This is a genomic window from uncultured Agrobacterium sp. (assembly GCA_913777615.1).
In the GTDB taxonomy this organism is placed as follows: Bacteria; Pseudomonadota; Alphaproteobacteria; order Rhizobiales; family Rhizobiaceae; genus Agrobacterium.
Genome location: CAJYTK010000022.1, coordinates 1 through 56,011, shown reverse-complemented (window position 1 = coordinate 56,011; position 56,011 = coordinate 1). Strand labels below are relative to the sequence as shown.

Sequence of the window (56,011 nt, the reverse complement as noted above, 5' to 3'; positions counted from 1 at the left end):
CTGGATCAAGGCGTATGCCGCCGATCAGGTTCCGGGGAGCGCGGACTTTGCGGCGCTGGCCAACAACGTGCAAACCTTGTCTGCGAATGTGCAAGCGTTGCAAGGCAGGACGACCACGCTGGAAAGCTACGGAAAAGTGCTGGCTTGGGTCAACTTCAACGGCACTGGCACCGTGGCTATCCGGGCGAGCAAGAACGTTTCGAGTGTCGCGGACAATGGCACGGGCGACTATACCGTCAATTTCATCACGGCGATGCCCGATGCGAACTTCATCATGGTTGGCACGGGATCCGGTGAGCAAGAGGGCACCGGTGGCGGCGTAGCTCGTCAAGGCCCCGCGTTCTCAACGTCTAGCAACACAACAACTTCTTGCCGCGTGAGAACAGGCTACGACAATGGCGCGCTTTACGACTGGCCCACGGTCGGCGTTGCCTTTCTAAGGTGAAAAATCATGGCGGATCAAACAAAGCGCATCATTTATCAGAATGATCAGGGAGGGATTACAGTGCTCATCCCGCCACATGACGACGATTGCGACTACTCTTTGGAAGAGATCGCCGCGAAGGACGTCCCAACTGGAAAGCCTTATGCGATTATCGATGCCTCTGATGTGCCGGTAGACCGTTCAGAGCGGCAAGGATGGTCGGTTGATGTCGCTGACCTCACGGATGGAGTTGGTGAATGAGCAAGATCACTGATCACGGCGATGGTTATACGGTTCTTTATGAAGATTTCCCCGTTCTTGCCCGAGTGCGGTTTCCAAACCCAGCGACATCTCTTCCGATAGTCTGTAGGCAACCTGCCGGGGGGAGCCTCGATCAAAAACAATTGCGATGTTGGGTGTACTTTCCTCAGTCCGGCGGACCTCTATCAGGTCAGAACGATAAACCGGAGTTCTTGGTATTCCTGGGCCAAGCTCGTGGTTCCTGTTGAGTTCTTTGCCGCATCAACTTCAGCAGCAATCCTCATGATGTCTGAAAAGCTGATCGTGAATTCGCTAGCCCGCCCCCGCTCATCTTGAGAATGAATTGTGATCTCTCCACGTGGAGGGCTCACGTCTGCTTTCGTAACGATCTTCGCAACAACTTTCACCATTATCCGCTCCCCTGGTTGCAGCAAGTCAACCACGGCTCACTTCGCTATGTCGAGAGGATTCTATGAGCATCATTAAAATCAAACCGCTTCCAGTGACGCCGGAAATGCTGACCGACGAGGTGAACCGCCGCCTATCTCTCGGCTTCGATTTCGATTTCGGAGATGAGCGCGGCGTCCACCATTTCGGCACAACGCCGGGCGACATGACCCGGTGGATGCAGGAAGTCACGCCGCTAGCGCAGGCGGCGATGAACATAGGCGAACCAGACCGCCTCGTCGGCATCAAGACGAATACCGGCCTTGTCGAAGTGAAAGCTTCTGAATGGTGGTTGGTGTTGGATGCCGCCGCCGCCTGGCGTCAGCCGCTATATGCAGCATATTTCGCACTGAAGGCTGCTTCAGAAATACCCGCTGATTATGCTGTCAACGAAAGTTACTGGAAGTTTTAGAGGTCGTTGTTCGGGCGTAGCTTTCCTACCGATGAGGACTGTAGACAGTTCTAATTCTGCGGTTGGCTTGCTTGAGCCGGCAGTATAACCACATCCAGAATGGCATCTCCGTCTTCCTTGCTAGCAGGTTTATCCACTCTCTTTCCCATCTAGCGTTGAGGGCTGGCACCTCGTCATAACGTGCCACAGTCTTCCCGAAGGTGAGACGGTTGTCAGAGGGTGTGAAGCTGTCCACCGCGGAACGGGTCTCGTCTTCATGCTCCACTAGGCTCTCGACGACAACTAGCACAGTCGTCTTCCCGGCGCGCATTCCTTCCACCAGGGCAAGAAATTCCAGAACCTCGGCCTCCATAATGTGCACGATCTCGTGGGCTGTCGTTCCGGGGTTGCTCTCGCGGTAAGTCGAGTAGTCCCTGTAGTACAGGAAGTGCAGGTGATCGCGTGACCGCAGAGCCTCGCGCATCCTGTCGAACCTTCGCAACATTTCAGCATGATGGTTTGGGTCAGCAACGGGGTCTGAATGCACGTGGAACGTTTTTGGGTAAAGCTTGTAAGTCGGGACGGCCCTTCCTGCGGGGGGGTGAAAAACAACAAGATAGCTCTCCGGTTTCGACGCTTCCTCAAAGTTGTTGCGAACGATTTCGCTAACCGCTTTCAGCCCATCGTCCACGTTTAACAGCCAGTCGAAAGGGTAGGATGCACGGCGTAGCCCGGCTTTCCTGATCATCGTTGCCGCATTGCAAGCTGAGCCAAGCGAAATGTATCGATGAGCCATCCTGGGATCCTGAAGTCTTCAACTTGAGCTTCTTAATCGGAAGTAGTCATCGCCTCAAGGTGCAACCTGTATTTTCGTGAGGTTGCTGACATGCTCATCGCCAACTGGTGGCAGGTGCTGAAACGCGCATGGTCCATCCGATGGATTTTGCTCGCCGGTCTCCTGTCCGGCCTCGAAGTCTTCCTGCCAATCATTGACGGATACGTCGATATCCCGCGTGGCCTGTTCGCTGCGCTTTCGGGCGGCGCGACCTGTGCCGCCTTCATTTCCCGCATCATTGTCCAGAAAGGTGTATCGGATGCCGATCAACAAGATCACGCCGACGAAGCGCGGTAAAGCTGCCATTGCTGCCGTTCTCATTGGCATCGCCAGCGGCGGTTACGCGACATATGACCGTTATGCCACAACGCAAAAGATGGATCCTGCCGTCATCCTGGCAGTCGAAAAGGGAATCATGCCCTGGGAGGGGCTGGTTCTGAAATCCCATTGGGATCCGTTCGCCAAGATCTGGGACATTTGTTACGGCGAAACCAAGGGCATCGGTCCCGGCATGACGAAGACGAAGGCGGAATGCTTCGACATGCTGCTTCGCCGCGTTCATGACGACTATTACCAGAAGATCATGGAATGTTCGCCAAACCTGGCAAAGCCCCCATCAGTGTTCGCGCTTCAATGATCACAGGTTCCTACAATTTCGGCGTGGGCGCATGGTGTCGATCGACCGCAAAGGGTCGCATCGAGGCCAGCATGTGGCGCTTCGCTTGCGAGGCTCAAACGGCTTTCAACAAAGCAGGCGGGCGGATCGTGCGCGGTCTCGTCAACCGTCGCGAGATGGGCGACGCGCAGCGCATCGGTGAAGCTGAACTGTGTGTGAGCGGGCTATGAGCTTCCTTCTCCCGACGTCGCTTTTGGGGCGCATAGCCACCCTCATCATCTGCGCCTTGCTGGTCGTTGGGGTCTTCCGCCTGTGGCTTTCATCGCACGATGCGGCGTTGCTTGAAGGTTACGTACTGCTTTCAGAAAAGACCGCCGCTGAAGCGAAAGCCGCCGAAATGGAACGCCAGCGCAATGCCGCTGCGCTGGCGCTCGAAGAGAACCGCAAACGGGCGCTGGCTGATGCGCTCATTCTACAGCAGCTCGAAGTCAAACAGGAACAGGCGATCAAAGATGACAATCAAAACATGGATGACGGTGATTACCGTTGGAGCAATGATGATCGCCGCTGGCTGTGCGAGCAAAGAGGCGAGGCTTATTGCCGCCGCTGATGCGCGGGGCAAAACATCGGCGGGCGTCAACCTTCCCGATCTGCCGGAAGAGTGCCGGAAGAAGATGGACAGGGTCATTCCCAAATACGGAACCGAAAAGCCACGCAACACGCAATTGAGATGGGACCTAGCGGCGGATTTCGTAGACCGCCGCACTGCCCGTTGCGCCGCTTTTTATGACGACACCAAAGCCTCTTTCGGCTCTGGACGGTTTTGCAGTAAAAACCGCGCCTGCAATGGGGGTGGTTTGAGCTATGGCGCCTGGTGAATTTGATCCGTCCATCCATCAGCAGCTCGGGCAGCTGGTAGAGGGAATGGAGGGGTTGAAAGACTCGATACGGCGCATGGAAGATCAGTCCAGACGCTCCGAAGATAAGGCGGCTGAAAGTCGTGCCGTCGTGCATAGGCGGCTTGATGAGGTGGTGGATCGCGTCGGCGACGTGGAACAGACGGTGGCGCTCGTAAAGGATGACGTGACCGATATGAAGCCTGTCACCGACGATATGAAGCGGTTGCGGTTGATGGGCACTGGCGCCCTAGCTGCAATGGGCTTTTCGGCCATGGCTGTAGGCGTGACATTCGCGGACGCTTTAAAGCGGCTCGGAGATTTTTTCATTGGGCCATAAACTATAGCCGCACGGAGCAATCCGGGCGGCTTTTTGCTTTTCAGGCCGCATCCAAGCTGGGTTTCAAAACAAGCTGGAAACCGAGCGCGTGAATAATCTTGTGCATCGTTTCATAGCGCAGTTTTGATCCAGGCTTCAGCGCCTTGTACAGGCTTTCTCGGCCCAAACCGGACGCCTCAGCGACCTGCGCCATTCCGCGCGCCTTGGCGACATGGCCCAGCGCCGTAATGAAAACGTCCGGGTTTTCATCTTCCATTGCAACGGAAAGATACTCCAGCATCTCGCTTTCATCCTTCAGATATTCCGAAGCATCAAATTTGGTAAACTCTGTCATGATCCTTCCTTTCATATGGTACGGGCCATTTCGATGGCTTTCTGAATGTCACGCTTCTGGCTGGATTTATCGCCGCCGATCAGCAGGAAATACACGGTCTCGCCTTTGCGCGTGTAGTAAAGGCGATATCCCGGACCAAAGTGAATGCGCATTTCTGACACGCCTTCACCCACCGGCTGACAATCGCCGAAGTTTCCATGCTCCGCCGATGCGATGCGAGCAAGAATGCGAACGCGGCCCTTGCTATCTTTCAGGCTCTGCAACCAACTATCAAACTGTGGCGATTTCTTAAATGTGTTCATGTCTTTTTGTATCCATATAGATACAGAAAAACAAGAGGGAAAGTTGAGCTCATTGTGATATTTCGCGCACGTGAAGTTTTACAGCGCTATTGAAAGCATTAGTCGAATTTGAACGCTTTGGCGTGAGTTTTACGCCTAAATAATTGAAAATAATGGTATAGATTGAGCTTCCCAAGCTGAATACGAGGGTTCGATTCCCTTCACCCGCTCCAGCTACCTTCCAAAGAGTTTGTCGCCCTACACCACATTGCTTGAAAACGCCGAAGAGTCGTACCTTCAGGCGCGGTCATACGTAAACGATGTCAGCAAGGATGTGACGAAGTTGCTGGCTTTTTCCTTGACGAGGACTTCCGTCCATTCGTCCGTTCCGCGAAACCTGAGATCCGTCTGGATACTGTCGACCGCTGCCATTTCGATGCGCTCGATATGTTTTTTGAAATGCGCTTCGCCCTTGGCCTGGTAAAGATCGCGGATGACCACCCGGAGGATTTCCTGCATCGCGATTTGCCATGCTGTGTTGGTCGCATTGAGTTCGTTGGCTGTCGTTGACATGCGTCCCGCCTGTTTTGCTGGGTTTCTTGGCTCTCACCGAAGGGTTGCGCAAAACCATAAGGAGATGCTGCGAAAACTGTATGCAATAAAACAAGGCCTCAACGCTCAGTGAGCGAGACCTGAGGATCACACCACGATTTAAGATGTGGAGCAGGCCGACGGCGTCTTCTTGCTGCGTTTGGTTGCCGGAGCATCCGCCACGGACTTGCGATCTGCCAGTTCTTTTGCAAGGCGAGCTGCCTTCAGCCTGGCTGTTTTTGCGTCACGCGCATCGACGGCAGCTTGCAGTTCATCCACAGCGTGATTTTTTGCAAAGAATGGCGTTTGAAGCTTGCCGAAGGCAAGCTCTGCCTGCTGGCGAGATTTGCTGTGTGTTTCTGTCATGGGTATTTACCTTTCCGGCCAAACGCCGAAATAAAAAAGGCCAGGCGAAACGCCTGGCCTCGAATGAAATTGCTCCCGGCAGTGCCAGTACATCCGTGGTCAAAGAGGAGCCGATCTCACTTATACGGACTGCAGATTGGTCGCAGACATCTTGCCCGACTTGTTGTCGCGCTCGAGTTCGAAGCCAATCTTCTGGCCTTCGACGAGTTCGCGCATTCCTGCACGTTCGACAGCCGAAATGTGAACGAACGCGTCTGCGCCGCCATTGTCAGGCTGAATGAAGCCGAAGCCCTTAGTGGAATTAAACCATTTAACTGTGCCAGTGGTCATAATGAACCCTTTCAAAGCATGGAGTGAACGACCGCGCAACGAATGCAACGCGGGTAAAAACCGACTATTTTTGAAAGAGAAGTTCGCTTAGAGCGCGGTGCCAATCGCGCGGTAGACAAAGCTCGGCAAGCAAAAGATCGATGACGTATCTATAGACGGGTTCACTCCGGGAGTCAACGAAAAGTTTTTAACTTTATCAATGTTCTTCCTTTGGTTGTGTCTCTGCCCGATTGCGTTACTTTCTTTCGCGCTGGTCATGAGGCTGTAACACCGGCTCCATCACCGATGCAGCGGGCATTTCTTTTAACGGCGTCACAAAGCGGATGCCGTAGACGACCGACTGACGATCAGTGTTGATATTGCGCTAGAACCTAGCCCCGAGCTCTGTCGATCTTTCAATAATCGCAGCTGCATGGGCGTCGTCTTCTAGCGATCCATACAAAATCTCGACCCTGCCTTCTTTCATACTGCAGCAATTGAGGATCCCCATCTTCATCTGGGTTTGAACGGAAATGTCGTAGCCGCGCTTGCGATAGTCATCTTCGGTCGCGCCGGCGATGCCGACCATCAGCACCTTTCTGTGCGGATAGGTCTTATCGCCAAAGGCCCAATTCTGTGCCCACACACGATCGATCCAGCCTGTGAGGATTGCCGGCATAGACCACCACCAGACGGGAAAGAAGAGCGCTTTGGCATCATTTCTTTCCACACGCTCCGTCTCTCCTTGAACGTCATCCGCGAAGTCTATGGTGCGTCCGCTCCAATCCGGCTCGTCCTGAGCTTTAAGAACCGGATCGAAATTCTCTGCCACCAGATCGGCGAACTCGACATCGTGACCGTTCGCTTGCGCTGCGTCGGCAAAAGTACGTGCCGCTTGATGTGCCAGCGCGTCCAGCCGTGGATGGGCGACGACGAGCAAAATCTTCATAAAGCGATATCCTTCATAGTGACCAGGTGAACGCAGGCCGGGTGGCAGCGTTCGAGACCTGCGCCGGTTAAGACGCCACTCAGGCGGTCTGGGTATGAAGAGAGGATCCGCACTTCAATCCTGCCATGACGTGGTGCCTAGCAGAGATCGCCGGAGTGGTGGGGCCGATGCATGCGGCCCCTCCACTCTATAGATTGGCCGTCAGCGCTTGTTCACAGCCTCTGCGAGCTTCATTGCGCGCTCCAGGCAGCCGGGCTGCTGGTCGGCGAAGCGCTCTGCGCCGATTTCCATGATGAGGGTAGTGTCGGGCAGAAAGGTCAGTTCGGAGAAAATGTCCTCCCAGTCGATATCGCCCCAGCCGATCGGCAGGTGAAGGTCGCCGATGCCGAGCGCTGTCGCTTCTGCGGGGTGGTAGAACTTCTTCATCGTGTAGGGCAGGCCGAAGCTGTCATGCACATGCAGATGGCCGGTGACGGGCGCCATGGCGCGCAGTTCCTCGCGGAAATCCAGACCCTTGAAGGTGGATTCGATATAGGCGTGGCTGAAATCGATCAGGGCGGCGAGATTGTCATGGCCGACGGCCTTCACCGTTTCAGCCACTTGCGATGGCGTCTGGCGGTACTGGCCGTCTTCTGTGGTGAAGATGTTTTCCAAAACGATGCGCACGCCATAGGTCTTGGCAATCTCGGCCATTTCGAAAAGAGCCTCACGCTCCATCTGGTCGAGATCGCTGCCACTCATGCCATCGGAGAGGATCGCATTGCCGCTGTGGTGCACAAGGACGCCGGCACTCAGCCGGTCGCAGAGTTCCAGCATGGCGCGCACGACCTTTTTCTGCAAATGCAGATGCTCGCGGTCCATGAAGTTCGAGACGATCTGGCCGTGCAGAGACAGTTTCTTGAAGTCATACTGCCTGACGATATCGCGCACGCGCTGCGCACGGTCTTCGATGATGCGACCGCCGGAGATGATCTCCTCGCCATAGATGCCGATTTCGCAGGCGCTGGCGCCGGTATCGGCAATGATTTTCAGGGACGAATCCAGGGTGGAAATATCGCCGCGACCGGTGGCGTTGCAAAAGCCGACAGCAGAAATGATGGAAGTCATGTCAGGGTCCTTGATACAGACAGGGAAAGCGCAAGACGTTCAGGCACTATGGGCCAGAACATCCTGATTGGTGAAGTCGGTCGCGTTGGCGGGTGCGAAATCCGGATCGATCCGGCGTTCGGTGTTGGGATCGAAAAAGTGAAGCTGCGCTTCGGGAAACTGCAGCATAACCCGCTCGCCGGGACGGACAGTGAGGTCTTCACCGATGGCGGCGGCGAAGATCTGGCCGCGGATATCGGCATAGACAATGCGGCCGGAGCCGAGTTCCTCGACGAAATCGACCACCCCCGAAATGCCTTCACCACTGCGCGAGACAACGCATTGTTCCGGCCGGATACCGACGATGATGTCATCGCCAGACACGGCGCCCGCGATCCTCACCGGCAGCGGGGTCGCCCAGTTGCCGAAGCTCACCAAGCCGCCTGCGCGATCCACCTTGGCATTGAAAAGGTTCATGGCGGGCGAACCGATGAAGGAGGCGACGAAGGTGCTGGCTGGCCGGTTGTAGATGTCGAGCGGCTGCCCAACCTGTTCGACATTACCCTTGTTCATGATCACTAGCCGATCCGCCAGCGTCATGGCCTCTACCTGATCATGTGTAACGAAGACCGATGTTGCGGACAGCCGTTGATGCAGCCTGCGGATTTCTGCGCGCATGGTGACGCGCAATTTGGCGTCGAGGTTGGACAAGGGCTCGTCGAACAGGAACACATCCGGCTCACGAATGATGGCACGGGCCATGGCAACGCGCTGGCGCTGGCCGCCGGACAGGGCTGCGGGCTTGCGCTCCAGGTAATCGGAAAGGCCGACAATCTTCGCCGTTTCCTCGATCCTTCGGCGGCGCTCGGTCTTGGCAACGCCCGCCACCTTCAGCGCATAACCTATATTATCTGCAACGGTCATATGCGGATAAAGCGCATAGTTCTGGAACACCATGGCGCAACCACGTTCACGCGGCTCCAGCCGGTTCACCACCTTACCGGCAATGGCGATTTCACCGGCGGTGATGTCTTCCAGCCCGGCGATCATGCGCAGCAGCGTGGATTTGCCACAGCCGGAAGGGCCGAGGATGACGACGAATTCTCCCGACGGAAAGATGAGGTCGACACCATGCAGCGTCTTGGTCTTGCCGTAGGATTTATGCACCTGACGAATATCGATCTGCGCCATGGTCTGGAACTCCTGTTCTGTAAGCTGTCATTTCTCGGTGGAGACAAGGCCGCGCACGAACCAGCGCTGCAAAAGCCCGACGACGAGAAGAGGCGGCAACATGATGATGAGGGAACCGGCAAGCGTGACGTTCCAGTCAGGCGTGCCGTTTTCGGAAGGAAGGAGGCTGGAGAGCGACATCATTACCGTCTTATAGGACGGGTCGGTCACCATCAGGAGCGGCCAGAGATACTGGTTCCAGCCATAGACGAACATGATCGTCGTCAGCGCCAGCATGTTGGTGCGTGACAGCGGCAGGATCATGTCGACGAAGAAACGCATCGGGCCGGAGCCATCCATGCGCGCCGCCTCGGCCAACTCGTCCGGCAGGGTCATGAAGAACTGGCGATAGAGAAAGGTGCCGGTGGCTGTGGCGATCAGCGGCAGGGTCAGGCCCGCATAGGAATTTAACAGGTTCCACTCGATGTTGACATCGATACCGGAGATCGCATTGATCAACAGCCGGAAGGGGTGAAACATGTCTGCCGCCACCGCATAGGTCGGTACCACGCGCACTTCCAGCGGCAGCATCAGCGTGATGAACACCGTCCAGAAAAACAGGTGGCGCAACGGCGAGCGGAAGAAGACGATGGCGAAGGCCGTGCAGGCCGATAGCGCCACTTTGCCGACGGTGACTAGCGAGGCCATGATGAAGCTGTTCAGCATGGCGTTGCCGAGATTGGCGCGGCTCCATGCGGTTTGCATGTTTTCAAACAGCCTGTCGCTTGGCATAAAGCTGAAGGGTACGCTGTTGATCTGCTGCAGCGACTGGCTGGCACCGGCAATGATGACGATGAAAGGGCCGATCAAGAGCAGGAAGCCGATAATCATCAGGCCGTAGGTAAAGGCGTCTGCGTAGGGAGTGCGCTGGATCATCGCCGCCTCACTTGTAATGTACGCGCCGCTCGATGAAGCGGAACTGGATGAAGGTGAAGACCATGATCAGGCCAATCAGAATGATGCTCTGCGCCGAGGCACCCGAATAGTTGAGCCCCTGGAACGCTTCCTGCACGATGCGAAACACCATGACTTCGGTCGCATGGTTCGGGCCGCCGCCAGTCGTGTGGTGGACAATACCGAACGTGTCTGAGCCGACAAAGCCTTCGGTCATCATGGTCACGGTCAGGAAAAACAGGGTGGGCGCAAGCAGCGGCACCTGAATATCGATGGCCCGGCGGATTGGCCCGGAGCCATCCATCGCAGCCGCTTCCGTCAGGCTGCGCGGTACGGATTGCAGACCGGCCAGCAGGAAGATGAAGGTGTAGCCCGCCCATTTCCAGATGAAGATGATGATGACAAGCGCCAGCGCATGGCTGCCAAATTTGGCCGGGTTCCAGATATCCGGATAGATCGCGTTGAGAGAGGCGGCCAGGCCGCGTTCCGGCGAGAGAATGAAGCGGAAAGCCATGCCCGCCGCAGGACCGGCAATGGCAAAGGGCAGGATGTAGAGAACGCGGAAGAAGCCGGAGCCCGGCAATTGCCTGTCGACAGCAAGCGCAAGTGTGAGGCCGATCAGGATGGCAAAAAACGGCCCGACAATGGCGAAGATCAGGCTGACGGTCACCGAGTTCCAGTAGAGCGGATCGGCGAAAGTCTCCTGGAAATTGGCAAAGCCGACAAACTCGGCCACTCCGCCGAAAGGCGGCTCCAGTGTGAAGGCCCAGTTCACCACCGCCACGGCAGGCCAGTAGAAGAAAAGGGCAATAAGGGCGAGCTGCGGTAGGGCAAAAAGCAGAGGTAGCCAGGTGCTCTTGAAGACGGAGCGCTTTTCCATGGATATTCCAATAGACAGTCAAAAGTAGTGTGCCACCCGCGCTCACGGATGGCACTTTGTATCAGCGCTTAGTTGATGGAAACGCCGGCAAAGGTCTTTTCAAAGCGGCGCAGGCCCACATTCGAGCGCTCGACGGCCTTGTCGAGTTCCTGCTGAACGTCGCCGTTCTGCATGTAGATTGCCTCGAGTGCGGTGGAGAGTTCCTTGCGGATCTGCGTGAAGTTGCCGAGGCGGATACCGCGAGTCGTATCGGTCGGCTCGGTCAGCGTCAGGCTTTCGATGGCGACTTCACGGCCCTTGTAGGGTGCCTTGTCGTAGAAGCCGTTCTTCTTCATGCTTTCGAAGCCGGTCTTGGTGACGGGAATGTAACCCGTGACGGTAGACCACCATTCGACCATGTCCGGCTGGGCGATGAAGTTGAGGAATGCCGCAGCGCCCTTGTATTCAGCGTCCGGACGGCCAGCCATGACCCAGAGCGAAGCGCCGCCAACGAGCGATTTCTTGCGTTCTGTGCCTTTAAAAACCGGCAGCATGGCAACATCCCACTTCACGCCTTCAGGCAGTGTCTTGCCGACGGTGCCGTGGTCGGCAATCGAGCTCATTGCCATCTGGCAGGTCTGCGAGGTGAAGGAGGGAACGGTGTCCATGCCGAGCGTCTTTGTCTTGACGACGAAAAGCTTCTCGTCCTGCATCTTCTTGAAGAACTTGAGTTCGTCGACGACCTTCGTCTTGTTGACGACGAGTTCCGCATTCAGGCCCTTGTAGCCGTTGCCCTCTGTGGCGATCGGCTGGTCGTGGATGGCGGAGAACTGCTCGATCAGCGGCCAGGTGTCGAAATTGAACGCCAACGGGCACTCGTAACCGGCAGCCTTCAGCTTCTTCGCAGCCTCGGCCACGTCTTCCCAGGTCTCCGGCTTGCCGGTCACGCCAGCCTTTTCGAAGGCGCTGACATTGTAGTAGAAAACGGCGGTGGAGGAGTTGAACGGGAAGGAGTTAAGCTCGCCGGCTGCCGTCGCATAGTAGTTGGCAATACCGGGGAAATAGTTGCTCCAGTCGATCTTGTAGCCATTGTCGGCCATCAGCTTCTTGGCTGGAACGAAGGCCTTGGACAACATCATGTCCAGCGTGCCTGCATCGTAAATTTGCGCGATGGCCGGGTGCTTCTTTGCGCGATAGGCGGCAATCGTGTTCTGCAGCGTCGCGTCATAGCTGTTTTGCGATGTGCAGACGATTTCATAATCCGGCTGCGACGCGTTGAACTTCTTGCAGGCATCCTGCACGCGCTCGCCGAGATCGCCGGAGAGGCCGTACCAGAATTCGAATTTTGTCTTTTCAGCATGGGCAGCTGAGGTGCCGAGCGCGGCTGCGACAGCAAGCGATGCGACGAAGGAGGAGAGGGTCGACGTTTTCATGAGGGAAGCCTCGTTGGAAAGAAACGATGGCCTGGTCGCGGAATTTTTCGGCCCGGCGAGCAAAACCGGGGGCGTCGTAACAACGCTGCATGACAGGTCGCGGACGCTTTTTTGAAGTTTAGATGACGCGGCTTATCGCTTCGATGGTCATCCGACGCTGCGAAAGATCACGAGTTCCGGCGGGAGATTACCTATCGGCAGTTCGCAATTTCTTCCCGGCACCGCATGGCTTTGCGCGAATCTTATGTATAATCACAGGCGTAATCACTGACCTGCACCATCGTGTCCGCCCCTTAAGCGATGGCGTTTTTCATTTCATACCGGGCCGGATCATCCGAATGCGCTCCTTGATGGCACGATTGAAAAATCTCGGTCTCCGCATATCGCTTGTATGCATTGCGGCTTTAGCTGCGAGCAGCATTGCGCGAGCCGAAAGCGGAAACCTGCCCGTTTTGTTCGACAAGCAGGAGCGCTTACCCGGCGCCGATCTGTCATCGGTTCCCCGCGTGCGGTTCCTGATGTCGGTTGATTTCCCGCCCTTCAATTTCACCGATCAGGATGGGCGGCTGGTAGGCTTCCATGTCGATCTTGCGCGTGAGATTTGCGCCCAGTTGAAGATCGAAAGCAAATGCCAGGTGCAGGCGCTTCCCTTCGATGAACTTGAGGCGGCGCTGGAATTGGGCGAGGGGGAGGCCGTCATGTCGGGCGTCGCTTCGACGTCGGACTTACGCAAAAGCTTCAGCTTCACGCGACCCTATCTGCTCTTGCCGGCGCGTTTTGCGGTCTCGAAAGCCGCCAAGCTGGAAGGGCAATCGGCAGCCGCCGCACTAACTGGCAAGAAGGTCGGCGTCGTCAGCAATTCCCGCCACGAGGCGATGCTCAAAGCTTTCTTCCCCAAAGTCGTCCCGACGGGTTTTAGCGGCTACGAGACCATGTATGAAGCGCTGAAAACCGGCAAGGTCGATGCGGTCTTTGCCGATAGCTTGCGTTTGCCATTCTGGGTGGCTGGCACCGCGTCGGACAATTGCTGCGCCATGTTCGACGGCCCCTATATGTCCGATAAGTTCCTTGGTGAGGGGCTTTCGATCATGACGGTCGATCCCGAAAACAGGTTGGTGCCTGCTTTCGACCAGGCGCTCGCAACACTGTCGCGCAACGGGCGACTGGAGGAAATCTATCGCCGTTATTTCCCTTACGGGCTCTTCTGACGCCGCGAAGGCCGCAAGTACGGGCCAGCCGTCACGCAACAAGCGCAGGCTGGTTCAGCTTGGAAAGTTGGATCACCGCCTGCGTTCTGCTGTCCACATTGAGCTTCAACAGAATGGCCGATACGTGCGCCTTGATCGTCGCTTCGGAGACGTTAAGCTCGTAGGCGATCTGCTTGTTGAGCAGACCTTCTCCCAACATGCCAAGCACACGGCTTTGCTGTGGTGTCAGCGTGCGCAGCCTGTTGATCAGGTCGGCCATATCGGCATCCTGATCGCGGCTGGACTGACAGGACGCCGGGATCCAGACATCGCCGGCAAGCACAGTGCGGATGGCCGTGCGGATATCGTCTATGCCGGACGATTTGGAGATGAAGCCGGATGCTCCAAGTTCGATGGCGCGGCGCATGGTCGCCGGGTCGTCGGTCGCCGAAACGATGATGATGGGCAGACTGGAAAATTCCGCCCGAAGTGCCATCAGTCCGGAAAACCCGCTGACCCCGGGCATGGCAAGATCGAGCAACATGAGATCGGCTTCCGGCTGATCTTCCGCGCAGCGTCTGGCGGCGTCGAAATCGCCCGCCTCTATGAAAATATTGTTGCCTTCAAGACCATCCACCGCCTGGCGAAGCGCACCGCGAAACAGCGGATGGTCATCTGCTATGATAATCGTGAGTTCTGCCATGCCGCGCCCCCTCCCAAGAGCATTTCATGCGACTCTTCCTCCCGCAGCGTCATGTCCGGCTGCATCGTCAAGATTGCGCCAAATCGGCTGCAACACAAGCATTAGATTGCACTCAAGCTTCCCTGCACGCCGCTCAGGGGTAAAAATCTATGTGAAGCAATAGACAATGCCCACCATTTGCGGCAAACCGCCCTGACATGAAGGAGATGCCCGATGACCAACACGCCCCCCGTCATCTATAAAATCGTACCAGAGGCCTTGTGGTTGAAAGCGAAGCAGGAGGGCGTTTTCAAGGGGGCGGAGATCGATCTGACAGATGGCTATATCCATTTCTCCACGGCCGGCCAGGTGAAGGAAACGGCAGCTCGTCACTTCGCCGACCAGCAGGATCTGCTCCTGATCGCAGTCGATGGCGGGGCACTTGGCGACAAGCTGGTTTTCGAACCCTCTCGCGGCGGCGCTCTCTTTCCGCATCTCTATGGCGAGCTTCCGCTAGACGCTGTTTTGTGGGAAACGCCGCTGACGCTTGGTGACGACGGCGCCCATCAGTTTCCGGAGATTTGACTATGAGCGGATTGTTTTCCTCCCTTGGCCGCAAGGGCCTTTTCCTGCTCGATCCCGAAGTGGCGCATGGCATGTCGATTGCGGCACTGCGCAGCGGCTTTATGCCCACCTGCCACGTGCCGCACGATCCTCGCCTGCAACAGACAGTGGCAGGACTGGTCTTTCCCAATCCTCTTGGCATGGCGGCAGGCTACGACAAGAACGCCGAAGTTCCCGGACCGCTCCTCAAGCTCGGCTTCGGCTTTACCGAAATCGGTACGGTGACGCCCCGCGCGCAGGCAGGTAATCCAAAACCGCGCATTTTCCGTCTGGTGGAAAACGAGGCCGTGATAAACCGTCTCGGCTTCAACAATGAAGGACATGCGGCAGCACTCTCGCGCCTTATCGCTGCGGGTCTGCGCGGTATTGTCGGTGTCAATATTGGTGCGAACAAGGATAGCGAAGACCGCATCGCCGATTATGTGAAGGGCATCGAAACCTTCTCTGCTGTAGCGTCCTATTTTACCGCCAACATCTCCTCTCCCAACACGCCTGGCCTTCGCGATCTTCAGGCGCGCGACAGCTTGGCGGCACTGCTTTCCGCCGTACTGGCGCAGCGCGACCGCGAAGCTCAGAAGTTGTCCCGCCATATCCCCGTTTTCCTGAAGATTGCGCCCGATCTGACGGAGGAGGGGCTCGACGACATCGCCGCCGAGGTTCTGTCGCACAGGCTGGATGGTCTGATTATTTCCAACACGACGCTGTCTCGCGAGGGCTTGAGGCCGGGCAGCAACAATAACGAAACCGGTGGCCTCTCCGGCAAACCGCTGTTCGAGCGTTCCACTGCAGTATTGGCAAAGATGCGCAAGCGCGTCGGCCCGGATCTGCCGATCATCGGTGTGGGTGGGGTTTCATCTGCAGAGACCGCGCTGGAAAAGATCAGGGCAGGGGCCGATCTGGTGCAGCTCTATTCCTGCATGGTCTATGAGGGGCCGGGTCTGCCAGGCACGATTGTTCGCGGGTTGTCGAAGCTGCTGGAGCGCGATGGCGTGACGAACATTCGCCAGTTGCGTGACAGTTCACTGGAAAGCTGGGCGGCGCGGGCGATTTAAGAACGCGTCACACCCCTCAGATGTGCATACATGCCTCTAGCGGATGCGATTGGAAACGACGACCAGTCCATTCTCTGCGGTCATCCTCGCCCTTGAGGCGAGGATTCATCAAGCACATAGCACCATGGCCCAATAAGGCCGGTTCTTAGCCGCGCTGTCATAGGCGACAGCGACGCCAAGGCCGCCGTAATTACCAAGCATGTTTTCCAAATGATGCGGTGAGCCGATCCAGGCTTTGACCACCCGCTCGACCGTGTCTTGACCTGCCGCGACATTTTCTGCCGCCGGCAAAGGCACGTTCCCGTTTTTCATGCGGATAAGGAAACTGTCAGTGAGGCCAATGAGATGCGCCATCTTCTGCGCCTTCACCATGCGGTTGGCTTGATAGATGGCGGCCTGCTGAGCCGCCGGGTTGGCGGAGAGCGTAGAGAGGCCCTTGGAGCGGCGAAGCTCGTTTACCATCGGCAGTGCCGCCGCCGTCTCGTCCCGCGTGCCGGAAGGCAGGCCCTTATTGGTAGGGACGGACACGCAGGCGGATAGAACGGAGCCAGCGGAAAGCAGCACGAAGCCGCGCCGGGAGAGGGTCGTCAGGGAATGGTCGGTCATATCAGCGCAAGCTTAGAAGTCTGAGAACAATGAATACAGGGATGACGATTACCGCACCCGCCAGAAGATAATCGCCGATGCTGCCAAGCGCATGGAAGCCGGAGTACCACAGGTTCAGAACGAAATCGCGCACACCATAGATGATGCTCCACGGCGTCAGACCGAAAACGGCCATCAGAAATCCGACGATCAGCGATATCACCAGCAGCTTGACGATCGTGCGTCCAACGCTGTCACCCAGCACCTTATTGACCTCACCGGCCATCGGCAATCTCCTAAAGCATGCCACAGACCCGCATCCTTGCGGCGATGACATGCACTCTCAAACCTCGATCAAGACATATGAAGCATGGCGCTTCGATGCAAGCATAAGGGGCTTTACACCGTCACGTCGGCGTTTGCGATGAAATAGGACTTGAGTTTTTTTATGGCTTGATGAAAGAGAGCCCACCTCTTTCAGGAAAAATTCGTGAATGGCTCAGAACCAGCATTCCTCCGGCGACGTCATTGCTGATCGTCGTGCCGATTATGCCCGCATGCTGGCAGAGAGCGGCGACCACCATGCAGCGGCGGAATTGATCGAACAGGCGCTGGAACTAGCGCCGCTCTGGGCCGCAGGCTGGTTTCGTCTGGGGGAATACAGCGAAAAGTCGGGCCAGCGCGACCAGGCAGTCAAAGCTTACGAGAAAGTAGCCGAGCTTGATGAGGAAGGCATTTTTGCAGCTCCTCTGAAACTTGCAGTGCTAGGGGCTGCCGAAACGCCAGAGCAGCCGCCCAGCCGCTACGTTGAAGGTCTCTTCGATGATTATGCCGAGCGCTTCGAAACATCGCTGGTGAAGAAACTGGATTATAGCGTTCCGGAAAAACTGGCGGCTCTGATCGAAACGGCGCGGCCGCCAGGAGACAGCTTTCGCTGCGTCGTGGATATCGGCTGTGGCACGGGGTTGCTGGGTATGGAAATCCGCGATTGGGCCAAGCGGCTAGAGGGCTTCGATATCTCAACCAACATGCTGGCGAAGGCGGAAGAGAAGGGCATCTACGATCATCTCGCGCAAGCCGATCTTTCTCTGGATGAGGAGGCGTCAGGCCTCTTTGTCGACGAACATGCGAAAGGTCGCGCGGATCTCGTCGCGGCAGCGGATGTGATGATGTATCTCGGCAGCCTGGAAACCGTCATGCCGCTGGTGCTGGCGCTGCTTTCCGAAGGAGGGATCTTTGCCTTCTCGGTGGAAGATGCGGGTGACGACGAGGGTTTCGTCCTGCAACCGTCACTGCGCTACGCCCATTCGGAAACTTACATCCGCAACCTCCTCGCCGCCTTCGACATGCAGGTGCTGCAAAAACGCAAAACCACCATTCGCAAGGATGCCGGAAAACCACTCTCCGGCATTCTATTTCTTGCCGCGAGACGGGCATGATCTTTTCGTTTCTTGCAATCTTTTGGGTTGGTCAGCATTGCTGACACAAGCGTGTTGTATGAGGCGCTTTTGCGGTGCAAAATAGCTGCGTCTAAAGGCTTTCACGACAGTAAAGGCCTGTGGCGCACCTCAAGAAAATCAGGTCCTGTCGAGGGAATTTCGCATGGCATTCACCAGAAGCGTCTATGGCATGTGGAGTGTGGACCCTGCCAAGCACTCGCCGATCGAAGATGTTCAGGGCATCGTGACCGGAGGTATCGTTTCCGCGCTTGGATTTTACATCCTCAACAAGGTCGGTCTGTTGACCGGCGGTACAGCTGGCGTCGCCTTTTTGATCCACTATGCTTTCGGCATCAGCTTCGGCCTGCTGTTCTTCCTCGTTAATCTGCCCTTCTACTATCTTTCCTTCCGTCGTCTCGGCCTTGCCTTCTCGCTGAAAACCTTCGTCGCAATCGGCCTGGTTTCTGTGTTGACGGAGTTGGAATCGCGCTGGATGGTGATCGACAGCGTCAATCCGCTTTGGGCTGCCATTCTCGGCGGGCTCTTGCTGGGTTACGGACTTCTTGCGCTCTATCGCCATCGCGCCAGCCTTGGCGGCATCGGCATTCTTGCAATTTACATTCAGGATCGCTTCGGCATCCGCGCCGGTCTGATACAGCTTGCCTTCGACGCTTGCGTCATGGTCGCCGCCTTCGCCGTCATCGAGCCTAAGACAGTGCTCTACTCCATCGTCGGCGCCTTTTTCCTCAACATGTTCCTCGCCATCAATCACCGCTCTGACCGTTACATCGTGGTACGCTGACGCTTGAATTTTGGTGGCTTCCGGCGCAAAGACGAGTGACACGCGTTTCCGGGGGTGAGCATGAGCGACATTGCAGAGCGCAAGCTTTCGAGATTCTGGACATCGACGTCCGCGCAACATTCTCTTCTGGAGGATGCGCTGGCGGTGATTGCCGGCAGCATGCTGATCTCGCTCGGCGTTGTGCTTCTGTCTGGCGGCGGATTGCTGACCGGTGGCGTGGTAGGCGTCGCCTTTCTTCTCCATTATGTAACAGGGGTAAGCTTCGGCCTGATCTTCTTCCTTGCGAATCTGCCCTTCTATTATTTGGCGCTCCGCCGTCTGGGGCTTGCCTTCACGATCAAGACCTTCTGCGCCGTGGGGCTGACCGCGCTACTGTCCGAATATCTGCCCCATCTCATCGTCTTGCAGAATGTCCATCCGGTGGTCGCCGCCACTTTCGGGGGATTGACGGTTGCTGCGGGCATGCTGGCGCTCTTCCGCCATCGCGCCAGCCTTGGCGGGTTCGGTATTCTGGCGCTGTATATTCAAGATCGCTTTGGCATCCGCGCAGGCCTTACTCAGCTTGCTTTCGATTGCACCGTGCTGTTCGTCTCCTTTTTCGTTGCCATACCCTTGATCATCCTTTGCTCTGTCCTCGGCGCGCTGGTGATGAACCTGGTGATTGCCATCAACCACAGAAACGACCGCTATATAGCCATGTAGCGGTCGTACGTGATGGTGCGGGTCAGGTCGTGATCACGCGCATGCTCCGCAGCCTCTTCTTTTTCAAAAGATTTTCACTACTTTAGAGGTGTGAAACACGTCGATCCGCCCATCTTGGCAGAAAGTGCCGGGACACTGCCTCTGCCGTTCCAGAAATGGTTTGCGGAAAAGGGCTGGAGCCCGCGTGCGCATCAGCTGGAACTGTCTGCCCGCGCGCGTGCTGGCGAGAACATGTTGCTGATTGCGCCAACTGGTGCGGGCAAGACGCTGGGCGGTTTTATGGCATCGCTGACCGATCTGGCCGAGCGCGGCAAGGTGCCGCCGGGTTCTGCCTTCATCGGCGTTCACACGCTCTACATCTCGCCGCTCAAGGCACTGGCTGTCGATATCGAGCGCAACCTGATGAAGCCGGTCTCGGAGATGGGCCTTCCGATTACGGTCGAAACTCGCACCGGCGACACGCCGCAGGGAAAGCGCCAGCGACAGAAGCTTAAACCACCGGATATTCTGCTGACGACTCCGGAACAGGTCTCGCTGCTGCTTGCCAACAAGGAAGCCGAGCGCTTCTTCAAGGATTTGAAATATGTGGTGCTGGACGAGCTGCATTCGCTCGTCACGTCCAAGCGCGGCCATCTCCTTTCGCTGGCGCTCGCCCGTATCCGCCGCCATGCGCCTGCCGTGCGCGCCATCGGACTGTCTGCAACGGTTGCAGACCCAATGGATTTGCAGCGCTATCTGGCTCCGCAAGTCGAGGGTGAACCGCCGGCAGGGCTGATCACAGTCGATGGCGGCGCGAAGCCGAATATCGCCATCCTGCAGACGGAAGAGCGCATTCCCTGGTCCGGCCATTCGGCGCGCTACGCCATGCAGGATTTATACCCTGAGATCAAAGACCATCAAACGACGCTGGTTTTCGTCAATACCCGCTCGCAGGCCGAGCGCATTTTCCAGGAACTCTGGGCCATCAACGACGACAATCTGCCGATTGCGCTGCATCACGGCTCGCTGGATGCCGGGCAGCGCCGCAAGGTGGAGCAGGCCATGGCCGACAACAAGCTTCGCGCTGTTGTCGCCACCTCCACACTCGACCTCGGGATCGACTGGGGCGATGTCGATCTCGTCGTGCATGTCGGCGCGCCGAAGGGCGCAAGCCGCCTGGCACAGCGTATCGGCCGCGCAAACCACCGCATGGACGAGCCATCGAAGGCGATCCTCGTGCCTGCCAATCGTTTCGAGGTGATGGAGTGCCGCGCGGCACTCGATGCCAACTACATCGGCGCGCAGGATACGCCACCGATTGCCGAAGGCGCTCTGGATGTGTTGGCGCAGCATGTGCTGGGCATGGCCTGCGCCGAACCTTTCGATGCGGACGAGCTGTACCGCGAAGTCACAAGCGCTTCGCCCTATGTCGATCTATCGCGTGAGATGTTCGACCGTGTGGTCGATTTCACCGCGACCGGGGGCTATGCACTGCGCACCTATGAACGCTATGCCCGCATCCGCCAGATGAAGGATGGGCGCTGGCGCGTCTCCAATCCGCAGGTCGCGCAGCAATATCGCCTCAACCTCGGCACGATTGTCGAGGCGGCGGAACTGAACGTCCGCATGGTCAAGCGCAACGCCAAGGGCACCGTGGGGCGCGGCGGCATGTCGTTGGGTAAGGTGGAAGAGCATTTCCTCGAGCAACTTGTCCAGGGCGATACCTTCCTGTTTGCCGGAAAGGTGCTGCGCTTTGAGGGCATTCGCGAGAATGAATGCCTGGTCAGCCAGGCTTTCTCGATGGACCCGAAAATCCCTTCCTATGCTGGGGGCAAGTTTCCGCTCTCCACCTATCTCGCAGACCAGGTGCGTTCCATGTTGGCCGATCCCACTCGCTGGCACGCGCTGCCCGATCAGGTGCGCGACTGGCTGGCGATCCAGAAGGAAAAGTCAATCATTCCCAAGCGCGACGAGCTGCTTGTCGAGACCTTTCCGTTTCGCAAGCGCTTCTTCATGGTGATGTACCCCTTCGAGGGGCGACTGGCGCATCAGACGCTTGGTATGCTTTTGACCCGCAGGCTGGAGCGTGCAGGTGCGAAGCCCATGGGCTTTGTCGCCACCGATTACTCGCTCGCCGTCTGGGCGATGGAGGATATGGGTCAGCGCCTGCAATCGCGCCGGCTGTCTCTTGCCAATCTTTTGGACGAGGACATGCTGGGTGACGACCTCGAAGCCTGGCTGGACGAATCCTACCTTCTGAAACGCACCTTCCGCAATTGCGCTGTGATCGCAGGCCTTATCGAGCGCCGTCATCCCGGCAAGGAAAAGACCGGGCGGCAGGTCACCGTCTCAGCCGATCTTATTTATGACGTTCTTCGCAGCCATGAGCCGGACCACATTCTGCTGGAAGCGACCAGACGCGATGCGTCGGCAGGACTTTTGGACATTGCCCGACTTGGCGATATGCTAAGGCGAATCAAAGGCCATACGCATCACCGTGCGCTCGACCATGTTTCGCCTCTTGCCGTTCCGGTCATGCTGGAAATCGGCCGCGAGACGGTCGTGGGGCAGGCGCAGGACGATGTGCTGGCCGAAGCCGCCGACGAGCTGATCGCCGAGGCTATGGCGTAGGGTTCGCTCTAAAGGCCGCGCCAGACAATGCGTTGAAACAAGAAAGTAGAGCAAAGAGCTTGCTCTCAGGGAATTCGAAAAGACGTGCTGAGCCGCCTTGCCTTGAGCGAAAAATTGTCCACCGGCTTTGAATGCTCTGGTGCCGTAACCGCCATCAACGGCGTTGCCGCACTTTGCGATCCGCTGGGCGGGCTCTACATGCCCGATCTGTCGCTGCTCGTTGTCTCCGATTTGCATCTGGAAAAGGGTGCGGCCTTTGCGCGGCGCGGCATGATGCTGCCGCCCTATGATACGATTGCGACGCTGAAGATTTTTGCCTCGCTGATTTCTCGCTACGATCCGAAGATCGTTGTCAGTCTTGGCGACAATTTCCATGATCGCAAGGGATCAGAACATCTGCCGTTGCCGCTGCGCGACATCATCAAGGAGATGGCACGAGGTCGCGAATGGATCTGGATCAATGGCAACCACGATCCAGATGGAACCGTGGATTTGCCCGGCTCGTCCGTCGATGAAATGTTTTACGCCAACCTCGTCTTCCGCCATGAGCCGAAGCTGAAAAGTACAGACACGATCGGCGAGATTGCCGGGCATCTGCATCCATCAGCCACGGTCCGCCGCCGCGACAAGACCGTGCGTCGCCCCTGTTTCGCAACCGATGGCACGCGCCTGCTGATGCCTGCATTCGGTGTCATGAGCGGCGGGCTGGATCTGCGCCATAAGGCCATGCGCGGCCTCTTTGACCACGCGGACCTGATTGCCCATCTGATGGGACGTGACCGGATTTATTCCGTGCGTTTCGGAAGCTTGCTGGGCTGAGAGATAGCTCAGTCGCGGCGAAACAGCAGGCTCGCGCCCCAGCCGGTAATCACGGCGATCAGCACACAGAGAATACCATAGACGACCGGTGTCTGATGCGCGGCATTGGTGATCGCCTGCTCCATGCCGGTTTTTACCACGCGCAGCTTGAGCTCGCGTTGGGCAACCGGCATGCCACTCTTGAACAGATAGGCTCTGGCAGTGTGGACGCCATTCGGCACATTGGCGGGTAGACGCAGCGTTGCCCAGAAGAGCCCGGTGCGTTCAAGTCGCACACCCGTCGTGTCGTTGCGATAGATGCCGCTGGAAAGCTTCAGGCGGCGAAAGGCTTCCTGAAAATCATAGACATTATCCGGCACGCCGGAAAACACCGCACTGTTCAGCGGAAGATGCTCGACACCCAGGCCCATCGCCTTCAATGTGCCGGGCGAGGCGATGTCGTTGATGTTGCGGGTGCTGGCCATGGAATAGGATTCAGGCAGCGGTGCGAAAGTGATAGCGCTGGTATTGATCCAGATGCCCGCCACGCGGCTCTTCTTGCGGACCGTCGTATATTCGTTCGGACCTTCCAGCGTCACCACAATGTCATACTGGCCGATGGCGAGCAGCAACTGATCGGCGTTGTTGAGCGCGCCGAACATCGTGAAATCAGCACCGCGAAAATCCGATGCAATCGAGATTTCCGAGGTCGAAGCGCCGATCTCGATATTTTCCTGGAGCGTCCGTGACTTGCCTTGAGCGTCGGGAGATACCGCAAGCGGCGGCGTCTGCGCCAGCGCGGTGCCGACGCAGAAAATCAGGAGTGATGCGAAAAGAGCGGCGCGGATCAATAGCCGAGCCCCCCCGACGCGACGGAAAAAAGATCGTCGGGGTGCAATACGAGGCCGATCGCAAGACGGATGCCGACCGCTAGAACCAAAAGCGCCAGCAAAGCGCGAAGCTGTTCGCCGCGCAGTTTCTGGCCGACGCGCACGCCATATTGCGCGCCGACGACGCCAGCCAGCATCAGGATGAACGCCAGAACGATATCGACGGAATAGTTGGTCGCCGCTTGCACGATGGTCGTGTAGGCCGTGACGAATATGATCTGAAACAGCGAGGTTCCGACGACGACGTTGGTCGGAATGCGCAACAGATAGATCATGGCAGGTACCATGATAAAGCCGCCGCCGACGCCCATGACGGAGGTGAGAATACCAATACCGAAGCCAAGTGCGATGATGGGAATGACGCTGAGATAGAGCTTCGATTTCTTGAAGCGCATCTTTAACGGCAGACGATGGACCCAGTTGTGATGGCCGGGACGGCGCAGCGGAATCGTCTCATTGCGTGCCGTGCGGCGGATGGCGGAAATGCTCTCCTTCAGCATCAATCCGCCGACGGTGGAAAGAAGAATGACGTAAAGGAGCGAAATGATCAGATCGAGCTGACCGATGCTGCGTAAAAGCGTGAAAAGCCAGACGCCGATAGTGGCGCCGCATAGGCCGCCGATCAGAAGCATGAAGCCGAGCTTCACATCCAGTGTGCCACGACGAAAATGGGTAATCGAGCCGGACACGGAGGACGCCACGACTTGGTTTGCGCCCGTTGCGACGGCGACAACCGGGGGTATGTTGTAGAAAATCAGCAGAGGCGTGATGAGAAACCCGCCGCCGACCCCGAACATGCCGGATAAAAAGCCGACAGCAGCGCCCATGCCGAGGATGATGAAGATATTCACCGACAATTCCGCAATGGGCAGGTAGACAGTCACAATCGGACCTCGGGCAATAGTTCCGGGCGGCCCGGTGCGCGCAAGGCCACCTGTCCGCCATTTCGAATTTCTGTCTGAAAGAGGGCTTTGAGCCCCTCGTTCGTCATGCCCGGCAGGCCACGACCTGTCAATCATTCAACGGCAAATACGTTGATAATTTGAAAAGAACGAAGGCCCGGAACGAAGATGTCGTTCCAGGCCTTTTTTGATGGGCGCCAGAGGTTAGTTACTTGTTGCGGGCCAGGAGGGCCGTCACCAGTTCGTCGGTGATGCGACCGTCCGGCGTCTGGCCGACGGACTTCTGGAATTCGCGGATGGCCGCGACCGTCGTCTTGCCAAGCTTGCCATCCGGCGGGCCTGCCTTGAAGCCGTTATTGTTGAGAATGGCCTGAATGTTGCGGATCGCCTTCTCCATGTCGACCGAAGAAGTCTTCACACCGCCGGCACTGGTCCATTCGTCGGGGACGTTGACGGAATTCGCCTCTTCGTCGAGCGGCGTGACCTTCCACGCCTCGACCTTCGCCTTTGCGCTGGCAAGCTGTTCCGGCTTCATCGCCTTTGCGACATCTTCGCGCTTCTGAGCTGCGTCGGCGTCACCATCGCGGGCTGCAATGGCAAACCACTTATACGAGTCTTCCAGGCTTTGCGGGACACCGCTGCCGCGCGCATAAAGAATGGCGAGGTTGAACTGGCTGTCGCGCACGCCGAGATCGGAGGCCTTGATGAACCAGTCAGCCGCGGCCTTGTAATCCGGTTGGCCTGCCACGTCGGAGGTCAGAAGAACGGCAAGGTTGTGCATCGCGCCTGCATTGCCCTGACGAGCCGCCATCTCATAATAGCGCTTGGCTTCCGGCAGATTGCGTTCGACGCCATTTGCCTTTTCGTACATGTTGCCAAGACGATACTGAGCCGGTGCGAAGCCGCGATCAGCCGCGAGCTTGTACCACTTGGCGGCTTCGGCACGATCGGCCTGAACACCGTTACCGTCGGTATAGCGCACAGCGACTTCAAAGAGCGCCAGCGGGTCGCCTCTGCCTGCCGCTTCTGAAAGGGAGGCAGGCGTGATGCCGGAGGGCACGGCAATGGTCTCTGCCGTGCTTTGCGCCGGGGCTGTCGGCTGATCAATCTCGGCATTACGAATGATGTCTTCGGGCTTGGTCTCAGGCTCGGCCTGCTCGACGAGGCTGGAACCGGCGCCTGGCGGAGGAACATTCAGGGAGGGTTCGTCTTCCGGAAGGGGCGCGCCGCCGATCGTGCGCGTATCGATCACGTTGCCCTTACTATCGGCCGCGGCCTGCATACGGTCGGCCTGTGCCTGCTCTGTTGGATCGACCTTGTCGGTGGACGGAAGTGTGACGGCCTGATCGCCCATTGCTGGCAGTTGCATCGGTGCGAGATTGGGTTGGCTGCTGTCAGCGCTCGCGCCTGTGGTAATCCGTTGAGCTGGCGGCGTCTCGGTACCGACAAGCGACTTCACCATCGGCATGGCCATCATTGCCAGAAGAATGGCGCCGATGCCAAGCAGCAGCGGGCGGCGATAACGCGCCAGCATGGAGCCGTTCTCGGCGCTGCGGCCATGTCTTGCAACTCCCGAGCCCGTTGCTCTTTCAGGCATGGTCTCCAGTGCGGCAGCCTGTGCCGCGCGGCGTGCAGCGGCGATGAAATCGGCGCGGCTGTCGCCATCCGTCTCACCTGCGCGTGCTGCGTTCTGGCTGGCTCGAACACGCTCGAGGATTTTTTTGACATCCGGCGCGCCGGAGCCTGGCTCCAGAAGCTCGTTGTCGTCCTCGGACGAAAGGGTGTCGATCGGATCCAGCGCAGGCGCCGGGTTCACCGTTGTGCGCGCCGTTGCAGCGGACGCGTCTTTATCGGTCTTGGCGGCGCTGGACTTGAAGCGGCGCGTCAGGCTGGCGAGCAGGCCGCGTTTTTCCTGCGCTTCCGGCTCGCTGACGGCCAGTGGCGGCAGAGCGCCGTTGCTGGCATACTGGGGCGTGAGGGCCGACGAAACCTGCGCGTAGGCTAGCGAATCCAGGCTCTCCTCATGAAAGCTGGCAAAGGGCATGCGAATGCTCTCGGCAGCTGCATCTTCTTCTTGTGCAGGGGCGAACTCAGGCTCTCGAGCAAGCACACGTTTGCTGTGCTCGGGCCCTTGCCCCTGCGTGTGGCGCTGATCCAGCACATCGAGGCGGCTGGCTATCTGCAGCAACGTTTCGTGCAGAGCTTCAAAAGTGCGGTGCGTACGCTCGTCTGTATTGCGGCTCAGGCCCTCCAGCTTGCGCAGGTCGTTGGCAAGTTCCGAAAGCAGGACCATGTCGGCAGGGCTTGCCGTCTGGGCCAGATTGTTGCGCGTATGCGCCTCCAGTACCGCTTCTGCCGCCTGACGTGCGGCCTCGATAATGTATTCGTCGTTGGACGCCATATAGTCTTCGATCGCGCTCATGCGAGCATCAAACTCCGGCGGCAAGCCGACGGGTTGAATGTGGCTCTGCTCGTTCAGCATCGAGGACAGATTGGCGATATGGCTTTCCAGGCTGGCAATCGCGTCGGGATCAGTATTGCTCGAGCGGGAGGTTTCGTCGAGCTTGGCGGCGATCTTGCCGAGACGCTCTTCCAGGCGAAGGAATGCGGAATCGTAAGCTGCGGTCTTGCCCGATGCCGGACGTGCGTCGATATCCTCGATGCGTCGTGCGATCTTGTCCAGCCGCTCGGCCAGCTTGTCGTTGACAGCGCCATTTCCAAGAAGATCGATCTTCTTGGAAATATCGGTGAGGAAAGATGTGAGTTCCGGCTGGACGGGCGTGCGCTGTGACTGCTCCAGATAGGCGGAAAGCTGATCCAGCCTTTCGTCCAGTTTCGAAATGTGCCGGTCCGATGCCAGTTCCTCGATGCGGCTCGCAAGCGCGTCCAGGCGGCCGGTTAGTGCTTCCGATGGCTTGTCCTTGCGCTCGGATATATCTTTCAACTGGTCGAGTTGGCGCGACAGACCGGTGAGACGCTCTTCCAGACGCTCCGCCACCGCAGTGTCGACGGCGTGGGACGCACGATTGTTGGTGGCGGCGATGGCACGGCTGATCTCGTCCAGACGCTGGTCGAGATCGGAGAAGTGTTCGGAAAAGACCTCTTCGTTCGGCTGGATGCGGCGGCCCAGTTGCTCGACGAAGCCGGCAATCGTGATGAGCTTGTCTTCGAGCGCGCGAATGGCCGGACTGCCATGTGCATTGCCGATCTCGCTCTTGATGTCGTCGAGCCGATAGGCGAGTGCAACGATCTCTTCTTTGAGCGGAGCGGTATCGAAGCTGCGCAAGGTATCTTCGACCTCGTCCCAGCGACGTTCCATCTTTTGCATGCTGTCCTGGCGAGCCATTTGCTCTACCAGCGCACGCAGCTCTTCAAACTCGGACCGCAGAGCTTGCGCATCCGGTCCGGTGCTGTGGCCAAGACGATTGATGCTTGCGGCAAGCCGGGCGACGTCGTCGCGGATGTCTTCGGCGAAGTCCTGGTTTTCCGCAAAAGAACGGATGTTGCGCAACTCGGTGCGCAGCACCTGCATTTCCCGGGAGACCCCCTGAGAAATCTCGTTCTTCAATTCCTGCCGCAGATTGACCAGCGCTTCGGCGACTTCGCGCAGTGCCGCGTCGCCTTGGCCATCATGGGGTGGGGATGCGTAGGATGGCGCGGAAGCGGGCGCACGTGTTGACCGAGAACGCTCCACGCGGGAGGTTTCCATCTGCGGGGCGGGACGGTCCCGATAGGCGGGAATGGCGGTAGAGGCGCGATAGTCCTGCTCGTCGTAGCGGCGCTGCTCAGGTTGCACCATGCTGCGGGTGGAGCGAGGCGCCTCAAATTCCTCCCGCTCCCAGCGGTCATCGAGCGCCTGCTGACGCCTGCGGATTTCATCCACCGGGTCGAAGCGGCGATGTTCTGGCTGGCGCGGCGTGCGCGAGGCTAGGGGCGGGCGCTCGGCAAGGCGTTCGGTTGGCTGTTCGCGACGGGTTCTCTCGGCCTGGCCACCCAGCAGATCTTCCAGCCGTGCTTCCAGACCTTCGATGGTGCGATTGAGCGCGTCCAGCGACGATCTGTCATTCTGTCCTCGGGAATTCGATCGCAATCCGCTCATCTTCCTGCTCACTTCGTATTTTCCGTCTCTCTCTTCACCTGTCGGCCGTGCCGGTCGATGTGGAGAGTGAGATATGTCGTGCGTGCCGCCAAGGCTGCCCTTAACGAAGCAGCCCCATAGAACAGGACAATCGCCCATCTATGGTTAATAAAAAGTTAATCGAGTATTGCCGTTTTAATACTTTCTTCACGTCTATCCTTGCGCGAGGCTTGATCAGAAATACACAAAGAGATTGTGTGGTGCAGCATGCAGAAAATTCTCGTCAAAGTTATTTGACGTTTACGCGCACGTCAAATATTGTGACGTCATCTTAAGGCCGGATGCGGTCCGGCGAGCGATGCGGAGGAACATCGGTAATGCCTGTTTACAAGGCTCCTGTTAAGGACACTCTTTTCATTCTCAACGACGTTCTGGGTCTGGAGCGCTACAACAACTTACCCGGCTTCGAAGATGCCACGCCCGACATGATCGAGGCGATCACTGGTGAGGCTGCGAAGCTTGCTGAAGAGCAGCTTTTCCCACTAAACTTGTCCGGTGACCAGCAAGGTTGCAAGCGCGCCGAAGACGGCACTGTGTCCGTGCCGGATGGCTTCAAGCAGGCTTATGACGCGTACTGTGAAGGCGGCTGGAGCGGTCTGGCCGTGCCTGCCGAGTATGGCGGGCAGGGGCTGCCCTACACGCTGCACGCCGCCGTCGGCGAATTCATGTCGTCCGCCAACCTGTCGCTGATGATGTATCCCGGCCTGACGCAGGGCGCGATTGCGGCAATCCTCGTTCACGGCACGGATGAACAGAAGCAAACCTATCTGCCCAACATGGTGGCCGGCACATGGTCCGGCACCATGAACCTGACAGAGCCGCATTGCGGTACCGATCTCGGCCTGCTGCGCACCAAGGCCGTGCCGCAGGGTGACGGTACCTACAAGATTTCCGGTCAGAAGATCTTCATCTCGGCTGGCGAGCATTCCATGACGGGCAACATCGTCCATCTGGTGCTGGCCCGCATCGAGGGAGCACCGGAAGGAACCAAGGGCATTTCGCTCTTCATCGTGCCGAAGTTCCTGGTCAACGCCGATGGCTCGCTTGGCGAGCGCAACGGTGTCGTCTGTGGTGCGATCGAGCACAAGATGGGCATTCACGGCAATGCAACTTGCGTGATGAACTATGACGATGCAACCGGCTACCTCATCGGCGCGGAAAACAAGGGCCTTTCGGCCATGTTCGTTATGATGAACGAGGCGCGCCTCGGCGTCGGTCTGCAGGGTCTTTCCATCGGCGAGATCGCCTACCAGAACGCTGCAAACTACGCCCGCGATCGTATTCAGGGCCGTTCGCTCTCCGGTGCCAAGCATCCGGACAAGAAGGCGGACCCGATCATCGTTCACTCCGATATCCGTCGTTCGCTGTTGACGATCCGCGCCTATAACGAAGCCGGCCGCGCCTTCCTGCTTTGGACCGCACTGCAATCGGACATTGCACATCGTTCGACCGACGAGGCGGCACGCCAGGCGGCAGACGACCTGCTCGGCCTCGTCACCCCGATCGTCAAAGGTGTGTTGACCGACAAGGGCTTCGACCACGCAGTTGCCGCTCAACAGGTCTATGGCGGTCACGGCTATATCGAAGAATGGGGCATGAGCCAGTATGTGCGCGACGCCCGCATTACCATGATTTACGAGGGTGCCAACGGCATCCAGGCGCTCGATCTTGTTGGTCGCAAGCTTGGTCTCAATGGTGGCCGCGCCGTGATGGCGCTGTTCAAGGAAATCGGCGATTTCTGCGAAGAAAACCGTGCGGACGAAAATCTGGTCGTCTACACCAAGGGCCTGAAGAAGGGCTTGAACGATCTGCAGGCTGCAACCATGTGGTTCATGCAGAATGCCATGGCAAAGCCCGACAATGCTGGTGCCGGCTCCACAGATTATATGCATCTCTTCGGTCTGGTCGTGCTGGGTTACATGCATGCCCGTATGGCCAAGGCAGCGCAGGCTCAGCTTGCCGCCGGCTCGTCTGACGAGGACTTCCTGAGGGCCAAGCTTATCACGGCAAAGTTCTTCATGGAGCGTTTGATGCCGGAAACGGTGCTGCGCAAGACCCGCATCGAAGCTGGTTGCGATACGATGATGGAACTTGCTGCCGAAGCATTCTGAGGCAGACGAAGGAGGCCGCATGCGGCCTCCAACAATTTTCAGGCAGTCACCTGCCACAGGGAGATGAGATATGACCGACGTTTTTATTTATGACCACGTCCGCACCCCGCGCGGACGCGGCAAGAAGGATGGCAGCCTGCATGAGGTGCCGTCCGTTCGCCTTGCCGCCAAGACGCTGGAAGCAATCCGCGACCGCAACGGGCTCGACACCGCGACCGTTGATGACATCATCATGGGCTGCGTCGATCCGGTCATGGATGCCGGTGCCGTCATTCCGAAGGCCGCAGCGTTTGAGGCTGGTTACTCCACCAAGGCACCGGGCATGCAGATCTCGCGCTTCTGCGCCTCCGGTCTCGACGCCGTCAACTTCGCCGCCGGCAAGGTTGCCGCAGGATCGGACGAAATCGTCATCGCAGGCGGCGTGGAAAGCATGTCGCGCGTCGGCATGGGCATGTCGGGCGGTGCCTGGTACATGGACCCGTCGGTCAACTTCCCGGCCTATTTCATGCCGCAGGGCGTCTCGGCCGATCTGATTGCCACGAAATACGGCTTCTCGCGCGACGACGTGGATGCCTATGCGGTGGAGAGCCAGAAGCGTGCGGCGCATGCCTGGGAGAACGGCTACTTCAAGAATTCCGTCATTCCCGTAAAGGATCAGAACGGCATCACCATTCTCGATCGCGACGAGCATATGCGTCCCGGGACCGACATGCAGGCGCTGGCCTCGCTGAATGCCTCCTTCCAGATGCCGGGTGAAATGGGCGGCTTCGAAGCCGTCGGTATCATGGCGCATCCGGAAGTGGAGCGGATCAACTACGTTCACCACGCCGGCAACTCGTCGGGCATCGTCGATGGTGCAGCGGCTGTTCTGGTCGGCTCAAAAGCGGGCGGCGAAAGCATGGGTCTCAAGCCCCGCGCGCGCATCAGACACTTTGCCAATACCGGCTCCGATCCGGCGCTGATGCTGACCGGTCCCGTTGACGTGACGGAAAAGCTTCTGAAGAAGACGGGCATGTCGATTGCCGACATCGACCTCTTCGAACTCAATGAAGCCTTTGCTGCCGTCGTTCTTCGCTACATGCAGGCCTTCGACATCAGCCACGACAAGATGAACGTCAATGGCGGCGCCATCGCCATGGGTCATCCGCTGGGAGCCACGGGTGCCATGATCCTCGGCACGGTTCTCGACGAACTGGAACGCCGCGATCTCAACACCGCGCTGGTCACGCTCTGCATCGGTGCGGGCATGGGCACTGCTACGGTTATCGAGCGGGTTTGAGTTAGCCATGAGGCGGGAGGTCTACGATCAACCCAAGAACGAGATTGAGCAGCAACAGCTTCTCCATCATCTCGATAAGGACATGGCGCAGGATTACGAGCAATCGACCCGCGTCCTGACCAGAGAAGACAATCAGAGCTATCGTGCCGAAGGCAGAGGCCTGATCGTCTTCCTCGTTCTTGTGCTCGTCTGCTTCGGTCTCGCCGTCTGGCTGTACTGACCTCAAAGAGAATTCAGGGAAGAGGAATCCCACAATGAGCACCTACACCAATTTCAAAGTTGAAACCGACACAGACGGCATTGCCCTTGTCACCTGGGACATGCCGGAAAAATCCATGAACGTTTTCACTACTGAGGTGATGGAAGAGCTGAATGCCATCGTCGATGCGACGGTGGCTGATGCCGCCGTAAAGGGCGTGGTCTTCACCTCCGGCAAGAGCACCTTCTCCGGCGGCGCCGATCTTTCCATGATCAAGTCGATGTTCTCTTTCTATCATGAGGAGAAGACGAAAAACCCGGATGAAGCAGCCCAGAAGCTTTTCGATCTCGTCGGCAAGATGAATGGTCTCTTCCGCAAGATCGAAACCAACGGCAAGCCCTGGGTCTCCGCCATCAACGGCACCTGCATGGGCGGCGCATTCGAACTGTCGCTCGCTTGCCATGGTCGTGTGGCGTCGAACGCGAAAAGCGTCAAGATCGCGCTGCCTGAGGTCAAGGTCGGCATCTTCCCTGGCGCCGGTGGCACGCAGCGCGTATCCCGCCTGACAGATGCGCAGTCGGCGTTGCAGATGATGACGACCGGCCAGTCGCTCACCGCTCAACGCGCCAAGGCCATGAACCTCGTGCATCAGGTGGTGGAGCCGGATCAGCTGATTTTGTCTGCCAAGCAGATGATCAAGGATGGTCTGAAGCCTGTCGCCCCTTGGGACGAGAGGGGCTTCAAGGCCCCGGGCGGCGGTATCTGGACGCCGGCGGCCGCACAGTTGTGGCCAGCCGCACCGGCGATCCTGCGCCGTGAAAGCGCCGGTAATTATCCGGCGGCTCTCGCTATCCTGAAATGCGTCTATGAAGGTCTGCAATTGCCCTTCGATACCGCATTGAAGGTCGAGCAGCGCTACTTCACCGAGATCCTTCGCTCGAAGGAAGCCTTCGCGATGATCCGCTCGCTGTTTATCTCCATGCAGGAGCTGGGCAAGGGCGCGCGCCGCCCTGCCGGTCAGCCGAAGAGCGACCTGAAGCATGTTGGCGTTGTCGGCGCTGGCTTCATGGGCGCCTCCATCGCTTATGTCACGGCTGTGGCAGGTCTCGACGTCACGCTGATCGACCGCGATGACGAAGCCGCCGCCAAGGGCAAGACGACCTGCGAAGGCCTGGTCAAGGGCTCGGTTGACAAGGGCCGGATGACGCCGGAGGAGGGTGCCGCCATTCTCGCACGCATCACGCCGACGTCGGATTACAACGCCCTGAAGACCGCAAACCTCGTCATCGAGGCCGTTTTTGAAGACCGCGATGTGAAGAAGGCCGTCATCGAACAGGTGGAAGCGGTTCTGCCGGAAGGCGCGATCTTTGCCTCCAATACCTCGACGCTGCCGATCACCGGCCTTGCAAAGAACTCCAGGCGCCCAGTTGATTTCATCGGCATTCACTTCTTCTCGCCCGTCGAGAAGATGATGCTGACCGAAGTGATCCTCGGGAAGGAAACCGGTGACAAGGCGCTCGCCGTCGCGCTGGATTACGTCGCCAAGATCAAGAAAACCCCGATTGTCGTCAACGACACGCGCGGCTTCTTCGTCAATCGTTGCGTGTTGCGCTACATGGCGGAAAGCTATGAAATGCTGATCGAAGGCGTGCCGCCGACGATGATCGAAAACGCCGCAAAATTCGCTGGCATGCCGGTCGGTCCGCTGGCGCTGAACGATGAAGTGGCAATCGACCTTTCCTACAAGATCCTGAAGGCAACGGCAGCCGATCTCGGAGACAAGGCCGTCGATCCTCGCCACATGGAGTTGGTCAAGAAACTGGTGGAAGATGAAGGCCGCTTTGGCCGCAAGAATGCCAAGGGCTTCTACGACTACCCGGCAAAGCCTGCCAAGAAGTCCCTCTGGCCCGGCCTGAAGGACCTCTATGCGCAGAAGAAGCCAGAAGACGTGGATATGGAAGTGCTAAAGCAGCGCTTCCTCGTCACCGTCGCGCTGGAAGCCGCCCGCACAGTGGAAGAGGGGATCGTCACCGATCCGCGTGAGGCCGATGTCGGCTCCATCCTCGGCTTCGGCTTTGCCCCCTACACCGGCGGCGCTCTGTCCTACATCGACGGCATGGGAGTGGCGAACTTCGTGGCGCTGGCAGAAAAGCTGGAGGCCGAGTACGGCCCGCGCTTTGCTCCGACGCCGCTCTTGAAGGATCTGGCCGCCAAGGGCGAGACCTTCTACGGTCGCTTCGACCCTTACGCCAAGGCTGCCAAGGCCGCGTGAGCGAGCCAATACGACAGTAAAAAGGCGGCCATCCGGTCGCCTTTTTGTTTTGTACTCGTGCGGGGCGCTTCCTCAAGGCGCCACTGCATCCTTTTGACGCCTCCAGCGTTTGGAGAGGGAGTTCTCCCGAGCGTGATAGGGAGCATAAGGATTTTCCAAAAGGAGATGTGAATGAAAGCGCCCGCACGATCCCATGGTTTTGACAAGCCGGCCGACCTGGAGGACGAACTGGCCCAGTTGGATGAAGAGCGGGCAGACGAAACGCTGCAAGCCGTCGAGCGACGCCCACCCCCGCCGAAACCTGGCAGGAAGCCTGCAGAAGAAGCGTCATTGCGCGCACAGATCTCCGAGCTGCGCCGCGATCTCGACGAGGTTCGCCGCGAGGTCGAAAAATTGAGCGCATCGAGACATTCACAGTCGCGCTCGAATTCGAGTGACACGCCAACCTGGCTGCCTGTCGTCCGCTCTGTCGCCATCACCTCGCTCGCGAGCCGGATTTTTGCCTCGTCGCCGATGATCGCGCTAATGGTAGCGGCGGTCCCCTTCGCCCTGGGACTGACCGCGGGATCGAAACAGTAAGCTTTGGAGGGCGCTAACGCGTCACTTCCCGGCATGAAGGCGAGGAGCGCCGCGTTCCTCCCCTTCTTCGTTTGAACGGTTTTCAAGACATAAAAATGGGTCGAAGAAAAACTGTCAAAAAAGTTAGATTGAGCGCTTGCCATGGCCGAACAAGCTGCTATAACCCCGCTCACTTCCGGGGCGGAACACTCCCCGGCGCTTTCAAAAAAGCGAAGGCTCTTCAAGAGCCTGTAGTGCCCGGATAGCTCAGTTGGTAGAGCAGCGGATTGAAAATCCGCGTGTCGGTGGTTCAAATCCGCCTCCGGGCACCATTATTTTTAAAATAAAATCAAGCTCCTGCAACTCAAATCCTCTCATGTATCGCCGACATCGTTTCGGATAATTCCGAAGCCTTTTGTCTTGGTTTCCGCGCTCTCCAAAATGGAAACAGAACCGGGCTCTTCGATTACAAAAAATGAGCGAAGATTGGGGGGGCGGCCCCAAATCAGAGGGTAATACCCACACGGTCACCGAGCCGGGATGGGGAGAGGATCACGTTCGGTCATAATCCAAGAGCCGCTGATCCCCGCAATGCCACCACCGGATAATTAAATTTCATTTGCTACGCGGTCGATGTTGACACATCAATAGCGTGTTGGGACTAAGGACCTCGAACGAGGAACTGTGATGAGTGGATTGATTGGTGTCGGACTGTACACGCCAGCAGAAGCCGGGAGGCTTTTGCACGTCGCTCCGTCGAAGATTTCTAGATGGCTCAACGGTCATTCGATCAGGGGGCGCGAGTACCCCGCGCTATGGGAGCCGGCTGTCCAGATAGATGGCACCCCTACGACCCTAGCTTTCCGTGACCTTATGGAAATCCGTGTTGCTGACGCCTTTCTCCGAGCTGGCGTCTCGGCAATTCAGGTCAGGGCTGCAATAGTTTATGCGAGAGAGGTATTGGGAGCAGACTACCCTTTATCGACTGAGCGCTTTAAGACTGATGGTCGAAACATCCTGCTGCGGGTATTCGAAAAGGATGCTGATGGCGTAGAGCGTGAGCGTCTTCTCAACTTGTTTCGCAGGCAGTATGAGTTCAAGGAGGTCATAGAGCCTATTCTCAGGACTGTCGATTTTGATGAGGATGGGTCTCCGCGCCTTTGGTACCCAGCCGGCAGGCGCGCAAATATATTGGTTGACCCCCTCCGCGCGTTCGGTCAGCCGATAGACGGCGTAACCAGCGTGCCCACCGCCATCCTGGCAACCTCCGCCGGAAATTTTGGTATTGAAGAAACTGCGATCGCCTACGATGTCCCAGAGGGGTCGGTGCGCCGCGCTGTCGAATTTGAACAGTCCTTGAATTGATGGTGGATGCAGTTGAAAGTTCTTTTCGATAACTGCACATCCCCCATATACGCCTCAACACTGAACGGCTTCATCAGCCACTATGGCCACTCCGCCGTGCACATTAGCAACCTTGAAGGACTCCCAAACGGCCGCCACTCAACCGATTTAGAATGGATTGAATACTTGCGATCTTCCGGCTTCGTGTGGAGCTTCATAACTGGAGATGGCCGTGTTCTGAAAAATGCAGCCGAACGAGCTGCACTTAGATCAGCGGGCCTTCATGGTTTCGTTCTAGCGCCAGCCTATCAGAAGACTGCCTATAACCACGTCGCATCAAACCTGCTGTGGCACTGGCCTGAAATGCAGCGGTTGACTGAGATTTTGAGCGCTCCTTCGATGCATGAGGTGCCCATGCAACGAAGCTCAAAGCTGCGGTCACTCCCCCTTTAGGTGCAGTACCATCCCGGACCTCGCCTAGACAGAGTCAACAAAAAAGGCCGGGGCGAATTCGCACCGACCTCTTGTCGCTTGTTATCTGCCGCCAGTACATCCGTGGTCAACATGCAAGCCGTGGCGCCGCCACGCCACTCAATCATGATAATGCGTAGCGGCGCATCCGGTTCCAAAAATTAATCGAGTAATTCTGCGGGTACCTTGCCACCATTTTCTGACAGTTTTTTAAGCAAAGCCTTATGCAGCCAGTTATTCATTTCGGGCGAGCCGTTGAGTTCGCCGGTATAGCCGAGCTCCTGCGCCAGTTCCTTGCGCTCTGCGAGGCTCGCATCCATGCCGAGCGCCTTCATCAGGTCGACAATCGAATGCTTCCAATCCAGGCGCTGTCCACTGCGCTTTACCGCCGCGTCGAGCTGTGAGGCAACGTCGACTTGTTGAGAAGAGGCGGAGGTGGGTGCGGAGGGGACTGGCGCGGAACTGCCAGAGGTCGAGGGAACGGACTGGCCGGTGCCGCCAATCGGAGGTGCGGTGGTTGCTGCGGGCTCAGGAGTGGATGAAGGTGCTGGTGTTGGTTCGGTGGCGGATGGCGATGTTTGCTCGGCGTGCGCCGACCCGAAGATCGCGTCTTTGATTTTACTGAAGATGCTCATGATGTTTCCTCCTTGGGCGGGTTATTGATGTCAGTCCAACGGATCGAAGGCGGGTCGCGTTCCGATTGGATGCGAAAAAGCCATGCCTACCCAAGGTAGATCCAGTCATTATTACCGTTTTCTGCGCTGAGACTGGGGATAGATCATCCAGTGGAAGAGCCCAGTACCTTGTGGCGATGTGAGCGTGTCGTTCGACGCCGTTTGGCCGGAAACTCGTGCGGCGGATCTCAGTGCCAGTGCGCGGATAAGATTTCACGTCCAGACTAAGACCTAAGCTGCGACTTCGGTAACTGGCCGTCGCCGCTGCTTATTCTTAGAGCTTCCGATACGCAAAAGGGCGGCCAATTGACCGCCCTCTCTAATTCTATTTAAGCGTTGCCGTGTCAGGCTGGCCGTTCTTCCGCAGCATTTGGACGCCATGTGATCATCTTCTTTTCCGCAACATCGAGGATGAGGTCGATGATGAGAACGAAGATGGCGAGGATGATGATGCCGGCAAAGACGCCGACCGCATCGAAGTTGCCTTCCGAGCGAGCGATCAGATAGCCGAGGCCTGCGGACGCACCGAGATATTCGCCAATGATGGCGCCGACGACCGCAAAGCCAACGGAGGTGCGCAGCGAAGACAGGATCCAGCTTGCTGCTGCCGGGAAGTAGACGTGGCGCAGAAGATCAGAGCGCTTGGCGCCGAGAATGCGGGCATTCGACAGAACGACCGGGTTCACTTCCTTAACGCCCTGCATGGCATTGAAGAAGGTGACGAAGAAGACCAATGTGACGGCCAGTGCAACCTTCGACCAAAGGCCAAGTCCTAGCCACAGAACGAAGATCGGAGCCAGAACGACACGTGGAATGGCATTGACAGCCTTGATGAAAGGATCGAGCACGCGGGCAACCAAGGGGCTAAGACCAAGCCAGACGCCTGCTGCCACACCGAGACCGGTGCCGATGAGATAGCCAAGCACCGTTTCGCTCAAAGTAATGCCGACATGCTTGTAGAAGCCGGCGTCAGCGATCCAGGTGACGACCTGCGTCACGATGTCAAACGGAGCGGGGAAGAAGAAGCGGTCGATGGCGCCCATCGATACGCCAAGCTGCCATCCACCGAGAATGGCGACCAGCAGCACGACCTGAATGATGCGAATATTAACGGCTTGCATAGCTCTTCTCCACTTCGCCGCGCAGGGATGCCCAGATATCGCGGTACAGAGTCATGAATTTCGGGTCGAGTTTGATTTCAGCAACGTTGCGTGGACGCTCGAGATCGACAGGGAAGCTTTCGATTACGCGGCTCTTCGGGCCAGCGGCCAGAACGACGACGCGGTCACCAAGTGCTATGGCTTCCTCCAGATCATGCGTGATCATCACGACCGCGCGGCGATCTTCCTGCCACAGGCGAAGAAGCTCATTCTGCATCAGATGGCGGGTATGGATATCGAGTGCCGAGAAAGGCTCATCCATCAAAATAACTTTCGGCTCGGTAATCAGAGCCTGGGCCATCTGCACGCGTTTGCGCTGGCCGCCGGACAGCATGTGCGGGAAGCGGTTTTCGAAGCCTTTGAGGCCGACTTTTTCGAGCCAGGCCATGACTTTGGCACGGCGCTCCGCTTCCGGCACGCCGCGGAACATCAAGCCAAGCTCGACATTCTGATAGGCCGTCTTCCAGGGAAGCAGCGCATCCTGCTGGAAGAGATAGCCGATATTGTTCTGCACGCCGTTGACCGCAGTTCCATCGATGCTGACTGATCCCTTGGCGGGTTTCAACAGGCCGGCGATCGCGTTCAGGATCGTGGACTTGCCGCAGCCGGTTGGCCCGACGATGGAGAGGAATTCTCCATCGCCAACTGTGAGGTTGACATCCTGAACGGCAGTGAATGAGCCAAATGCCATCGTCACATTATCGATGGCGACCATCGCATTAGGTTCGGACTGTGCCACCGGCGTTAGCTTTCTGACTGGTGATGACATGGAAGGACCCTCAGTTTGCGGGCTTCGAAGCGGCTGCTTCGACGAACTTGTTGGTGTAGGTGGTGTTGAGGTCGATCGTGGCCTTTGCCACAGCCTCATTGAAGCTTTTCAGAACGGCGAGCGGTGTTTCCAGGTCCTTCGCCTCGAACTTGCCGTCTTCGGAGAAGATCGCCTTGGCGGATTCGACAGCCTTGATGTAGGTCGCCTTGTCGCCAGAGACGAAATCCTCCGGCAGCTTTTCGACGATCTCTTCAGCCGAATGCGCCTTCATCCAGTGAAGCGCGCGCACTGTGGCATTTGTGACCTTCTGGATCACTTCCGGGTTAGCGTCGATGTAATCCTGGGTCGCATAGAGGACCGAGGTGGGGTAAATGCCGCCATAGACGTCTTTCGCGCCTTGATCGCTGCGCGCGTCAATCAGGATCTTGCCGAGACCGCGCTCCACAACGATGGTAGCGGCCGGGTCGTAATTGACGAGAAGGTCGATCTTGCCTTGCTGAAGTGCCGCAACGGCTGCAGCGCCCGAGCCGACGCCGATGATGGAGATGTCGTTATCGCTGAGTTTATGTTCTTTCATGTAGTAACGAATGAAGAAGTCGGAGGACGAGCCCGGAGAGGTGATGCCGACCTTCTTGCCCTTGATCGTTTCAGGCTTTGCCGGATCGAAGTCCGTGTCGTTTTTGCCAGCCAGGACCAGACCGGAATTGCGCGCCAGCATCACGAAGCCGACGACGTGCTTGTTTTGCGACTGCATCTGGATTGTATGGTCGTAAAAGCCGACTGCAACATCCGTGGAGCCGGCCACAAGAGCTTGAAGCACCTTGGAGCCACCCTGGGCGAAGTTCTCGGTGGTCACATCCAGACCTTCATCCTTGTAGTAGCCGAGGCTGGCGGCCACAGGGAAGGGCAGGTTATTGAGATTGTAGGAACCAACGCTCATTCTGACGGATTCGGCATTGGCGGTTGCTGCGAAGGCGCAGAGTGCTGCAGTTGCTAGCAGGAATTTACGCATGTGGGTCTCCTCCCGATTTTCTCTATGCTGTGTGCCGTGATGGCGTTTGTCTATGCTGCGTGTTCGATGGCGGCGGCTGGTTTGGCGAAAGCGAAGCCTTCGAAAAGACGGCGCGCGGTTCTGACAAGACCGGCCGCAATGGCGCCGTTTCGCATTTCGAGTTGAACGTCGAGACGCCCTGCCGGATGCTCGATCCGGATGAGTGCGGGAACGCTGGGCTGGCCAGCCGCCTCGAATGCCACGGTGCCACCGGTAACCGCAGCCGTCGCAATGCCGACGGCACCGGTTGTGGCCAGGGCCGGATGGCATTCATTCGGCATGAAGTAGCGAACCGACATCGTTCCGTCTTTGCGCGCCGGCGAGATCAGAACAGGCTTTGGGATGACCATATCCGACACATCTCCCATGCCCATCAACTTGCCCGCCTCGATACGGATGCCCGTCATACGATCGATCAGAGCCCGGTTGGCGGTCAATAGCTGAGGGTCTTCGTATCCCGTGATGCCGAGATCGGCAGCGCGCATCAAGACCATCGGCATGGCGCAGTCGATCGCCGTGACATCGACACCGTCGATGACATTGATCGGCTTGCCGGTCGGCAACAGCTTGCCCGTCTTGGCACCAGCCGAGTCAACGAAGGTCAAGGCAATTGGTGCTGCGAGGCCGGGTACGCCGTCTATCGACGCGTCGCCCATATAAATCACCTCGCTGCCACGGGTGGGAACCTTGGCCTCAATCAACTTGCCGGTGTTCACATTGTGAATGCGAACCAGCGTGTCATGCTCCTTGGCAGCCACCAGTCCGGCTTCGATGGCAAATGGACCAACGGCTGCAAGCATGTTGCCGCAATTGGGAGAGTAATCCACCAATTGGCGATCCGTGCGGACCTGGGCGAAAAGATAATCGATGTCCGCACCCTTGACCTTGGACGGTCCGATGATCGCGACCTTCGACGTCACCGGATTACCGCCGCCGATACCGTCGATCTGAAGCGGATGACCCGAGCCCATGATGGACAGAAGAGCGGCATCGCGTTGGGCCGGATCGCGTGGCAAATCCGATGCCAGAAAAAACGGGCCGCGAGACGTTCCGCCGCGCATGAGCACACAGGGTATCTTCAGGAGATCGTTCATCTTCGCCTCAATCTTGCATTTCATGGATCAATCTATCCAGTTGTTGCAATATGAGGAAGAAAGGCTTATTTGTTAAATGCAATTTTCGAGAGGTTTATTGCGATATGAGCATTAATTGCGAGATTCTGGATCTTCGAGCTTTTCAGGCGGTCGTGGAGTTGGAAAGTTTTCATCGCGCAGCTGAGGCGCTGCACATCTCGCAACCGGCGTTGACGCGGCGCATACAGAAACTGGAACAGGCCATCGGCGCGCCCTTGCTGGAGCGCACGACCCGCCACGTAGCACCGACCGCCATGGGGCAGGAGGTGATGCCGCTGGTCAGGCGCATGTTGGAAGAATTCGACGGCTCACTGTTCGCGATGCGGGATGGCTCGCTCCGCCGCGGCCTGATAACCATGGCCTGCGTGCCGACGGCCGCATTCTACTTTCTGCCCACCGTTATTAAGACCTTCAGCGAGCAGTATCCTCATATAAGACTACGCATTCGCGATCTAACGGCCAATGAAGGCCTGCAGGCTGTGGCACGTGGCGAGGTGGAGTTCGGCATCAACCTGATGGGAAACTCCGATCCTGATCTGTCATTCGAACCTCTCATCGACGATCCTTTCGTTCTGGCCATGCGAAAGGACCATCCGTTAGCGAAACACGACACCATTCATTGGAATCAGCTGGAGCCTTATCCCCTCGTCGTGGTGGATCGTTCCAGCGGCAATAGAACCCTGTTGGACGGTGCGCTTGCACGGCACAATCTGAAGCTCAACTGGTTCTACGAGGTGACGCATCTTAATACATCATTGGGACTCGTCGAAGCCGGCCTCGGCATTTCGGTGCTACCGCGCCTAGCAACCCCGCAAGAGGACCACCCCTATCTCGTGTCTCGACCGATTGTGGATCCGGTGGTCTCGCGCACGATCGGTATCGTGCAACGACGAAGCAGCGCGCTCTCGCCTGCAGCAGAAAAATTTGTCGCGATGTTACTGAAGGCCTGGAAAACGCCTTGAGGTTCGTGGGCGCCCATGCCAATGGCACTTCCCAGAAATGAGTTCTATGTGGATGTGTGGGACAGGCGTAGCTGACGCGGCGCCATTTCACAGCCAAACTTTATAGGTCGGCGGGGTGTTGATCGCTTTGTCCGTCTAGCTGGGCGAGAAGACTCCCAACCGTCCGATTGGCCGCTTCCAATCGCCGCAAGTTTCACTTCGCCCGAATCGTAGTTTCCAAAGTCCTCTCTGAACAGCACAAGTCCTAGGCCAGCGACCCAGCAAATCTTAACGGCGTCTTAAAATCCGGCAGGAATATTCGATCTCCCTAACGTAAGTTGTGCCTAAAATACAACACGCCGCAAATCGGCTAATATGAAAACATCCTAATTTAGTGATATTCGATTGCGGGAGATGGAGTGTTTCTGTCTATTGATCCGTGAAGCGGGGGGCAACCTCAAGGGCGTGTACCTAGTCGCCGCTTTTATAACGAAACATGACTGGAGGTCATTATGAACATCAAGAGCCTTCTCATCGGCTCCGCTGCAGCTCTTGCAGCAGTATCTGGCGCAAAAGCTGCTGACGCGATCGTCGCTGCTGAGCCAGAGCCCCTGGAATATGTCCGCGTTTGCGATGCATTCGGCACAGGCTTCTTCTACATCCCCGGCACCGAAACCTGCCTCAAGTTCGGCGGTTACGTTCGTTTCCAGACCGACTTCGGTCGTGATCTCTCCGGCACGTCTGACTGGAACTCCTTCACGCGCGCTCAGTTCGAAGTTGACACCCGCACGGACACCGAGCTCGGCGCTCTGCGTGGCTTCATCGGCTTCCGCGGCAATGCCGACAACGGTTCCGCGGCGTCTTCGTCTGTCTTCGTTGACCAGGCCTTCATCGAACTCGGCGGCCTGAAGGTCGGTAAGTTCTACAGCTGGTGGGACGATGGCCTCTCTGGCGAAGCTGACGTTCTGTCCACGAACGCTCTGTTCAACTCCATTCGTTACACCTACGACGCCGGCTCTTTCTGGGCAGGTATCTCGGTTGACGAACTGCAAGGCACGGGCAGCCAGTTCGCGTTCGACACTGGCGCGACTGTAACTGACGCTGATGGTAACCTGTACGGCGTTTACACACAGGAGCGTGACAATAACGTCGGTATCACCGGCGGCATCGGTGGCAACTTCGGGGCAGCTGCTCTTCAGCTGATCGGCTCCTACGACGTTGATCAGGAAGAAGGCGCAGTTCGCCTGATCGCAACGGCTGAAATCGGTCCTGGCACGCTCGGCCTGGCTGGTGTTTGGGCTTCCGGCGCAAACGCTTACTACGCAGAGTCCGAATGGGCGATCGCTGCTGAATACGCAATCAAGGCGACTGATCGCCTGACGATCACTCCCGGTGCTCAGTGGTTCGGCAATGTTGCAGACCGTGCAGCTGTCGGTGGAATTGTTGACATTAACGGTGCTGATACCTTCGTTCAGACCGGTACGGCCATCGTTTCCAACGACTTCTCGAACCGCGATGCATGGCAGGCTGGTATCACGGTTGATTACAAAATCACCGAAGGTCTCTCCACCAAGGTCGCTGTCAACTACTACGACGAAGACGGTGCCGACACCGACCAGTGGAACGGTTTCGTTCGTCTGCAGCGTTCGTTCTAATATAGTCTAACCGACTGTATTGACTTGGAAAGCCCGGCGTTTCGTCGGGCTTTTTATTTTAGAAAATGCTAAATAATACTGGACAAACTCAGTTTTTCTAGTCATCATAATCCCAGTCAAAAGGCGTGATCCACCGCCAAAAGCGTCGTCTGTTGACTCCAGTCAAGGCCCATCAGCCCCCCTAGGCTGATGGGCAGGCACCGGAACGAAAGCGCAAAGCGCATCCTCCGACGTCTTCCAATTTTTCCCCGCATCATTCCGTTACAAAACGATAGCCGACCCCTGGCTCGGTTTGGATAATCTTTGGCTGTGCCGGGTCTTGTTCGACCTTCTGTCGCAATTGACCGATGAAGACTCGGAGATAATGCAGGTCTTCACCATGGGCTGGCCCCCAGACTGAGGTCAGAAGAGTGCGGTGCGTGACCACGCGACCGGCATGGTGCGCCAGGAGCGTGAGAAGATCGTATTCCTTTGGCGTCAACTTGATGCTTGAGCCACCACGGGCGACGACACGGCGCTGTGTGTCGATCGACAGGCCATCCGCCTCGATGGAAGAGGGCAGCATCTCGGACTTGCCGACATGGCGCATGGCGGTGCGGATGCGCGCGGTGAGTTCTCCGATGCCGAATGGCTTTTCGATATAGTCGTCGGCACCAAGATCGAGGGCGGCGATCTTTTCGGTTTCGCGGTCGCGGGCGGAAAGAATGATGATGGGCAATGTCGACCAACCGCGAAGATTGGCAATGACATCTTTGCCGTCCATGTCCGGTAACCCGAGATCGAGGATGATGACATCTGGCGCTGCCGTTGCCGCCGCCTTGATCGCGTCGGCGCCATTCTCCGCCTCGATCACGTCGTAACCGGCGGCAGCCAATGCCGGGCGAAGGAAGCGCCGGATCTGCGGCTCGTCATCCACCACCAGAATACGTCCCAATGTCATCGTTGCTGCCTGCCTTCACTTCTTTCGGTCACCGGAAAGCGCATGACGATGCGGGTGCCACGCTTTTTCACCGCCGGACTTTCTGCATATATGCGCCCGCCCAAGGCTTCGATAAAACCTCGAGCGATTGAAAGACCAAGCCCTGTTCCTGGAGAACGTCCGTCCGAGCGCGAGCGACGATAGAATTTTTCGAAGATGCGGTCGAGATCTTCGCCAGGGATGCCCTTGCCGTTGTCCGTGACAGAGATGACGATTTCGTTCCCGTCACGTCGTGCATAGACATTGACCGGGTCGCCGCCACCATATTTAGCGGCATTGTCGAGAAGGTTGAAAAGCACCTGGCCGAGCAAAACCGAGTCTGCGCGGATGACCGGCAAATCCCTGGCAACGCCAGTCTCGAAGCTCTGCGACGGGAAATATTTTCGCGCTCGTTCCACCGCAGAGCGGATCACGTCGGCGACATCCACCCAGTCCCGTTTCGCCTGCAAGGTGCCCGCAGTGATGCGTGTCATGTCCAGAAGATTGGCGACGAAGCGGCTGAGCCTTGCGCTTTCCTCCTCGATGGATTGCAGAAGATCGTCACGGCTTTCCGGCGACATGCGGTCACCCAGTTCACGCAGGCTGGTAACAGACCCGGTGATTGTCGCCAAAGGCGTGCGCAGATCATGCGAGATCGACGACAGCAGTGCCTCCCGGTAGCGCTCACCCTCCAGCCTTGCCGCCTGCTCGGTGCTTTCGGAGGACAAACGGGCGCGGTCGATGGCCGTGGCCGCTTGGTCAAGAATGGCGGCGAGTTTCCGTTCGGCATTGGAATCAAGCCCGCTTGCGCCGGGTTCGAAGCCGCAGACACCGACGACGCCATGGGGGCTTGTCAGCGGACGAAACTGGAAGCGTCCATTGGGAAGCGTGCCCGTGCCGAAACCGGAAGGCTCCGATCGGCTGCTCGCCCACCGCGCCGCCGTCAGTTCGGAAACGCCAAGCTCTGTGTCGGGCGGCCATGCGGCCACCACCTCCAAATCGTCACCCTTGGGCAGAAGCATCACGACGTGACGGCCTATGCTTCCCTGCAACTGCGTGACTGACGCCCACAAGACTTCCTCCGGCTTGGCCGTCCCCGCAAGCTTGCGGGAGAAATCGTAGAGCGCCTGCATGTCTGCGGCCCGCTGGCGCGCTGCCTGCGCCTGTTCGCGAATGCGCGATGCGAGACTGCCGGCGATCAGTGCTGCGACGATGAAGACAGCCAGCGCAAAGACCTCATGCGGCGAGGCTATGGTGAAGGTCTCCACCGGTGCGATGAAGAAAAAATTGTAAGCGAGCGCCGAGACGACGGCCGCCATCAAGGCCGCCGTGAAGCCAGCGGCGGATGCGGCGCCCAGTACGGCAAGCAAAAACAGCAGTGAGATATTCGGCAGATGGGTGAATTCATCCAACGCCAGGCCGATAAGCGTGGCGACTGCGACAGCGCCGATGGCACAGAGAAGCGACCGAGAGAAGACGGAAAGCTGAAAGCGCTGCTTCTTGCGGGCGAATGCCGGCGCCTTGGTTCCATCCGAAGTGACCAGATGCAGGCCAACGCCGCTCGCTTCCTTCGCCAGAGCATCCGCAAGGCTCGGTCGGAAAGGATTGGAAAACCAGCGGCGTCGCTGCGAACCGATGACGATCTGCGTCGCATGCTCACGCCGCGCAAGTTTCAGGATCTCCGTGACGAAGTCATTGCCGGTCAGGTGGCGCGTCTCTGCTCCGAGTTTTTCGGCAAACCGAAAGGCCTCGTCGATCCGCCTCAGACTGTCCTCATCCATGGTCTCCTGATCGTCCCGCGCCATACTGACGACCGTCCAGGGCGCGTTGAGCCCCGAGGCAAGACGGCTTGCCACACGCACGACCTTGTCGGACAGCGCATCGGCGCCAATGCAGACCAGCAATCTTTCGCCAGTCGCCCAGGGCCCTTCAATGGCATTCTGACGGAGATAATCGACCATCTGATCGTCCACCCGGTCTGCGGTGCGGCGAAGGGCGAGTTCGCGAAGCGCCGTCAGATTGCCAAGGCGGAAGAAGCGGTCGGTGGCCCGTCTCGCGCTATCGGGAAGATAGACCTTGCCTTCCTTCAACCGCTCGATCAGTTCGCCGGGCGGCAGATCGACCAGAACCACATCGTCGGCACGTTTCAACACGGTATCCGGTACCCGTTCACGAATGGTGACACCGGTAATCTGCGAGACGAGATCGGACAGGCTTTCGAGGTGCTGGATGTTAAGCGCAGTCCAGACATCGATGCCCGCTGCGATCAGCTCCTCGATATCCTGATAGCGTTTCGGATGGCGGAAACCCTCCGGGTTGGAATGAGCGAGTTCGTCGACGATGATGACGCGCGGCTTGCGGGCAAGCGCTGCGTCCAGATCGAATTCCTTGAGAATCTTGCCGCGATAGTCCACCTCCACACGAGGAAGGACGTCCAGGCCGTCGAGAAGTGCCGAGGTCTCCGCCCGGGCATGCGTCTCGACAAGGCCGACCACGACCTCGACACCATCGGCTTTCAGCCGGCGCGCACGCGCCAGCATCGCGTAGGTCTTGCCGACACCGGGCGCTGCGCCCAAAAAAATAGTGAGTTTGCCCCGGCGGTCTTTCTCCGCCAGGGCAAGCAATGCATCGGGATCGGGCCTGTTCAAGCCCTCACGGTCATGTGACGCCATTCGTCTCAGCTCTTCAGCGCATCGAGCGCAAGATTAAGCTCTAGCACATTGACGCGCGGTTCACCGATAATCCCGAGGAGCCGGCCTTGCGTTTTTTGTTCGACAAGCCCCTTCACTGCCTCCGGTGAAAGGCTGCGCGCTTTGGCGATGCGCTCAACCTGGGCTGCGGCGAAAGCCGGGGTGATGTGCGGATCGAGGCCGGAGCCGGATGTGGTGACGGCGTCAGCCGGAACCGGCGAGGCAATACCCGCGCCGTTCAGCCGTACAACGTCGCCGGCAACCCGGTCCTTCAGCTTGGCAGATGTGGTACCAAGATTGGAGCCAGAGGAAGCGGCGGCGTTGTAGGCATCCGGGCTGGTCGCAGAGGGGCGCGGCCAGAAGTAGCGGTCCGAGGTAAAGTTCTGGCCGATCAGGCTGGAGCCGATGACCGCATCGCCATTGCGGATCAGCGAGCCGTTTGCCTGTGCCGGCAGCACAGCTTGGGCGATGCCGGTGACGGCCAGCGGATAACCGAGACCGGTCAGCGCGATAAAGAAAGCCAGAATGACAATGGCGGGACGAATTTGATTCAGCATGATTACACCAGATGAAGCGCGGAAACGGCGATATCGATGACCTTGATACCGGCAAAGGGTAGCAGCAGACCGCCAAGCCCATAGACCAGCAGGTTACGGCGCAGTAGCGACGCGGCTGCGGCGGGACGGTATGCCACACCCTTTAGAGCCAGCGGGATCAGCGCGATGATGATCAGCGCGTTGAAGATGACCGCCGAGAGGATAGCCGATTGCGGGGATGAGAGCGCCATGATGTTGAGGGCGCCAAGCGCCGGATAGGTGGTGAGGAAGAGCGCCGGAATGATGGCGAAATATTTGGCCACGTCGTTGGCGATGGAAAACGTCGTCAGCGAACCGCGCGTCATCAGCAACTGCTTGCCGATCTCGACGATCTCGATGAGCTTGGTCGGGCTGGAGTCGAGATCCACCATATTGGCGGCTTCGCGTGCGGCCTGCGTTCCGGTCTGCATGGCAACCCCGACATCGGCTTGCGCAAGGGCTGGCGCATCGTTGGTGCCGTCACCGCACATGGCAATCAATCGGCCGCCCTTCTGTTCGCGGCGAATATAGTCGAGCTTGTCTTCAGGCGTCGCTTCGGCAAGGAAATCGTCCACGCCCGCTTCGGAGGCAATCGCTGCTGCGGTGACGGGATTGTCGCCCGTTACCATGACGGTGCGAATACCCATTGCACGTAGCGCGGCGAAACGCTCCTTGATCCCGGGTTTCACCACGTCCTTCAGATGGATCACGCCCAGCAGACGGTTACCTTCGGCCACACCGAGCGGCGTGCCGCCGGTACGGGCAATGCGGTCCACGGCTTGGTGAAATTCCGCTGGCGCCTTGCCATCGGTGGCATCGGCAAACTTCAGGATGGCATCAATGGCGCCCTTGCGGAAAGACTTGCCGTTCGTATCGACGCCGGATAGACGAGTCTGCGCCGAGAAGGGAGTGACGGCATCGACGGTCACTTTGGGTGAGGCAATACCGAACTCGCCTGTCGCGAGCGCTGCGATGGAACGACCCTCCGGCGTTTCGTCTGAAAGGCTGGCGAGCAGCGCTGCTTCGGCTACCTGTTCGGCGGTGACGCCCGGCACGGGGAGGAAATCCGCTGCCATCCGGTTGCCGAAGGTGATGGTGCCGGTCTTGTCGAGCAGCAGCGTATCGACGTCGCCTGCCGCTTCCACCGCACGGCCCGACGTGGCGATGACGTTGAAACGTACGAGACGATCCATCCCAGCAATGCCGATGGCGGAGAGAAGGCCGCCGATGGTAGTCGGAATGAGCGTGACGAGAAGGGCTGCCAGCACGGTAACGGAGACCAGCGTACCGGAATATCCAGCCAGTCCCCACACGCTCACAACGACGATGAGGAAGACGAGCGTCAGGCCGGACAGCAGAATGGAGAGTGCGATCTCGTTTGGCGTCTTTTGACGTTCCGCACCTTCGATCAGCGCAATCATCCGATCGACGAAGCTTGCGCCGGGCGGCGTGGTGATGCGGATTTTCAACTGGTCGGACAGAACCTGTGTGCCACCGGTGACGGCAGAGCGATCGCCGCCGGATTCGCGGATGACGGGTGCCGATTCACCGGTGATCGCACTCTCATTGACCGATGCCACGCCTTCGATCACTTCGCCGTCGCCGGGGATCAGTTCGCCGGCATCGACAACGACGATGTCACCGACTTTCAGCAGGGTAGCCGCGACGCTTTCTTCCTTGCCGTCTGCGCTCACGCGGCGGGCGGTCAGGTCAGAGCGGGTCCGCTTGAGGCTGTCAGCCTGGGCGCGGCCACGTCCTTCCGCCACCGCTTCCGCAAAGGTAGCGAAAAGCACCGTAAACCAGAGCCATGCCGCAATCTGGCCGGAAAAGATGGCCGTGCCGTTATGGGCGATCAGGTCGCGGATGAAGAAAATGGTGACGACAGCCGCAACGATTTCGGTGACGAAGATCACCGGGTTGCGCATCAACTGCCGCGGATCGAGCTTGATGAAGGCGTTTTTGATGGCCGGCCCGACAATGGCGGGGTCGAAAAGACCCGGTCTGGCGGGAGCCGATGAGTTGGGATTGGTGGACATCTTTATGCCTTTTAGAATGTTTGGCCGGCAAGCATCGCGAAGTGTTCGACGATGGGGCCGAGTGCGAGTGCGGGGAAGAATTGCAGCCCGCCGAGAATGAGGATGATGCCGATGAGAAGGCCGACAAAGAGCGGGCCATCCGTCGGGAAGGTGCCGGCGGAGGCCGGAACCCGAACCTTGGCGGCAAGCGATCCGGCAATCGCCATGACCGGTACGACATAGGCGAAGCGACCGAGCAGCATCGAGATGCCGAGTGTGGTGTTGTACCAGTCGGTATTGCCGGAAAGGCCGCCGAAGGCCGAGCCGTTATTGCCGGCCGCGGACGTGAAGGCATAGAGGATTTCCGAGAGGCCGTGCGGACCGCCCGTTCCGATGCTGGCGGCAGCAAAGGGCAGCATGGCGGAAAGCGCGGTGAAACCGAGAATGACCGTGGGGAGAATGAGAACCGCCAGCATGGCGAACTTCATCTCGCGGCCCTCGATCTTCTTGCCGAGAAATTCGGGTGTGCGACCGACCATCAGACCGGCGACGAAGACCGACAGAAGCGCGAAGACGAGCATGCCGTAAAGACCGGATCCGACACCGCCCGGCAAAACCTCGCCAAGCTGGATGAGGAACATTGGCGCAAGGCCACCAAGACCGGTAAAGGAGCCGTGCATGCCGTTGACGCCGCCATCGGAAAGGCCGGTGGTCACCGCAGCGTAAAGCGCCGTCATGGCCTGGCCGAAGCGAACTTCCTTGCCTTCCATATTGCCCTGTGCGGCATCGACGCCGATCGATGTGAGGATCGGGTTGCCGGCGCTTTCGGCCCAGTAGACGGTGGCAACACCCGCAATCAGCAGAACGGCCATGGCGGTCAGCAATACCCAGCCCTGACGACGGCTGCCGACCATCTGACCGAAAGTGTAGATGAAGGCTGCCGAAATGGTGAGCATCGAGAAGATGTTGAGATAGTTCGAAAGCGCAGTCGGGTTCTCGAAGGGATGGGCGGCATTGGCGTTGAAGAAGCCGCCACCATTGGTGCCGAGCTGCTTGATCGCTTCCTGGCTGGCAACGGGCCCGAGCGAGATGACCTGCTGACTTCCTTCAAGCGTCGTTGCCGTCACGCTGGCGTCCATCGTCTGGGGTAGGCCCATGGCAACGAACGTTACTGCGACGATGACCGCGATCGGCAGCAAAACATAAAGCGTGGCGCGAGTCATATCGACCCAGAAATTGCCGAGTGTGCTGGCCTGCGAACGAACAAAAGCGCGGGTGAATGCAATCGCCAGCGCCATGCCGACAGCGGCGGACAGGAAGTTCTGAACCGTCAAACCGGCCATCTGGCTGAAGTTACTCATCGTCGCTTCACCGGCATAGTTCTGCCAGTTGGTGTTGGTCACGAAGCTTACGGCGGTATTGAACGCCAAGCCCGGCTCCACATTGGCAAAGCCTTGTGGATTGAAGGGCAGGAAAGCCTGAAGGCGCAGGATGCTATAGAGCGCAAGGAAGCTGGCAATCGAAAAGGCAAGCATGGACAGCGTGTAGCCAAGCCAGCTCTGTTCCTTCTTGGTGTCGACGCCTGCCACAGCATAAAGCGCGCGCTCGATGGGAGAGAAGATAGGCGTCAGCCAGGTCCGCTCACCATTGAACACGTGCGCCATGTAAAGGCCAAGCGGTTTGATAAACAGAAGCACGGCGATGAAGAGGAGGCTGATCTGCAGCCACCCGAGAATGGTCATGGGATTTCTCCAGGAAAATCAGAAGCGTTCCGGACGCAGTAATGTGATGATGAGGTAGACGCCGAGCGCAATTGCCACGACGAGGCCGAAGATGGGTTCCAGCATGGCGGCGCCTCTCAAAACCGGTTGAGGGCGCGCGCGTAAAGCGCCAGCACGATCAGCGTGCCGAAGCCGAGCGCCAGAAAAAGGACATCGGGCATAGGGTTCTCCTGTTATGTCAGGAGCGCATGATGATCCTTCAGGCCGTCAGATTTCGATTGGGAAGATGGAGCGCCGACATAAGGAAAATATAAAGACGGGACCGGTGCGTTCTGTCGTCCGCCGGTTTAGGTCGAGGCTTAGCCATTAAAGATCGATCTTTGTTTACAGGTTGGCGAATCACGATTTTTCGTGGGATGCAGATGAACAAGAAAAGGTTTCGGATGAGAGCGGTAAGCGTTCCATACCGGAGGCTAAGGACGGGAACGACGTCCAGCAGTGTGACGAAGAACCACTGCTGGCGAACACGACTGGAAGGAAAACGCTATGGCTGCGCCCGGCGAAAACATGCGCGTGAATGCCGACAGGCTCTGGGACATGTTGATGGACATGGCGAAGGTCGGTCCCGGCATTGCTGGCGGCAACAACCGCCAGACGCTAACCGATGAAGATGCCGAGGGCCGCGCCCTGTTCCAGTCGTGGTGCGAGGCCGCAGGTCTCACCATGGGTGTCGATAAGATGGGAACGATGTTCGCCACCCGCGCTGGCGAAGACCCCCACGCCTTGCCGGTCTATGTCGGATCCCACCTCGACACCCAGCCGACCGGTGGCAAGTTCGATGGCGTTCTGGGCGTGCTGGCGGGTCTGGAGGTCGTGCGCACCATGAACGATCTCGGCATCCGCACGAAGCACCCGATCGTCGTGACCAATTGGGCGAATGAGGAAGGGGCGCGCTTTGCGCCAGCCATGCTCGCCTCCGGCGTTTTCGCTGGCGTCCACACGCTGGAACATGCCTATTCGCGCAAGGATACCGAGGGCAAGACCTATGGCGAGGAGCTGGAGCGGATCGGCTGGCTGGGCGAGGAAGAAGTGGGCGCGCGCAAGATGCACGCCTATCTCGAATACCACATCGAGCAGGGGCCTATCCTCGAAGCCGAGGACAAGACGATTGGCGTCGTCACCCATTGCCAGGGTCTGTGGTGGCTTGAGTTTACCCTGACGGGCAAGGAGGCGCATACTGGCTCCACGCCGATGACCATGCGCGTCAATGCAGGACTGGCGATGTCACGGATTATCGAGATGGTGCAGACCGTCGCGATGGAGAGCCAGCCTGATGCGGTCGGTGGCGTCGGTCAGGTGATCTTCTCTCCCAATTCTCGCAATGTCCTGCCCGGCAAGGTCGTCTTCACAGTCGATATCCGTACCCCCGATCTCGCCAAGCTGAACCATATGCGCGACCGCATCGAGGCGGAAGCGGCGAGCATATGCGAAGCGATGGGCGTCGGCTGCTCGGTCGAAGCTGTGGGCCATTTCGACCCCATCACCTTCGATCCCACTCTCGTGGACAGGGTGCGTCGTTCGGCGGAAAAGCTCGGCTATTCGCATAGAGACATCATCTCCGGCGCCGGGCATGATGCCTGCTGGGCGGCGAAGGTGGCGCCTGCAACCATGATCATGTGCCCCTGCGTCGGCGGTCTTTCCCACAATGAAGCTGAAGAGATTTCAAAGGAATGGGCCGCGGCCGGTTGCGACGTGCTGTTCCATGCCGTGATAGAGACAGCCGGGCTCGTGGAATAAAGTAGCAGCCGTGCGTCGTAATAAGGGGAGCAATCATGACCATCATCAAGAACGGCACGATCGTAACCGCCGATCTCGCCTATAAGGCCGATATCCGCATCGAAAACGGTGTGATTACCGAAATCGGGCCGGAGCTTAAGGGTGGCGAAGAACTGGATGCAACGGGATGCTACGTCATGCCGGGCGGCATCGATCCGCATACGCACCTGGAAATGCCTTTCATGGGCACCTACTCGGCGGACGATTTCGACAGCGGCACGCGCGCAGCACTCGCCGGCGGCACGACAATGGTGGTGGATTTCGCTCTTCCCAATCCCGGCCAGTCCATGCTCGAAGCCCTGATCATGTGGGACAACAAGACATCGCGTGCGGCCTGCGATTATTCTTTCCACATGGCGATCACCTGGTGGGGCGAACAGGTCTTCAACGAGATGGAGACCATCGTCCGCGACAAGGGCATCAATACCTTCAAGCATTTCATGGCCTATAAGGGCGCCTTAATGGTGGATGATGACGAGATGTTTTCCTCCTTCCAGCGTTGCGCCGAACTGGGCGCACTTCCGCTTGTCCATGCCGAGAATGGCGATGTGGTGGCGCAGATGCAGGCAAAACTGATGGCGGAAGGCAATGACGGACCGGAGGCGCATGCCTATTCCCGCCCGCCGGAAGTGGAGGGTGAAGCCACCAACCGCGCCATCATGATTGCCGATATGGCAGGCTGCCCGGTCTATATCGTCCACACCTCCTGCGAACAGAGCCACGAGGCCATTCGCCGCGCACGGCAGAAGGGCATGCGTGTCTATGGCGAGCCGCTGATCCAGCATCTGACGCTGGATGAGAGCGAGTATTTCGCCAAGGACTGGGACCATGCCGCCCGCCGCGTCATGTCTCCGCCCTTCCGCAGCAAGGCGCATCAGGACAGTCTCTGGGCAGGCCTCGCCGCTGGCTCGCTCCAGTGCGTGGCGACGGACCATTGCGCTTTCACCACAGAGCAGAAGCGCACTGGACTGGGAGATTTCCGCAAGATCCCCAACGGCACCGGCGGGCTGGAAGACCGGTTGCCAATGCTGTGGAACTATGGCGTCGGCACCGGCCGCCTGACCATGAACGAGTTCGTTGCCGTCACCTCCACAAACATCGCCAAGATCCTCAACATCTATCCGAAGAAGGGGGCAATCCTCATCGGGGCGGATGCCGATCTCGTCGTGTGGGACCCGAAGCGTGGGAAGACGATCACCGCTGCAAGCCAGCAATCGGCCATCGATTACAATGTGTTCGAGGGCAAAGAGGTGATGGGCCTGCCACGCTTTACCTTGACGCGCGGTCATGTTGCCGTCGAAGAGGGGGCAATGAAAAGCCGCGAAGGCCATGGCCGCTTTGTTTCGCGCCCACCACTGACGGCTACGGCGAAAGCGCTTTCCACCTGGAAGGAACTGACCGCGCCGCGCAAGGTGCAACGCACGGGCATTCCGGCAAGCGGGGTCTGATCGATTTGGATGAATCATAGGGCTTTTCAGGCGATCACGAACTCGCCTGAGATGCTCTAGAGCGTTTCCTCGTTAAATAGAAACGTTCTGCCGGAGCAGGTTTTCGTCAGGGCAAAGGCGATTGGCGAAGGGCATACCCAAAGGTACGGTCGAGCCGATCGCCTTTGAGCCTCGCGGAAAGATGACCGGCCCTTCGGG

The 56,011-nt window shown here is 58.2% G+C and carries 58 protein-coding genes and 1 tRNA gene (1 of these 59 cut by a window edge); 29 read left to right on the top strand and 30 right to left on the bottom strand.

Going from position 1 to position 56,011, the window contains the following annotated elements; genetic code table 11:
* Together QZ862_RS19750 and QZ862_RS19745 are read left to right on the top strand one after the other, a co-directional pair.
* Positions 1–445, top strand: partial view of a hypothetical protein gene (locus tag QZ862_RS19750; protein ID WP_296101490.1) — the 3' portion only. It extends 863 nt beyond the left edge of the window; the window shows 445 of its 1,308 coding nt (coding positions 864–1,308); its start codon lies off the left edge, out of view; its stop codon occupies positions 443–445.
* A gap of 6 nt (positions 446–451) precedes the next feature.
* A complete protein-coding gene (locus tag QZ862_RS19745) occupies positions 452–685 on the top strand; it encodes a hypothetical protein (RefSeq protein WP_296101489.1) in 234 nt (77 codons plus the stop codon).
* Between the two features lie 185 nt (positions 686–870).
* On the opposite strand, the gene QZ862_RS19740 is transcribed toward QZ862_RS19745, so the two are convergent.
* Positions 871–1,095, bottom strand: a complete 225-nt coding sequence (locus QZ862_RS19740) for a hypothetical protein (protein ID WP_296101488.1) — start codon at positions 1,093–1,095, stop codon at positions 871–873.
* A 62-nt stretch (positions 1,096–1,157) separates the two neighbouring features.
* Between QZ862_RS19740 and QZ862_RS19735 the strand changes: the two genes are divergently transcribed.
* A complete protein-coding gene (locus QZ862_RS19735) occupies positions 1,158–1,544 on the top strand; it encodes a hypothetical protein (protein WP_296101486.1) in 387 nt (128 codons plus the stop codon).
* A 25-nt stretch (positions 1,545–1,569) separates the two neighbouring features.
* Here QZ862_RS19735 and QZ862_RS19730 read toward each other — a convergent pair whose 3' ends face one another.
* Complete coding sequence (locus tag QZ862_RS19730; protein ID WP_296101485.1) at positions 1,570–2,319, bottom strand: DUF1796 family putative cysteine peptidase; 750 nt, start codon at positions 2,317–2,319, stop codon at positions 1,570–1,572.
* 90 nt (positions 2,320–2,409) lie between these two features.
* Between QZ862_RS19730 and QZ862_RS19725 the strand changes: the two genes are divergently transcribed.
* Genes QZ862_RS19725 through QZ862_RS19700 form a run of 6 tightly spaced genes read left to right on the top strand, consistent with a single transcriptional unit; the run spans position 2,410 to position 4,210 of the window.
* Entirely contained in the window at positions 2,410–2,655 is a 246-nt protein-coding gene (locus QZ862_RS19725; RefSeq protein ID WP_296101484.1) for a hypothetical protein, read from the top strand.
* The gene (locus QZ862_RS19720) at positions 2,618–2,995 is read left to right on the top strand and encodes a hypothetical protein (protein ID WP_296101483.1); all 378 of its coding nucleotides are present in this window, start codon (positions 2,618–2,620) and stop codon (positions 2,993–2,995) included. The genes QZ862_RS19725 and QZ862_RS19720 overlap by 38 nt, the downstream gene beginning before the upstream one ends.
* Complete coding sequence (locus tag QZ862_RS19715; protein ID WP_296101482.1) at positions 2,992–3,204, top strand: hypothetical protein; 213 nt, start codon at positions 2,992–2,994, stop codon at positions 3,202–3,204. Before QZ862_RS19720 ends, QZ862_RS19715 begins: the two co-directional genes overlap by 4 nt.
* A 23-nt stretch (positions 3,205–3,227) precedes the next feature.
* Positions 3,228–3,584, top strand: a complete 357-nt coding sequence (locus QZ862_RS19710; protein ID WP_296101481.1) for a hypothetical protein — start codon at positions 3,228–3,230, stop codon at positions 3,582–3,584.
* A complete protein-coding gene (locus QZ862_RS19705; protein WP_296101480.1) occupies positions 3,487–3,852 on the top strand; it encodes a hypothetical protein in 366 nt (121 codons plus the stop codon). The genes QZ862_RS19710 and QZ862_RS19705 overlap by 98 nt, the downstream gene beginning before the upstream one ends.
* Positions 3,839–4,210, top strand: coding sequence for a DUF1515 family protein (locus QZ862_RS19700; protein ID WP_296101478.1), 372 nt, complete (start codon positions 3,839–3,841; stop codon positions 4,208–4,210). Before QZ862_RS19705 ends, QZ862_RS19700 begins: the two co-directional genes overlap by 14 nt.
* 40 nt (positions 4,211–4,250) lie before the next feature.
* Here QZ862_RS19700 and QZ862_RS19695 read toward each other — a convergent pair whose 3' ends face one another.
* From QZ862_RS19695 to QZ862_RS19645, 11 genes are all read right to left on the bottom strand, one after another.
* Positions 4,251–4,544 carry an addiction module antidote protein gene (locus tag QZ862_RS19695; RefSeq protein ID WP_296101477.1) on the bottom strand — a complete coding sequence of 98 codons (294 nt, stop codon included), beginning with the start codon at positions 4,542–4,544 and terminating at the stop codon, positions 4,251–4,253.
* Between the two features lie 11 nt (positions 4,545–4,555).
* On the bottom strand, positions 4,556–4,846 hold the full coding sequence (locus QZ862_RS19690; RefSeq protein ID WP_296101476.1) for a type II toxin-antitoxin system RelE/ParE family toxin: 291 nt from the start codon (positions 4,844–4,846) through the stop codon (positions 4,556–4,558).
* 276 nt (positions 4,847–5,122) lie between these two features.
* On the bottom strand, positions 5,123–5,398 hold the full coding sequence (locus QZ862_RS19685; RefSeq protein WP_296014087.1) for a hypothetical protein: 276 nt from the start codon (positions 5,396–5,398) through the stop codon (positions 5,123–5,125).
* A 138-nt stretch (positions 5,399–5,536) separates the two neighbouring features.
* The gene (locus QZ862_RS19680) at positions 5,537–5,782 is read right to left on the bottom strand and encodes a hypothetical protein (RefSeq protein WP_296101475.1); all 246 of its coding nucleotides are present in this window, start codon (positions 5,780–5,782) and stop codon (positions 5,537–5,539) included.
* A gap of 120 nt (positions 5,783–5,902) precedes the next feature.
* Positions 5,903–6,112, bottom strand: a complete 210-nt coding sequence (locus QZ862_RS19675; RefSeq protein WP_296101474.1) for a cold-shock protein — start codon at positions 6,110–6,112, stop codon at positions 5,903–5,905.
* Between the two features lie 364 nt (positions 6,113–6,476).
* Positions 6,477–7,040: an NAD(P)H oxidoreductase gene (locus QZ862_RS19670; protein WP_296101473.1), complete on the bottom strand. Its 564-nt coding sequence runs from the start codon at positions 7,038–7,040 to the stop codon at positions 6,477–6,479.
* Positions 7,041–7,241: 201 nt separating this feature from the next.
* The gene (locus tag QZ862_RS19665; protein WP_296101472.1) at positions 7,242–8,147 is read right to left on the bottom strand and encodes a sugar phosphate isomerase/epimerase; all 906 of its coding nucleotides are present in this window, start codon (positions 8,145–8,147) and stop codon (positions 7,242–7,244) included.
* 39 nt (positions 8,148–8,186) lie between these two features.
* Positions 8,187–9,317: a sn-glycerol-3-phosphate ABC transporter ATP-binding protein UgpC gene (gene ugpC / locus QZ862_RS19660; RefSeq protein WP_296101471.1), complete on the bottom strand. Its 1,131-nt coding sequence runs from the start codon at positions 9,315–9,317 to the stop codon at positions 8,187–8,189.
* 27 nt (positions 9,318–9,344) lie between these two features.
* Positions 9,345–10,232 (bottom strand): ABC transporter permease subunit, encoded by an 888-nt coding sequence (locus QZ862_RS19655; protein ID WP_296035265.1) that lies wholly within the window; start codon positions 10,230–10,232, stop codon positions 9,345–9,347.
* 7 nt (positions 10,233–10,239) lie between these two features.
* Positions 10,240–11,130: a sugar ABC transporter permease gene (locus QZ862_RS19650; RefSeq protein WP_144621749.1), complete on the bottom strand. Its 891-nt coding sequence runs from the start codon at positions 11,128–11,130 to the stop codon at positions 10,240–10,242.
* A gap of 68 nt (positions 11,131–11,198) precedes the next feature.
* On the bottom strand, positions 11,199–12,542 hold the full coding sequence (locus QZ862_RS19645) for an extracellular solute-binding protein (RefSeq protein WP_296014074.1): 1,344 nt from the start codon (positions 12,540–12,542) through the stop codon (positions 11,199–11,201).
* A 443-nt stretch (positions 12,543–12,985) separates the two neighbouring features.
* Here QZ862_RS19645 and QZ862_RS19640 point away from each other — a divergent pair, with 443 nt between their 5' ends.
* Positions 12,986–13,750, top strand: a complete 765-nt coding sequence (locus tag QZ862_RS19640; protein WP_296083211.1) for a transporter substrate-binding domain-containing protein — start codon at positions 12,986–12,988, stop codon at positions 13,748–13,750.
* A gap of 31 nt (positions 13,751–13,781) precedes the next feature.
* Here the strand turns inward: QZ862_RS19640 and QZ862_RS19635 are convergent, their stop codons facing one another.
* A complete protein-coding gene (locus QZ862_RS19635) occupies positions 13,782–14,432 on the bottom strand; it encodes a response regulator transcription factor (protein ID WP_296014073.1) in 651 nt (216 codons plus the stop codon).
* A gap of 213 nt (positions 14,433–14,645) precedes the next feature.
* On the opposite strand from QZ862_RS19635, the gene QZ862_RS19630 reads away from it, so the two are divergent.
* The gene (locus tag QZ862_RS19630; protein WP_296014071.1) at positions 14,646–14,996 is read left to right on the top strand and encodes a DUF952 domain-containing protein; all 351 of its coding nucleotides are present in this window, start codon (positions 14,646–14,648) and stop codon (positions 14,994–14,996) included.
* A gap of 2 nt (positions 14,997–14,998) precedes the next feature.
* Positions 14,999–16,087: a quinone-dependent dihydroorotate dehydrogenase gene (locus tag QZ862_RS19625; protein WP_296014070.1), complete on the top strand. Its 1,089-nt coding sequence runs from the start codon at positions 14,999–15,001 to the stop codon at positions 16,085–16,087.
* Between the two features lie 108 nt (positions 16,088–16,195).
* Here the strand turns inward: QZ862_RS19625 and QZ862_RS19620 are convergent, their stop codons facing one another.
* A complete protein-coding gene (locus tag QZ862_RS19620; RefSeq protein WP_296014069.1) occupies positions 16,196–16,693 on the bottom strand; it encodes a CAP domain-containing protein in 498 nt (165 codons plus the stop codon).
* A 1-nt stretch (position 16,694) separates the two neighbouring features.
* Positions 16,695–16,958 carry a DUF6460 domain-containing protein gene (locus QZ862_RS19615; RefSeq protein ID WP_296014067.1) on the bottom strand — a complete coding sequence of 88 codons (264 nt, stop codon included), beginning with the start codon at positions 16,956–16,958 and terminating at the stop codon, positions 16,695–16,697.
* A 208-nt stretch (positions 16,959–17,166) separates the two neighbouring features.
* Here QZ862_RS19615 and QZ862_RS19610 point away from each other — a divergent pair, with 208 nt between their 5' ends.
* From QZ862_RS19610 to pdeM, 5 genes are all read left to right on the top strand, one after another.
* On the top strand, positions 17,167–18,111 hold the full coding sequence (locus QZ862_RS19610; RefSeq protein WP_296075325.1) for a class I SAM-dependent methyltransferase: 945 nt from the start codon (positions 17,167–17,169) through the stop codon (positions 18,109–18,111).
* A gap of 190 nt (positions 18,112–18,301) precedes the next feature.
* A complete protein-coding gene (locus QZ862_RS19605; protein WP_296014092.1) occupies positions 18,302–18,913 on the top strand; it encodes a YitT family protein in 612 nt (203 codons plus the stop codon).
* A 60-nt stretch (positions 18,914–18,973) separates the two neighbouring features.
* Entirely contained in the window at positions 18,974–19,615 is a 642-nt protein-coding gene (locus QZ862_RS19600; protein WP_296014063.1) for a YitT family protein, read from the top strand.
* Positions 19,616–19,705: 90 nt separating this feature from the next.
* A complete protein-coding gene (locus QZ862_RS19595; RefSeq protein WP_296101469.1) occupies positions 19,706–22,225 on the top strand; it encodes a ligase-associated DNA damage response DEXH box helicase in 2,520 nt (839 codons plus the stop codon).
* An 84-nt stretch (positions 22,226–22,309) separates the two neighbouring features.
* Complete coding sequence (pdeM, locus tag QZ862_RS19590) at positions 22,310–23,044, top strand: ligase-associated DNA damage response endonuclease PdeM (protein WP_296101468.1); 735 nt, start codon at positions 22,310–22,312, stop codon at positions 23,042–23,044.
* An 8-nt stretch (positions 23,045–23,052) separates the two neighbouring features.
* Here the strand turns inward: pdeM and QZ862_RS19585 are convergent, their stop codons facing one another.
* From QZ862_RS19585 to QZ862_RS19575, 3 genes are all read right to left on the bottom strand, one after another.
* On the bottom strand, positions 23,053–23,874 hold the full coding sequence (locus QZ862_RS19585) for a TIGR02186 family protein (RefSeq protein ID WP_296075321.1): 822 nt from the start codon (positions 23,872–23,874) through the stop codon (positions 23,053–23,055).
* Positions 23,871–24,797, bottom strand: a complete 927-nt coding sequence (locus QZ862_RS19580; protein WP_296101467.1) for a sulfite exporter TauE/SafE family protein — start codon at positions 24,795–24,797, stop codon at positions 23,871–23,873. Before QZ862_RS19580 ends, QZ862_RS19585 begins: the two co-directional genes overlap by 4 nt.
* Positions 24,798–25,023: 226 nt before the next feature.
* A complete protein-coding gene (locus QZ862_RS19575; protein WP_296101466.1) occupies positions 25,024–28,914 on the bottom strand; it encodes a peptidoglycan-binding protein in 3,891 nt (1,296 codons plus the stop codon).
* Positions 28,915–29,270: 356 nt separating this feature from the next.
* Between QZ862_RS19575 and QZ862_RS19570 the strand changes: the two genes are divergently transcribed.
* The 8 genes from QZ862_RS19570 (at position 29,271) to QZ862_RS19535 (ending at position 37,169) form a co-directional block, all read left to right on the top strand.
* On the top strand, positions 29,271–31,064 hold the full coding sequence (locus tag QZ862_RS19570; protein WP_296101465.1) for an acyl-CoA dehydrogenase C-terminal domain-containing protein: 1,794 nt from the start codon (positions 29,271–29,273) through the stop codon (positions 31,062–31,064).
* A gap of 70 nt (positions 31,065–31,134) precedes the next feature.
* Positions 31,135–32,343 (top strand): acetyl-CoA C-acetyltransferase, encoded by a 1,209-nt coding sequence (locus tag QZ862_RS19565; protein ID WP_296101464.1) that lies wholly within the window; start codon positions 31,135–31,137, stop codon positions 32,341–32,343.
* A 7-nt stretch (positions 32,344–32,350) separates the two neighbouring features.
* Positions 32,351–32,563 (top strand): hypothetical protein, encoded by a 213-nt coding sequence (locus QZ862_RS19560; protein ID WP_296101462.1) that lies wholly within the window; start codon positions 32,351–32,353, stop codon positions 32,561–32,563.
* Positions 32,564–32,597: 34 nt separating this feature from the next.
* The gene (locus tag QZ862_RS19555) at positions 32,598–34,814 is read left to right on the top strand and encodes an FAD-dependent oxidoreductase (protein WP_296101461.1); all 2,217 of its coding nucleotides are present in this window, start codon (positions 32,598–32,600) and stop codon (positions 34,812–34,814) included.
* 171 nt (positions 34,815–34,985) lie between these two features.
* Complete coding sequence (locus QZ862_RS19550) at positions 34,986–35,393, top strand: hypothetical protein (RefSeq protein ID WP_296101460.1); 408 nt, start codon at positions 34,986–34,988, stop codon at positions 35,391–35,393.
* Positions 35,394–35,628: 235 nt separating this feature from the next.
* Positions 35,629–35,704, top strand: a tRNA-Phe gene (locus tag QZ862_RS19545).
* A 355-nt stretch (positions 35,705–36,059) separates the two neighbouring features.
* Positions 36,060–36,737 carry a hypothetical protein gene (locus QZ862_RS19540; protein ID WP_296077791.1) on the top strand — a complete coding sequence of 226 codons (678 nt, stop codon included), beginning with the start codon at positions 36,060–36,062 and terminating at the stop codon, positions 36,735–36,737.
* A 6-nt stretch (positions 36,738–36,743) separates the two neighbouring features.
* Positions 36,744–37,169: a hypothetical protein gene (locus QZ862_RS19535; protein ID WP_296077792.1), complete on the top strand. Its 426-nt coding sequence runs from the start codon at positions 36,744–36,746 to the stop codon at positions 37,167–37,169.
* Between the two features lie 179 nt (positions 37,170–37,348).
* Here the strand turns inward: QZ862_RS19535 and QZ862_RS19530 are convergent, their stop codons facing one another.
* From QZ862_RS19530 to QZ862_RS19510, 5 genes are all read right to left on the bottom strand, one after another.
* Positions 37,349–37,822 (bottom strand): DUF3597 domain-containing protein, encoded by a 474-nt coding sequence (locus QZ862_RS19530; protein WP_296101459.1) that lies wholly within the window; start codon positions 37,820–37,822, stop codon positions 37,349–37,351.
* A 383-nt stretch (positions 37,823–38,205) separates the two neighbouring features.
* The gene (locus tag QZ862_RS19525; RefSeq protein ID WP_296101458.1) at positions 38,206–38,982 is read right to left on the bottom strand and encodes an ABC transporter permease; all 777 of its coding nucleotides are present in this window, start codon (positions 38,980–38,982) and stop codon (positions 38,206–38,208) included.
* Complete coding sequence (locus QZ862_RS19520) at positions 38,969–39,790, bottom strand: ABC transporter ATP-binding protein (protein ID WP_296101457.1); 822 nt, start codon at positions 39,788–39,790, stop codon at positions 38,969–38,971. Before QZ862_RS19520 ends, QZ862_RS19525 begins: the two co-directional genes overlap by 14 nt.
* Positions 39,791–39,800: 10 nt before the next feature.
* Entirely contained in the window at positions 39,801–40,802 is a 1,002-nt protein-coding gene (locus tag QZ862_RS19515) for an ABC transporter substrate-binding protein (protein ID WP_194286757.1), read from the bottom strand.
* Positions 40,803–40,852: 50 nt separating this feature from the next.
* Positions 40,853–41,935: a 4-oxalomesaconate tautomerase gene (locus QZ862_RS19510; RefSeq protein WP_296101657.1), complete on the bottom strand. Its 1,083-nt coding sequence runs from the start codon at positions 41,933–41,935 to the stop codon at positions 40,853–40,855.
* Between the two features lie 104 nt (positions 41,936–42,039).
* Between QZ862_RS19510 and QZ862_RS19505 the strand changes: the two genes are divergently transcribed.
* Both QZ862_RS19505 and QZ862_RS19500 read left to right on the top strand, forming a co-directional pair.
* Positions 42,040–42,936, top strand: coding sequence for a LysR family transcriptional regulator (locus QZ862_RS19505; protein ID WP_153312176.1), 897 nt, complete (start codon positions 42,040–42,042; stop codon positions 42,934–42,936).
* 491 nt (positions 42,937–43,427) lie between these two features.
* A complete protein-coding gene (locus QZ862_RS19500; protein WP_296101456.1) occupies positions 43,428–44,570 on the top strand; it encodes a porin in 1,143 nt (380 codons plus the stop codon).
* A gap of 253 nt (positions 44,571–44,823) precedes the next feature.
* On the opposite strand, the gene QZ862_RS19495 is transcribed toward QZ862_RS19500, so the two are convergent.
* The 6 genes from QZ862_RS19495 to kdpF are packed head-to-tail and all read right to left on the bottom strand — an operon-like array spanning position 44,824 to position 52,655.
* A complete protein-coding gene (locus tag QZ862_RS19495; RefSeq protein ID WP_113259898.1) occupies positions 44,824–45,510 on the bottom strand; it encodes a response regulator in 687 nt (228 codons plus the stop codon).
* Positions 45,507–48,200: a sensor histidine kinase KdpD gene (locus QZ862_RS19490; protein ID WP_296101455.1), complete on the bottom strand. Its 2,694-nt coding sequence runs from the start codon at positions 48,198–48,200 to the stop codon at positions 45,507–45,509. Before QZ862_RS19490 ends, QZ862_RS19495 begins: the two co-directional genes overlap by 4 nt.
* A gap of 5 nt (positions 48,201–48,205) precedes the next feature.
* Positions 48,206–48,775, bottom strand: a complete 570-nt coding sequence (kdpC, locus tag QZ862_RS19485) for a potassium-transporting ATPase subunit KdpC (RefSeq protein ID WP_296018148.1) — start codon at positions 48,773–48,775, stop codon at positions 48,206–48,208.
* Positions 48,776–48,777: 2 nt separating this feature from the next.
* Positions 48,778–50,829: a potassium-transporting ATPase subunit KdpB gene (gene kdpB, locus QZ862_RS19480; RefSeq protein WP_296101454.1), complete on the bottom strand. Its 2,052-nt coding sequence runs from the start codon at positions 50,827–50,829 to the stop codon at positions 48,778–48,780.
* Between the two features lie 11 nt (positions 50,830–50,840).
* Positions 50,841–52,550, bottom strand: a complete 1,710-nt coding sequence (kdpA, locus tag QZ862_RS19475; RefSeq protein WP_296101453.1) for a potassium-transporting ATPase subunit KdpA — start codon at positions 52,548–52,550, stop codon at positions 50,841–50,843.
* A gap of 18 nt (positions 52,551–52,568) precedes the next feature.
* Positions 52,569–52,655 (bottom strand): K(+)-transporting ATPase subunit F, encoded by an 87-nt coding sequence (kdpF, locus tag QZ862_RS21380; protein WP_082447277.1) that lies wholly within the window; start codon positions 52,653–52,655, stop codon positions 52,569–52,571.
* A 420-nt stretch (positions 52,656–53,075) separates the two neighbouring features.
* Between kdpF and QZ862_RS19470 the strand changes: the two genes are divergently transcribed.
* Together QZ862_RS19470 and hydA are read left to right on the top strand one after the other, a co-directional pair.
* Positions 53,076–54,326, top strand: coding sequence for a Zn-dependent hydrolase (locus QZ862_RS19470; protein ID WP_296101452.1), 1,251 nt, complete (start codon positions 53,076–53,078; stop codon positions 54,324–54,326).
* A gap of 32 nt (positions 54,327–54,358) precedes the next feature.
* Positions 54,359–55,813, top strand: a complete 1,455-nt coding sequence (gene hydA, locus QZ862_RS19465) for a dihydropyrimidinase (RefSeq protein ID WP_296101656.1) — start codon at positions 54,359–54,361, stop codon at positions 55,811–55,813.
* Positions 55,814–56,011 lie beyond the last annotated feature (198 nt).

Bases quoted from the DNA above. Each gene is read 5' to 3' on its own strand.
- QZ862_RS19745 (WP_296101489.1), top strand. From the start codon at position 452: ATGGCGGATCAAACAAAGCGCATCATTTATCAGAATGATCAGGGAGGG.
- QZ862_RS19740 (WP_296101488.1), bottom strand. From the start codon at position 1,095: ATGGTGAAAGTTGTTGCGAAGATCGTTACGAAAGCAGACGTGAGCCCT.
- QZ862_RS19735 (WP_296101486.1), top strand. From the start codon at position 1,158: ATGAGCATCATTAAAATCAAACCGCTTCCAGTGACGCCGGAAATGCTG.
- QZ862_RS19730 (WP_296101485.1), bottom strand. From the start codon at position 2,319: ATGGCTCATCGATACATTTCGCTTGGCTCAGCTTGCAATGCGGCAACG.
- QZ862_RS19725 (WP_296101484.1), top strand. From the start codon at position 2,410: ATGCTCATCGCCAACTGGTGGCAGGTGCTGAAACGCGCATGGTCCATC.
- QZ862_RS19720 (WP_296101483.1), top strand. From the start codon at position 2,618: ATGCCGATCAACAAGATCACGCCGACGAAGCGCGGTAAAGCTGCCATT.
- QZ862_RS19715 (WP_296101482.1), top strand. From the start codon at position 2,992: ATGATCACAGGTTCCTACAATTTCGGCGTGGGCGCATGGTGTCGATCG.
- QZ862_RS19705 (WP_296101480.1), top strand. From the start codon at position 3,487: ATGACAATCAAAACATGGATGACGGTGATTACCGTTGGAGCAATGATG.
- QZ862_RS19700 (WP_296101478.1), top strand. From the start codon at position 3,839: ATGGCGCCTGGTGAATTTGATCCGTCCATCCATCAGCAGCTCGGGCAG.
- QZ862_RS19695 (WP_296101477.1), bottom strand. From the start codon at position 4,544: ATGACAGAGTTTACCAAATTTGATGCTTCGGAATATCTGAAGGATGAA.
- QZ862_RS19690 (WP_296101476.1), bottom strand. From the start codon at position 4,846: ATGAACACATTTAAGAAATCGCCACAGTTTGATAGTTGGTTGCAGAGC.
- QZ862_RS19685 (WP_296014087.1), bottom strand. From the start codon at position 5,398: ATGTCAACGACAGCCAACGAACTCAATGCGACCAACACAGCATGGCAA.
- QZ862_RS19680 (WP_296101475.1), bottom strand. From the start codon at position 5,782: ATGACAGAAACACACAGCAAATCTCGCCAGCAGGCAGAGCTTGCCTTC.
- QZ862_RS19675 (WP_296101474.1), bottom strand. From the start codon at position 6,112: ATGACCACTGGCACAGTTAAATGGTTTAATTCCACTAAGGGCTTCGGC.
- QZ862_RS19670 (WP_296101473.1), bottom strand. From the start codon at position 7,040: ATGAAGATTTTGCTCGTCGTCGCCCATCCACGGCTGGACGCGCTGGCA.
- QZ862_RS19665 (WP_296101472.1), bottom strand. From the start codon at position 8,147: ATGACTTCCATCATTTCTGCTGTCGGCTTTTGCAACGCCACCGGTCGC.
- ugpC (WP_296101471.1), bottom strand. From the start codon at position 9,317: ATGGCGCAGATCGATATTCGTCAGGTGCATAAATCCTACGGCAAGACC.
- QZ862_RS19655 (WP_296035265.1), bottom strand. From the start codon at position 10,232: ATGATCCAGCGCACTCCCTACGCAGACGCCTTTACCTACGGCCTGATG.
- QZ862_RS19650 (WP_144621749.1), bottom strand. From the start codon at position 11,130: ATGGAAAAGCGCTCCGTCTTCAAGAGCACCTGGCTACCTCTGCTTTTT.
- QZ862_RS19645 (WP_296014074.1), bottom strand. From the start codon at position 12,542: ATGAAAACGTCGACCCTCTCCTCCTTCGTCGCATCGCTTGCTGTCGCA.
- QZ862_RS19635 (WP_296014073.1), bottom strand. From the start codon at position 14,432: ATGGCAGAACTCACGATTATCATAGCAGATGACCATCCGCTGTTTCGC.
- QZ862_RS19630 (WP_296014071.1), top strand. From the start codon at position 14,646: ATGACCAACACGCCCCCCGTCATCTATAAAATCGTACCAGAGGCCTTG.
- QZ862_RS19625 (WP_296014070.1), top strand. From the start codon at position 14,999: ATGAGCGGATTGTTTTCCTCCCTTGGCCGCAAGGGCCTTTTCCTGCTC.
- QZ862_RS19620 (WP_296014069.1), bottom strand. From the start codon at position 16,693: ATGACCGACCATTCCCTGACGACCCTCTCCCGGCGCGGCTTCGTGCTG.
- QZ862_RS19615 (WP_296014067.1), bottom strand. From the start codon at position 16,958: ATGGCCGGTGAGGTCAATAAGGTGCTGGGTGACAGCGTTGGACGCACG.
- QZ862_RS19610 (WP_296075325.1), top strand. From the start codon at position 17,167: ATGGCTCAGAACCAGCATTCCTCCGGCGACGTCATTGCTGATCGTCGT.
- QZ862_RS19605 (WP_296014092.1), top strand. From the start codon at position 18,302: ATGTGGAGTGTGGACCCTGCCAAGCACTCGCCGATCGAAGATGTTCAG.
- QZ862_RS19600 (WP_296014063.1), top strand. From the start codon at position 18,974: ATGAGCGACATTGCAGAGCGCAAGCTTTCGAGATTCTGGACATCGACG.
- QZ862_RS19575 (WP_296101466.1), bottom strand. From the start codon at position 28,914: ATGAGCGGATTGCGATCGAATTCCCGAGGACAGAATGACAGATCGTCG.
- QZ862_RS19570 (WP_296101465.1), top strand. From the start codon at position 29,271: ATGCCTGTTTACAAGGCTCCTGTTAAGGACACTCTTTTCATTCTCAAC.
- QZ862_RS19565 (WP_296101464.1), top strand. From the start codon at position 31,135: ATGACCGACGTTTTTATTTATGACCACGTCCGCACCCCGCGCGGACGC.
- QZ862_RS19560 (WP_296101462.1), top strand. From the start codon at position 32,351: ATGAGGCGGGAGGTCTACGATCAACCCAAGAACGAGATTGAGCAGCAA.
- QZ862_RS19555 (WP_296101461.1), top strand. From the start codon at position 32,598: ATGAGCACCTACACCAATTTCAAAGTTGAAACCGACACAGACGGCATT.
- QZ862_RS19550 (WP_296101460.1), top strand. From the start codon at position 34,986: ATGAAAGCGCCCGCACGATCCCATGGTTTTGACAAGCCGGCCGACCTG.
- QZ862_RS19540 (WP_296077791.1), top strand. From the start codon at position 36,060: ATGAGTGGATTGATTGGTGTCGGACTGTACACGCCAGCAGAAGCCGGG.
- QZ862_RS19535 (WP_296077792.1), top strand. From the start codon at position 36,744: ATGCAGTTGAAAGTTCTTTTCGATAACTGCACATCCCCCATATACGCC.
- QZ862_RS19530 (WP_296101459.1), bottom strand. From the start codon at position 37,822: ATGAGCATCTTCAGTAAAATCAAAGACGCGATCTTCGGGTCGGCGCAC.
- QZ862_RS19525 (WP_296101458.1), bottom strand. From the start codon at position 38,982: ATGCAAGCCGTTAATATTCGCATCATTCAGGTCGTGCTGCTGGTCGCC.
- QZ862_RS19520 (WP_296101457.1), bottom strand. From the start codon at position 39,790: ATGTCATCACCAGTCAGAAAGCTAACGCCGGTGGCACAGTCCGAACCT.
- QZ862_RS19515 (WP_194286757.1), bottom strand. From the start codon at position 40,802: ATGCGTAAATTCCTGCTAGCAACTGCAGCACTCTGCGCCTTCGCAGCA.
- QZ862_RS19510 (WP_296101657.1), bottom strand. From the start codon at position 41,935: ATGAACGATCTCCTGAAGATACCCTGTGTGCTCATGCGCGGCGGAACG.
- QZ862_RS19505 (WP_153312176.1), top strand. From the start codon at position 42,040: ATGAGCATTAATTGCGAGATTCTGGATCTTCGAGCTTTTCAGGCGGTC.
- QZ862_RS19500 (WP_296101456.1), top strand. From the start codon at position 43,428: ATGAACATCAAGAGCCTTCTCATCGGCTCCGCTGCAGCTCTTGCAGCA.
- QZ862_RS19495 (WP_113259898.1), bottom strand. From the start codon at position 45,510: ATGACATTGGGACGTATTCTGGTGGTGGATGACGAGCCGCAGATCCGG.
- QZ862_RS19490 (WP_296101455.1), bottom strand. From the start codon at position 48,200: ATGGCGTCACATGACCGTGAGGGCTTGAACAGGCCCGATCCCGATGCA.
- kdpC (WP_296018148.1), bottom strand. From the start codon at position 48,775: ATGCTGAATCAAATTCGTCCCGCCATTGTCATTCTGGCTTTCTTTATC.
- kdpB (WP_296101454.1), bottom strand. From the start codon at position 50,829: ATGTCCACCAATCCCAACTCATCGGCTCCCGCCAGACCGGGTCTTTTC.
- kdpA (WP_296101453.1), bottom strand. From the start codon at position 52,550: ATGACCATTCTCGGGTGGCTGCAGATCAGCCTCCTCTTCATCGCCGTG.
- kdpF (WP_082447277.1), bottom strand. From the start codon at position 52,655: ATGCTGGAACCCATCTTCGGCCTCGTCGTGGCAATTGCGCTCGGCGTC.
- QZ862_RS19470 (WP_296101452.1), top strand. From the start codon at position 53,076: ATGGCTGCGCCCGGCGAAAACATGCGCGTGAATGCCGACAGGCTCTGG.